This window comes from Streptomyces phaeolivaceus, assembly GCF_009184865.1.
Taxonomy (GTDB): domain Bacteria; phylum Actinomycetota; class Actinomycetes; order Streptomycetales; family Streptomycetaceae; genus Streptomyces; species Streptomyces phaeolivaceus.
The window spans coordinates 7,279,375-7,336,525 of record NZ_CP045096.1 but is presented as its reverse complement, the minus strand read 5'-3'; the positions used below and the strand labels follow the sequence as shown (position 1 = coordinate 7,336,525).

General features: G+C 69.8%; 50 protein-coding genes, 1 tRNA gene and 2 pseudogenes (1 of these 53 cut by a window edge). 16 read left to right on the top strand and 37 right to left on the bottom strand.

Going from position 1 to position 57,151, the window contains the following annotated elements; translation table 11 throughout:
* Positions 1-92 precede the first annotated feature (92 nt).
* From mce to F9278_RS33955, 7 genes and pseudogenes are all read left to right on the top strand, one after another.
* Positions 93-533 carry a methylmalonyl-CoA epimerase gene (gene mce / locus F9278_RS33985; protein WP_086760586.1) on the top strand — a complete coding sequence of 147 codons (441 nt, stop codon included), beginning with the start codon at positions 93-95 and terminating at the stop codon, positions 531-533.
* A gap of 276 nt (positions 534-809) precedes the next feature.
* A complete protein-coding gene (gene scy / locus F9278_RS33980) occupies positions 810-4,661 on the top strand; it encodes a polarized growth protein Scy (RefSeq protein WP_152171713.1) in 3,852 nt (1,283 codons plus the stop codon).
* Positions 4,662-4,917: 256 nt separating this feature from the next.
* The gene (locus F9278_RS33975; RefSeq protein WP_152171712.1) at positions 4,918-5,856 is read left to right on the top strand and encodes a coiled-coil domain-containing protein; all 939 of its coding nucleotides are present in this window, start codon (positions 4,918-4,920) and stop codon (positions 5,854-5,856) included.
* A gap of 262 nt (positions 5,857-6,118) precedes the next feature.
* A complete protein-coding gene (locus tag F9278_RS33970; protein ID WP_152171711.1) occupies positions 6,119-7,399 on the top strand; it encodes an RNA-guided endonuclease InsQ/TnpB family protein in 1,281 nt (426 codons plus the stop codon).
* 37 nt (positions 7,400-7,436) lie between these two features.
* A pseudogene (locus tag F9278_RS33965) lies at positions 7,437-7,742 on the top strand (ABC transporter permease); the annotation flags it as partial.
* 155 nt (positions 7,743-7,897) lie between these two features.
* Positions 7,898-9,070 (top strand): ABC transporter ATP-binding protein, encoded by a 1,173-nt coding sequence (locus F9278_RS33960; protein WP_152171710.1) that lies wholly within the window; start codon positions 7,898-7,900, stop codon positions 9,068-9,070.
* Positions 9,067-9,933, top strand: a complete 867-nt coding sequence (locus F9278_RS33955) for an ABC transporter permease subunit (protein ID WP_152171709.1) — start codon at positions 9,067-9,069, stop codon at positions 9,931-9,933. Before F9278_RS33960 ends, F9278_RS33955 begins: the two co-directional genes overlap by 4 nt.
* A gap of 35 nt (positions 9,934-9,968) precedes the next feature.
* Here the strand turns inward: F9278_RS33955 and F9278_RS33950 are convergent, their stop codons facing one another.
* Positions 9,969-10,310, bottom strand: a complete 342-nt coding sequence (locus F9278_RS33950) for an ATP/GTP-binding protein (protein WP_152171708.1) — start codon at positions 10,308-10,310, stop codon at positions 9,969-9,971.
* A gap of 221 nt (positions 10,311-10,531) precedes the next feature.
* Here F9278_RS33950 and F9278_RS33945 point away from each other — a divergent pair, with 221 nt between their 5' ends.
* Positions 10,532-11,560: an LLM class flavin-dependent oxidoreductase gene (locus tag F9278_RS33945; RefSeq protein WP_152171707.1), complete on the top strand. Its 1,029-nt coding sequence runs from the start codon at positions 10,532-10,534 to the stop codon at positions 11,558-11,560.
* Between the two features lie 89 nt (positions 11,561-11,649).
* Here the strand turns inward: F9278_RS33945 and F9278_RS33940 are convergent, their stop codons facing one another.
* On the bottom strand, positions 11,650-12,042 hold the full coding sequence (locus tag F9278_RS33940; RefSeq protein ID WP_005480204.1) for an SCO5389 family protein: 393 nt from the start codon (positions 12,040-12,042) through the stop codon (positions 11,650-11,652).
* 370 nt (positions 12,043-12,412) lie between these two features.
* Here F9278_RS33940 and nucS point away from each other — a divergent pair, with 370 nt between their 5' ends.
* A complete protein-coding gene (nucS, locus tag F9278_RS33935; RefSeq protein WP_152171706.1) occupies positions 12,413-13,084 on the top strand; it encodes an endonuclease NucS in 672 nt (223 codons plus the stop codon).
* A 72-nt stretch (positions 13,085-13,156) separates the two neighbouring features.
* On the opposite strand, the gene F9278_RS33930 is transcribed toward nucS, so the two are convergent.
* The 4 genes and pseudogenes from F9278_RS33930 to F9278_RS47575 form a co-directional block, all read right to left on the bottom strand.
* A complete protein-coding gene (locus tag F9278_RS33930) occupies positions 13,157-15,760 on the bottom strand; it encodes a serine/threonine-protein kinase (protein ID WP_152171705.1) in 2,604 nt (867 codons plus the stop codon).
* Positions 15,761-16,068: 308 nt separating this feature from the next.
* Positions 16,069-16,392, bottom strand: coding sequence for an STAS domain-containing protein (locus tag F9278_RS33925; RefSeq protein ID WP_005480213.1), 324 nt, complete (start codon positions 16,390-16,392; stop codon positions 16,069-16,071).
* A 199-nt stretch (positions 16,393-16,591) separates the two neighbouring features.
* On the bottom strand, positions 16,592-17,440 hold the full coding sequence (locus F9278_RS33920) for a 3-hydroxyacyl-CoA dehydrogenase family protein (RefSeq protein WP_152171704.1): 849 nt from the start codon (positions 17,438-17,440) through the stop codon (positions 16,592-16,594).
* A 151-nt stretch (positions 17,441-17,591) separates the two neighbouring features.
* Positions 17,592-17,702: pseudogene (locus F9278_RS47575) on the bottom strand (TetR/AcrR family transcriptional regulator); the annotation flags it as partial.
* 86 nt (positions 17,703-17,788) lie between these two features.
* Here F9278_RS47575 and F9278_RS33910 point away from each other — a divergent pair.
* Positions 17,789-18,361, top strand: coding sequence for a cob(I)yrinic acid a,c-diamide adenosyltransferase (locus F9278_RS33910; protein WP_152171703.1), 573 nt, complete (start codon positions 17,789-17,791; stop codon positions 18,359-18,361).
* Positions 18,362-18,384: 23 nt separating this feature from the next.
* On the opposite strand, the gene F9278_RS33905 is transcribed toward F9278_RS33910, so the two are convergent.
* On the bottom strand, positions 18,385-18,957 hold the full coding sequence (locus F9278_RS33905; protein ID WP_152171702.1) for a hypothetical protein: 573 nt from the start codon (positions 18,955-18,957) through the stop codon (positions 18,385-18,387).
* 153 nt (positions 18,958-19,110) lie between these two features.
* Between F9278_RS33905 and F9278_RS33900 the strand changes: the two genes are divergently transcribed.
* The 3 genes from F9278_RS33900 to F9278_RS33890 all read left to right on the top strand — a co-directional run bounded on the left by F9278_RS33900 (position 19,111) and on the right by F9278_RS33890 (position 22,912).
* Positions 19,111-20,313, top strand: coding sequence for a sensor histidine kinase (locus tag F9278_RS33900; protein ID WP_152171701.1), 1,203 nt, complete (start codon positions 19,111-19,113; stop codon positions 20,311-20,313).
* Positions 20,310-20,951 (top strand): response regulator, encoded by a 642-nt coding sequence (locus F9278_RS33895; RefSeq protein WP_152171700.1) that lies wholly within the window; start codon positions 20,310-20,312, stop codon positions 20,949-20,951. Before F9278_RS33900 ends, F9278_RS33895 begins: the two co-directional genes overlap by 4 nt.
* A 137-nt stretch (positions 20,952-21,088) precedes the next feature.
* Positions 21,089-22,912 carry a glycoside hydrolase family 18 chitinase gene (locus F9278_RS33890; protein WP_152171699.1) on the top strand — a complete coding sequence of 608 codons (1,824 nt, stop codon included), beginning with the start codon at positions 21,089-21,091 and terminating at the stop codon, positions 22,910-22,912.
* A 16-nt stretch (positions 22,913-22,928) separates the two neighbouring features.
* Here F9278_RS33890 and F9278_RS33885 read toward each other — a convergent pair whose 3' ends face one another.
* The 26 genes from F9278_RS33885 to F9278_RS33760 form a co-directional block, all read right to left on the bottom strand.
* Positions 22,929-23,381, bottom strand: a complete 453-nt coding sequence (locus F9278_RS33885) for a DUF2550 domain-containing protein (RefSeq protein ID WP_152171698.1) — start codon at positions 23,379-23,381, stop codon at positions 22,929-22,931.
* A gap of 149 nt (positions 23,382-23,530) precedes the next feature.
* Complete coding sequence (locus tag F9278_RS33880) at positions 23,531-23,905, bottom strand: F0F1 ATP synthase subunit epsilon (RefSeq protein WP_152171697.1); 375 nt, start codon at positions 23,903-23,905, stop codon at positions 23,531-23,533.
* A gap of 130 nt (positions 23,906-24,035) precedes the next feature.
* Positions 24,036-25,472 carry a F0F1 ATP synthase subunit beta gene (gene atpD / locus F9278_RS33875; RefSeq protein WP_152171696.1) on the bottom strand — a complete coding sequence of 479 codons (1,437 nt, stop codon included), beginning with the start codon at positions 25,470-25,472 and terminating at the stop codon, positions 24,036-24,038.
* The gene (locus F9278_RS33870) at positions 25,472-26,413 is read right to left on the bottom strand and encodes a F0F1 ATP synthase subunit gamma (protein ID WP_152171695.1); all 942 of its coding nucleotides are present in this window, start codon (positions 26,411-26,413) and stop codon (positions 25,472-25,474) included. Before F9278_RS33870 ends, atpD begins: the two co-directional genes overlap by 1 nt.
* Before the next feature lie 21 nt (positions 26,414-26,434).
* A complete protein-coding gene (atpA, locus tag F9278_RS33865; protein ID WP_152171694.1) occupies positions 26,435-28,030 on the bottom strand; it encodes a F0F1 ATP synthase subunit alpha in 1,596 nt (531 codons plus the stop codon).
* Between the two features lie 171 nt (positions 28,031-28,201).
* The gene (locus tag F9278_RS33860; protein ID WP_152171693.1) at positions 28,202-29,017 is read right to left on the bottom strand and encodes a F0F1 ATP synthase subunit delta; all 816 of its coding nucleotides are present in this window, start codon (positions 29,015-29,017) and stop codon (positions 28,202-28,204) included.
* Positions 29,014-29,562, bottom strand: a complete 549-nt coding sequence (locus tag F9278_RS33855; protein WP_152171692.1) for a F0F1 ATP synthase subunit B — start codon at positions 29,560-29,562, stop codon at positions 29,014-29,016. The genes F9278_RS33860 and F9278_RS33855 overlap by 4 nt, the downstream gene beginning before the upstream one ends.
* A 40-nt stretch (positions 29,563-29,602) precedes the next feature.
* Positions 29,603-29,836: an ATP synthase F0 subunit C gene (gene atpE, locus F9278_RS33850; protein ID WP_143636214.1), complete on the bottom strand. Its 234-nt coding sequence runs from the start codon at positions 29,834-29,836 to the stop codon at positions 29,603-29,605.
* A 76-nt stretch (positions 29,837-29,912) separates the two neighbouring features.
* Positions 29,913-30,683: a F0F1 ATP synthase subunit A gene (atpB, locus tag F9278_RS33845; protein ID WP_152174296.1), complete on the bottom strand. Its 771-nt coding sequence runs from the start codon at positions 30,681-30,683 to the stop codon at positions 29,913-29,915.
* Between the two features lie 273 nt (positions 30,684-30,956).
* Positions 30,957-31,403 (bottom strand): hypothetical protein, encoded by a 447-nt coding sequence (locus F9278_RS33840; protein ID WP_152171691.1) that lies wholly within the window; start codon positions 31,401-31,403, stop codon positions 30,957-30,959.
* A gap of 433 nt (positions 31,404-31,836) precedes the next feature.
* Entirely contained in the window at positions 31,837-33,120 is a 1,284-nt protein-coding gene (locus tag F9278_RS33835) for an MraY family glycosyltransferase (protein WP_152171690.1), read from the bottom strand.
* A gap of 141 nt (positions 33,121-33,261) precedes the next feature.
* Positions 33,262-34,500, bottom strand: coding sequence for a serine hydroxymethyltransferase (locus F9278_RS33830; protein ID WP_152171689.1), 1,239 nt, complete (start codon positions 34,498-34,500; stop codon positions 33,262-33,264).
* A 211-nt stretch (positions 34,501-34,711) separates the two neighbouring features.
* On the bottom strand, positions 34,712-35,383 hold the full coding sequence (locus tag F9278_RS33825) for an arsenate reductase/protein-tyrosine-phosphatase family protein (protein ID WP_152171688.1): 672 nt from the start codon (positions 35,381-35,383) through the stop codon (positions 34,712-34,714).
* The gene (locus F9278_RS33820) at positions 35,380-36,027 is read right to left on the bottom strand and encodes an L-threonylcarbamoyladenylate synthase (protein WP_033526519.1); all 648 of its coding nucleotides are present in this window, start codon (positions 36,025-36,027) and stop codon (positions 35,380-35,382) included. Before F9278_RS33820 ends, F9278_RS33825 begins: the two co-directional genes overlap by 4 nt.
* Positions 36,028-36,080: 53 nt before the next feature.
* On the bottom strand, positions 36,081-36,926 hold the full coding sequence (gene prmC / locus F9278_RS33815) for a peptide chain release factor N(5)-glutamine methyltransferase (RefSeq protein ID WP_152171687.1): 846 nt from the start codon (positions 36,924-36,926) through the stop codon (positions 36,081-36,083).
* A gap of 38 nt (positions 36,927-36,964) precedes the next feature.
* Positions 36,965-38,041 (bottom strand): peptide chain release factor 1, encoded by a 1,077-nt coding sequence (gene prfA / locus F9278_RS33810; RefSeq protein ID WP_152171686.1) that lies wholly within the window; start codon positions 38,039-38,041, stop codon positions 36,965-36,967.
* A 147-nt stretch (positions 38,042-38,188) separates the two neighbouring features.
* Positions 38,189-38,410, bottom strand: coding sequence for a 50S ribosomal protein L31 (rpmE, locus tag F9278_RS33805; RefSeq protein WP_028804216.1), 222 nt, complete (start codon positions 38,408-38,410; stop codon positions 38,189-38,191).
* A gap of 382 nt (positions 38,411-38,792) precedes the next feature.
* Positions 38,793-39,944: an LCP family protein gene (locus tag F9278_RS33800; protein WP_152171685.1), complete on the bottom strand. Its 1,152-nt coding sequence runs from the start codon at positions 39,942-39,944 to the stop codon at positions 38,793-38,795.
* 211 nt (positions 39,945-40,155) lie between these two features.
* The gene (locus tag F9278_RS33795; RefSeq protein ID WP_193241752.1) at positions 40,156-41,880 is read right to left on the bottom strand and encodes a trypsin-like serine protease; all 1,725 of its coding nucleotides are present in this window, start codon (positions 41,878-41,880) and stop codon (positions 40,156-40,158) included.
* A gap of 175 nt (positions 41,881-42,055) precedes the next feature.
* On the bottom strand, positions 42,056-44,095 hold the full coding sequence (gene rho, locus F9278_RS33790) for a transcription termination factor Rho (RefSeq protein WP_193241751.1): 2,040 nt from the start codon (positions 44,093-44,095) through the stop codon (positions 42,056-42,058).
* A 408-nt stretch (positions 44,096-44,503) separates the two neighbouring features.
* Complete coding sequence (thrB, locus tag F9278_RS33785; protein ID WP_152171683.1) at positions 44,504-45,457, bottom strand: homoserine kinase; 954 nt, start codon at positions 45,455-45,457, stop codon at positions 44,504-44,506.
* Between the two features lie 345 nt (positions 45,458-45,802).
* Positions 45,803-46,861, bottom strand: coding sequence for a threonine synthase (gene thrC, locus F9278_RS33780; RefSeq protein ID WP_152171682.1), 1,059 nt, complete (start codon positions 46,859-46,861; stop codon positions 45,803-45,805).
* 6 nt (positions 46,862-46,867) lie between these two features.
* Positions 46,868-48,160 (bottom strand): homoserine dehydrogenase, encoded by a 1,293-nt coding sequence (locus F9278_RS33775; RefSeq protein ID WP_193241750.1) that lies wholly within the window; start codon positions 48,158-48,160, stop codon positions 46,868-46,870.
* 232 nt (positions 48,161-48,392) lie between these two features.
* Entirely contained in the window at positions 48,393-49,784 is a 1,392-nt protein-coding gene (lysA, locus tag F9278_RS33770) for a diaminopimelate decarboxylase (protein WP_152171681.1), read from the bottom strand.
* 135 nt (positions 49,785-49,919) lie between these two features.
* A complete protein-coding gene (gene nrtL, locus F9278_RS33765; protein WP_152171680.1) occupies positions 49,920-51,065 on the bottom strand; it encodes an ArgS-related anticodon-binding protein NrtL in 1,146 nt (381 codons plus the stop codon).
* Positions 51,066-51,315: 250 nt separating this feature from the next.
* A complete protein-coding gene (locus F9278_RS33760) occupies positions 51,316-51,822 on the bottom strand; it encodes a response regulator (protein ID WP_226967073.1) in 507 nt (168 codons plus the stop codon).
* A gap of 195 nt (positions 51,823-52,017) precedes the next feature.
* Between F9278_RS33760 and F9278_RS33755 the strand changes: the two genes are divergently transcribed.
* A tRNA-Arg gene (locus F9278_RS33755) sits at positions 52,018-52,089 on the top strand.
* Between the two features lie 130 nt (positions 52,090-52,219).
* Here F9278_RS33755 and F9278_RS33750 read toward each other — a convergent pair.
* The 4 genes from F9278_RS33750 to F9278_RS33735 form a co-directional block, all read right to left on the bottom strand.
* Entirely contained in the window at positions 52,220-53,677 is a 1,458-nt protein-coding gene (locus F9278_RS33750) for a tyrosine-type recombinase/integrase (protein ID WP_404818966.1), read from the bottom strand.
* Between the two features lie 5 nt (positions 53,678-53,682).
* Positions 53,683-53,877 (bottom strand): helix-turn-helix transcriptional regulator, encoded by a 195-nt coding sequence (locus F9278_RS33745; RefSeq protein ID WP_152171678.1) that lies wholly within the window; start codon positions 53,875-53,877, stop codon positions 53,683-53,685.
* Positions 53,878-54,244: 367 nt separating this feature from the next.
* Positions 54,245-55,072 (bottom strand): hypothetical protein, encoded by an 828-nt coding sequence (locus F9278_RS33740; protein ID WP_226967072.1) that lies wholly within the window; start codon positions 55,070-55,072, stop codon positions 54,245-54,247.
* Complete coding sequence (locus F9278_RS33735; RefSeq protein ID WP_152171677.1) at positions 55,069-55,488, bottom strand: XRE family transcriptional regulator; 420 nt, start codon at positions 55,486-55,488, stop codon at positions 55,069-55,071. The genes F9278_RS33740 and F9278_RS33735 overlap by 4 nt, the downstream gene beginning before the upstream one ends.
* A gap of 218 nt (positions 55,489-55,706) precedes the next feature.
* Between F9278_RS33735 and F9278_RS33730 the strand changes: the two genes are divergently transcribed.
* The gene (locus tag F9278_RS33730) at positions 55,707-56,042 is read left to right on the top strand and encodes a GntR family transcriptional regulator (protein ID WP_226967071.1); all 336 of its coding nucleotides are present in this window, start codon (positions 55,707-55,709) and stop codon (positions 56,040-56,042) included.
* 159 nt (positions 56,043-56,201) lie between these two features.
* Positions 56,202-57,151, top strand: the 5' portion of a protein-coding gene (locus F9278_RS33725; protein ID WP_152171676.1) for an XRE family transcriptional regulator. The gene runs 298 nt beyond the window's last position; only the first 950 of its 1,248 coding nucleotides appear in the window; it begins with the start codon at positions 56,202-56,204; its stop codon lies beyond the right edge, outside the window.

Here is a 57,151-nt window from a genome sequence, read left to right as displayed (position 1 = left end):
AATGTACTGAGTGGCACTCCGTGCCGTCACCGGGCCGTCGGTGTGATCGCGCGCACGTTGCGTAACCGTCGTGGGCGCGCTGCACTGACTCCATGCTGACGCGAATCGACCACATCGGGATCGCCTGTTTCGACCTCGACGCCACCGTCGAGTTCTACCGGGCCACCTACGGCTTCGAGGTGTACCACTCCGAGGTCAACGAGGAGCAGGGCGTGCGCGAGGCCATGCTCAGGATCAACGCCACGGACGACGGCGGCGCCTCCTACCTGCAGCTTCTGGAGCCTACCCGCGAGGACTCCACGGTCGCGAAGTGGCTGGCCAAGAACGGTGAGGGGGTCCACCACATCGCCTTCGGTACGGCGGATGTCGACGGTGAGGCAGCCGCGATCAAGGACAAGGGCGTACGCGTCCTGTACGAGGAGCCGCGAGTCGGTTCCATGGGGTCACGGATCACGTTCCTGCACCCCAAGGATTGTCATGGCGTACTGACAGAACTGGTCACTTCGGCGCCAGTTGAGTCACCTGAGCACTGACCCCCGTACATATGGGCCGGTAGGGTTGGGGTCGGCCGTCCCCTTTCAAGGTGACGGCCCGGGTCCTGCCGCCTTCCGACGAGTGGGATCCAGGGGCACCGCGGCGTTCCATCAGCGGCTGTCCCAGGGCCGGGGTCCAGGTTTCGGGGGACGAGGGTGAGGGCGGCAGCCCGTGCTCCGCCGTTGATCTGACACCATTCCCCGGGGGCACCGTTCGGCGGTTGGACGGAGCTCGTTTGCCAGAGGTTGCGACCAGGGGACGGATGGGACCGCGCAGTGCGGGGCTACGAACGCCAGGAGCGAGAGCCGGCGGCTGACGTCGACCACCTCTCTCGGTTCGAGGCCGAGATGGAGCGGCTGAAGACCGAGCGGGAAAAGGCGATTCAGCACGCCGAGGACCTCGGCTACCAGGTCGAGGTGCTGCGCGCCAAGCTTCACGAGGCGCGCCGCACCCTCATGTCCCGGCCCGCCTACGACAGCGGGGGCGACCTCGGCTATCAGGCCGAGCAGATGCTCCGCCAGGCACAGATGCAGGCCGATCAGCTGCGCACGGACGCCGAGCGTGAGCTGAGCCAGGCACGGGCGCAGACCCAGCGGATCCTCCAGGAGCACGCCGAACAGGCGGCACGGCTCCAGGCGGAGCTGCACCAGGAGGCGGTCACCCGCCGCCAGCAGCTCGACCAGGAGCTGTCGGAGCGCCGGCAGACGGTCGAGTCGCACGTCAACGAGAACGTGGCGTGGGCCGAGCAGCTCCGCGCCCGCAGCGAGTCCCAGGCCCGCCGGCTCGTCGACGAGTCGCGCGCGGAGGCCGAGCAGGCGCTCGCCGCCGCCCGCGCCGAGGCCGAGCGGCTCGCCACGGAGGCCCGCCAGCGGCTCCAGAGCGACTCGGAGGCCGCCCGCGGCGAGGCCGAGCAGATCATGCGCCGGGCCCGCGCCGAGGCCGAGCGGCTGCTGAACGCGGCGTCCTCGCAGGCCCAGGAGGCCACCGACCACGCCGAGCAGCTGCGCTCCTCCACCGCCACCGAGTCGGACTCCGCCCGCCGTCAGGCCTCCGAGCTGAGCCGGGCCGCCGAGCAGCGCAACGCGGAGGCCGAGGCGGCCCTGCGCGAGGCGCGCGCCGAGGCCGAGAAGCTGGTCACGGAGGCGAAGGAGAACGCGGCCAAGTCCGTGGCCGGCGCCGAGTCGACCAACGAGCAGCGCACCCGTACGGCGAAGGAGCAGGTCGCCCGGCTGGTCGAGGAGGCCACGAAGGAGGCCGAGGCCACCAAGGCGTCCGCCGAGGAAGTCGTCGCGGACGCGCGCGCCGAGGCCGAGAAGATCGTCGCCGAGGCCTCCGAGAAGGCCCGCTCGATCACCGCGGAGGAGTCCGCCTCCCAGCTCGCGAAGACCGCCAAGACCGCCGAGGACGTGCTGAACAAGGCGTCCGAGGAGGCCCGGAACACCACCAAGGCCGCCGTAGAGGAGGCCGAGCGCATCCGCGCGGAGGCCGAGGCGGAGTCCGACCGGCTGCGCGCCGAGGCGCACGACCTCGCCGAGCAGCTCAAGGGCACGGCGAAGGACGACACCGAGGAGTACCGCGCCAAGACGGTCGAGCTGCAGGAGGAGGCGCGCCGGCTGCGCGGCGAGGCCGAGCAGCTGCGTTCCGACGCGGTCGCCGAGGGCGAGCGGATCCGTTCCGAGGCCCGGCGCGAGGCCGTCCAACAGATCGAGGAGGCGGCCAAGACCGCCGAGGAGCTGCTCGCCAAGGCCCGCACGGACGCCGACGAGCTGCGGCAGACGGCCACCGCGGACAGCGAGAAGGTCCGCACCGAGGCCATCGAACGCGCGTCCACGCTGCGCCGCCAGGCCGAGGAGACGCTGGAGCGCACCCGCAAGGAGGCCGAGCGGTATCGCGCCGAGGCCGCCGAGCAGACCGAGGAGCTGAAGGCCGAGGCCGAGCGCGCCGCCCAGGAGCTGCGCGAGGAGACCGAGCGCGGGGTCGAGGCCCGCAAGGCCGAGGCGGCCGACGAGCTGACCCGGCTGCACACCGAGGCCGAGTCCCGGCTGTCCTCCGCCGAGGAGGCGCTCACCGACGCCCGCGCCGAGGCCGAGCGGATCCGCCGCGAGGCCGGCGAGGAGAGCGACCGGCTGCGCTCCGAGACCGCCGAGCGCATCCGTACACTCCAGGCGCAGGTCGAGGCGGAGATCGAACGGCTGCGCGACGAGGCCGCGGCCGACGCGTCCGCGTCCCGCGCCGAGGGCGAGGCCATCGCCGTACGGCTGCGGTCGGACGCCGCGGCCGAGGCGGAGCGGCTGAAGTCCGAGGCGCAGGACACCGCCGACCGGGTACGGGCGGAGGCGCAGGCCGCGGCCGAGCGGCTCGGCACGGAGGCCTCGGAGACGCTGGCCGCCGCGCAGGAGGAGGCCGCCCGGCGCCGCCGCGAGGCCGAGGAGCTTCTCGGTTCCGCCCGGCAGGAGGCCGACCAGGAGCGGCGGCGGGCCCGCGAGCAGAGCGAGGAGCTGCTGGCCTCGGCGCGCAAACGCGTGGAGGAGGCCCAGACCGAGGCCGTACGGCTGGTCGAGGAGGCCGAGCGGCGGGCCGGCGAGATGGTGTCGGCGGCCGAACTCCACGCCCAGCAGGTGCGGGACTCCGTCGCCGGGCTGCACGAGCAGGCCCAGGAGGAGATCTCCGGGCTGCGCAACACGGCCGAGCATGTGGCGGACCGGATGCGCCGGGAGGCCGAGGAGGAGTCCGACCGGGTCCGCGCCGACGCCTACGCGGAGCGGGAGCGGGCCACCGAGGACGCCAACCGGGTGCGCCGCGAGGCCCGGGACGAGACGGACGCCGCCAAGTCGCTCGCCGAGCGGACGGTCGCGGAGGCCATCGCCGAGGCGGAGCGCATCCGGGGCGACGCCTCCGAGCACGCCCAGCGGGTCCGTACCGAGGCCTCGGACACCGTCGCGCGGGCCGACCAGGACGCCTCGCGCACCCGGGCGGAGGCCCGGGACGACGCCAACCGCATCCGTTCGGACGCGGCCACCCAGGCCGACATCCTGATCACCGAGGTGACGGCCGAGGCGGAGCGGCTGACGCGGGAGACCAACGAGGAGGCCGAGCGGGTCCGGGCCGAGTCCGTCGCCAAGGCGGACCGGCTGGTCGGCGAGGCCACCGGCGAGGCCGAGCGGCTGCGGGCCGAGGCCGCCGAGACGGTGGGCTCGGCGCAGCAGCACGCCGATCGGGTACGGGCCGACGCCGAGCGGGCGCGGGCCGCCGCGGAGGCGGAGGCCGACCGGCTCATGGCGCATGCCCGCGAGGAGGCCGACAACACCCTCGACGGGGCCCGCAAGGACGCCAACAAACGGCGCTCCGAGGCCGCCGAGCAGGTCGACAAACTCATCTCGGAGACGGCGGCCGAGGCCGACAAGCTGCTCACCGAGGCGCAGACGCAGGCCCTGCAGACCACCGCGGACGCCGAGGGACAGGCCGACTCCATGGTGGGCGCGGCCCGCAAGGAGGCCGACCGGCTGGTCTCCGAGGCGACGGTGGAGGGCAACTCCACGGTGGAGCGGGCCCGTACGGACGCCGACGAGCTGCTGATCGGGGCGCGCCGGGACGCGACCGCCATAAGGGAGCGGGCCGAGGAGCTGCGGGACCGGATCACCGCGGAGATCGAGGCGCTGCACACCCGGGCCCGTCGTGAGGCCGCCGAGACGATGAAATCCACCGGCGACCGCTGTGACGCGCTCATCAAGGCCGCCGAGGAGCAGTTGGAGAAGGCGACGAGCAAGGCCAAGGAGATCGTTTCCGAGGCCAACTCCGAGGCGGGCAAGGTCCGTATCGCCGCGGTGAAGAAGGCGGAGGGTCTCCTGAAGGAGGCCGAGCAGAAGAAGTCCACGCTCGTCCGTGAGGCCGAGGAGCTGAAGGCCGAGGCGATCCGCGAGGCCCGCCGTACGGTCGAGGAGGGCAAGCGCGAGCTGGAGGTGCTGGTCCGCCGCCGCGAGGACATCAATGCGGAGATTTCCCGTGTCCAGGACGTCCTGGTGGCGTTGGAGTCTTTTGAGGCCCCGTCGAGCGGCAAGGACGGTGGAGTCAAGACGGGTGCCGCGGCGGGTGCGACCCGTTCGGGTGGCAAGTCGTCAGACGGCTAGCGGTGCCGGGGTGTTGCGGGTATCTTCCTGCGGCCCCTGGCACTACGGACACCATTTTGTGCTCGTTCTGTGCTTGTCATCTGTGCCGTCTGTGCTTTCAGGGCCTTTACGCAAAGTTTCTGGCAAGTATTCCGATGGTCGGCCACTCAAAAGGGGTGTCATTCTCCAGATCAAACGTGCATCTGCTCGATGACACGCCGCTTCGCCCCCTAGGATTCCACCTATCACCTCACCGGTCTCATTCGACAGGAACCCCATGAGCGACACTTCCCCCTACGGCTTCGAGCTTGTGCGGCGTGGATACGACCGCGCTCAGGTGGACGAACGTATCTCCAAGCTCGTCTCCGACCGTGACTCCGCTCTCGCCCGCATCACCGCTCTGGAAAAGCGCATCGAGGAGCTCCACCTCGAAACGCAGAACGCCCAGGCCGCCGTGACCGACGCCGAGCCGTCGTACGCGGGTCTCGGCGCGCGCGTCGAGAAGATCCTCCGCCTCGCCGAGGAGGAGGCGAAGGACCTGCGCGAGGAGGCCCGGCGCGCCGCCGAGCAGCACCGCGACCTCGCCGAGTCGGCGGCCCAGCAGGTGCGCAACGACGCCGAGTCCTTCGCCGCGGAGCGCAAGGCCAAGGCCGAGGACGAGGGCGTCCGGATCGTCGAGAAGGCCAAGAGCGACGCGTCCCAGCTGCGTGCCGAGGCGCAGAAGGACGCGCAGTCCAAGCGCGAGGAGGCGGACGCCCTCTTCGAGGAGACCCGTGCGAAGGCCGCGCAGGCCGCCGCCGACTTCGAGACGAACCTCGCCAAGCGCCGCGAGCAGTCCGAGCGCGACCTGGCGTCGCGTCAGCAGAAGGCCGAGAAGCGTCTCGCGGAGATCGAGCACCGCGCGGAGCAGCTCCGGCTGGAGGCCGAGAAGCTGCGCACCGACGCCGAGCGCCGCGCCCGCCAGACGGTGGAGACCGCGCAGCGGCAGGCCGAGGACATCGTCGCGGACGCGAACGCCAAGGCGGACCGGATCCGTTCGGAATCCGAGCGCGAGCTGGCGGCGCTCACCAACCGCCGCGACTCGATCAACGCGCAGCTCACCAACGTGCGCGAGATGCTGGCGACCCTCACGGGTGCGGCCGTCGCCGCGGCGGGCACGCCCGTCACCGACGACGAGCCCATCTCCCGCGGCGTCCCGGCCCAGCAGTCCCGGTAACACGGTCGTCTGACGGCACCGGCCGAAATGGCCAACCTGGGCCCGCGTCTTCCCTTCGGAGGCGCGGGCCTTCGGTCTGCCGGGGGCAGGCACCTTCGCCGTCCTCGGCTCGGCGCGCAGCTTCGGGCCCGCTCCTACCTTGAGACATAAAACCGGCAAGAAAGAGAGCAAACACGCACTTTGCGGACAACATGGTGTCATGTTTCGACATTCGACTGTGGGTTTCAGTGTGGTGATGTGAACCACTGCTAGGTTCCGAGTTGTGACTCAAGGCACCCTGGTCAAGCGACAGTTCGGGCACCGCGCCCGGCTTGCGCTGTCTCCTGCCGGAGTTCGCGCAGCAGATGACCAGGCCCACTCGGCCCGCACGATGTGGAACCTGCTGCACGCGTGGTGGCAGATGATGCCGAAGGAGAAGCGGACACTCGCGAACGCGGACGCCGCGATCCGGCAAGCCCGCCAGGACATCGACTTCCTGGCCGCCCTGCCCGCCCAGGCCGCGCAAGCGGTACTCAAAACGTACGTCCAGGCGTGGAAGAACTGCTGGGAAGGCCGCGCCGACGCCCCGAACTTCAAGGGCCGCCTCCGCACGGTGATGTCCGTGGACATCCCGCAGGGCAGAGACCTGAACATGACCCGCGTGCACCGCCGCTGGGGCATGGTCAACATTCCCAAGGTGGGCCGGGTCCGGTTCCGGTGGACCAAGGACCTGCCCGTGGGCAAGCACGCCAACGCGGAGAACCGGGTCACCGGGGCACGGCTGATCAAGGACGTGCTCGGCTGGCACATCGCCTTCCGTGTCCAGACCCTTCAGGTCAAGCCCAAGCTCCACCAAGGGCCGGACGTCGGCATCGACGTAGGCGTCACCGTGCCCGTCGCCCTCTCGGACGGCAAAACATTCGAGCACGGCGAATGGCTGACCGGCGAGGAGAAGGCCAGGCTTCTACACCTGGAGCGGCGCGCCGCGCAGCGTAATCAGCAACGCAGGCCCGGCGAGCGCACCAGCCGCCGACTGCACCACACCTACGACCAGATCGCGGGACTGCGCGCGAAAGCCAAGCGTCGGGCCCTGGACTGGCAGCACAAGACGACCACCGCTGTCGCTCGCACGTACGGCACCGTCGTCGTCGAAGCGCTCACCATCACGAACATGGTCAAGTCCGCCAAGGGAACGGTTGAAGCGCCAGGGAAGAACGTCGCCCAGAAGTCCGGGCTGAACCGCTCCATCAGCCAGGAGGCATGGGGCCGCACCGTCACCATGCTGGCCTACAAGACCGCCCGACTCGGCGGCACCCTGGTCAAGGTCCCCGCCCCCAACACCTCCCGGCGCTGCTCGGCATGCGGCTTCACCACGCCCGGAAACCGGGAGTCCCAGGCCGTTTTCGTGTGCAAGAACCCGGACTGCGGCTGGTCGGGCAACGCCGACCACAACGCGGCCCGGAACATCCTGCACCTGTACCGGACGGGCCTCGCGCTCGTCCCGGCTGCCGGGAGGGCAGTCGTCAGGCGCGCCAAGCGCGTCAAGCCCGCTACCGCGAGGTAAGCAGGAATCTCCCGGCTGCAGTACAGCCGTGAGAGAACTTCAAATGACCCTCATCGCGATGTTCTCGATGGGCGTCGCGGCGATGCTGCGCAGCCCGATGCTGTCGCTCGGCATCCTGATGCCGTTCTTCTTCCTGATCTCCAACATCCTGGGCAATGTCGGCGCCACCGAGAAGGTCGGCCGCTATCTGCCCGACCAGGCGGGCAGCAGGATCATGCAGGTGGTCACCCCGGTGGACGACGACACCCCGTACGGGCCCTGGGGCGGCCTCGCCGTCATGGCGCTGTGGGTGGCGGCGGCCCTGCTCGGCGGCTATCTGATGCTGAAAAGACGGGACGCGTGAGCATGCCAAGCCGACCTCGCCGTGACCTGCGTGGTTTTACTTCCTCTTGGCCGGAACCGTCAACGCCCGACTAAGCTCCTAATCCTTACGGGGGCGTGCGCCCCGACGTCGTCGGACGTCTCAGACGTCCCGAACCGTTCGATGGGTTGCGGAGCATGATCGAGGCAGTCGGCCTGACGAAGCGCTACGGCGCCAAGACGGCCGTGTACAACCTTTCCTTCCAGGTGCGGCCGGGGGCCGTCACCGGCTTCCTCGGGCCCAACGGCTCGGGCAAGTCGACGACGATGCGCATGATCCTCGGCCTGGACAACCCGACCTCCGGGCAGGTGACGATCGGCGGCTATCCGTACCGCAAGCTGCCGAACGCCGCGCGCCAGGTGGGTGCGCTGCTCGACGCCAAGGCGGTGCACGGCGGCCGGCACGCCCGCAACCATCTGCTCTCCCTGGCCCAGCTGTCGGGCATCCCGGCCCGCCGGGTGGACGAGGTGCTCGGTGTCGTCGGGCTCCAGGACGTGGCGAGGAAGCGCTCCAAGGGCTTCTCGCTCGGCATGGGCCAGCGGCTCGGCATCGCCGCCGCCCTGCTCGGCGACCCGCAGGTGCTGCTCTTCGACGAGCCGGTCAACGGTCTCGACCCCGAGGGCATCCTCTGGGTCCGCAATCTGATGAAGGCGCTGGCCGCCGAGGGCCGTACGGTCTTCGTCTCCTCGCACCTGATGAGCGAGATGGCGCTGACCGCCGACCATCTCATCGTGATCGGGCGCGGGCAGCTGCTCTCCGACATGAGCATCAAGGACTTCATCTCGGCGAACTCGGCCGACTTCGCGCGCGTACGGACCCCGGACACCGAGCCGCAGCAGCGCGAGAAGCTGACGGCCGCGCTGACCGAGGCGGGCGGCCAGGTGCTGCCCGAGCAGGACGGGGCGCTGCGTGTCATGGGCCTGCCGCTCCCCCGGATCAGCGATCTCGCGCACGGCGCCGACGTACGGCTGTGGGAGCTGTCGCCGCACCAGGCCTCGCTGGAGGAGGCGTACATGCGGATGACGCAGAACGCCGTCGACTACCGCTCCACGGCCGACCAGAAGGCCGGTCTCCAGCCGCCCCTGCCGCCCGGCGCGCAGCCGCCCATGCCGGTGCCCGGACAGGGCCAGCCGGGCTGGTACGCCCCGCCCGCCCCGCAGCACGGCGGCCCGCCGTACGCGCCGCAGGGCCAGCCGAACCCGTACGCCCAGGCCGCGCCCGGGGCCCCCGCGCAGCCTCCCGCCGCGCCTGCCCCGGCACCGGCCGCCGCGCCCGCCGCCGACCTGACGAAGTCCGAGGACGCCCGATGAGCACGCCCCAGCCGCCCCTCACCCAGCAGCCGCCCGCCCCCGACTGGCAGGGCGCGCCGGGCACTTCGTACACCTCGCCGATCCCGGTGGTGCGCACGCATCTGGGGAACGCGATCAGTTCCGAGTGGACGAAGATCAAGTCGGTGCGCTCGACGGTGTGGACGCTGGGTGTCTTCGTCGTCCTGGTGATCGGCCTCGGTCTGCTCTTCGCCCTGATCGCCTCCTCGACCGACATGAACCTGGAGGGCGAGTCCCCGCTGGGCCTCGGTCTGTTCGGGCTGATGATCGGCAGCGTCTGCGTCATCACGCTCGGCGTGCTGACCACCGCGTCCGAGTACGGCACCGGCATGATCCGGACCACGATGACCGCGTGCCCGAGCCGTGGCCGGGTGCTGCTCGCGAAGGCGATCGTGTTCTTCGCGCTCACCTTCACGGTCACCCTGGTCACCACCGCGTTCGTCGGCTTCGCCCAGGTGGCGATCCTGGAGGGCAACGGCGCCGCGAGCCCCGACGGCGAGGAGTGGTTCAAGGCCACGGTGGGCGTGAGCCTGTTCCTCGCGCTGTTCGGGCTGCTGTCGCTGTTGATGGGCTCGCTGATCCGGCACTCGGCGGGCGCGATCACCATCATGCTCGGCGTCTTCCTCGCCCCGCTGGTCATGGCGATCTTCATGTTCTCGGAGTCGCTGAAGGACGTGCAGGAGTTCCTGCTGGAGTACTCGATCCCGAGCCAGCTCAGCGTCTTCTACGGCGCGGAGATCAGCCAGTCCGGCCCGTCCGGCTGGGACCCGCTGTGGATCATGCTCGGACTGGTGGCGGCGGCGTTCGTCGGCGCGTACGCGCTGCTGGAGCAGCGGGACGTGTGAGCGCGAGGACCGTATGAGGGCGCGAGCCTCGGGGTTCAGAACCTCGGCGCGTTACGGGACCGCTGCACCCGCGAGGTGCGGCGGTCCTTCGCGTTCCAGCAGGCCTTGTGCCAGTGCCGGCGCTCGTCGACGCCCGAGTGCTCGGGCCAGGCGACGACATGCGGCACCCCGGAGGCGATCATCTGGTCGCAGCCGGGGCAGCGATAGGTCTTGCCCGCCGCGCTCGCGCCCGCCACATGCCGCACACTCCACTCCTCGCCCTGCCAGGGCTCGCTGGTCTGCCAGCCGCCGTACCGGTCCGACCGGTCCTCCTCCGCACTGCGGCCTGACGGACCCGACGAACCATCACCCTTGGGGCGGTTGCGACGCGGGGACACGGGACACCTCACGGGGCTATACAGGGAGCAGGGTTCGCGTCCAGCCTACGCGGGCCCGGCGGGGGTACGCGTACGTCATCAATCGGCTCAGATCGCCCACCGCTCGGCGCATTCTGCAGACAATCCGCAAATCTCGCCGCCAGGCCGTGACTTCGGCACGTGTCGTGCGGTTATGCCGGTGGGGGAGCTCCTGAGTCGGAGCCGAGGAAGCAGGAAGAGCGATGCACGTAGGAACATTTGTACTGGGCGCCCAGTTCCCCGGCCAGGGCCAGGGGGAGGCGCTCCACCGGGCGGTACGGACGGCGGAAGTGGCCGACGAGGCCGGTCTGGACGCGGTCTGGCTGGCCGAGCACCATTTCGTGCCGTACGGCACCTGCCCGTCGGCGATCACCCTCGCCGCGTTACTGCTGGGACGCACCCGGCGCATCCGCGTCGGCACGGCGGTCAGCGTGCTGCCGACCGTCCATCCCGTGGCCCTGGGCGAACAGGCCGCCCTGCTGCACGTGACCTCCGGCGGACGCTTCTCGCTGGGCGTCGGGCGCGGTGGCCCCTGGGTCGATCTGGAGGTCTTCGGCGCCGGACTCGACGCGTACGAGAAGGGGTTCCCGGAATCACTCGATCTGCTGGTGCGCTGGCTGCGCGAGCCCTCGGTGTCGGCGTCGGGGGAACGATTCAGCTTCCGTGAGGTCCCCGTCGTCCCCAGGCCCGCCGAGGACCTGGACGAGACGCCCGGACCCGAGGTGGTCGTCGCCTGCACCTCACCGGCGAGCGTACGGCTGGCCGCCGAGCGCGGGCTGTCGATGCTCCTCGGGATGCACGTCGGGGACGAGGAGAAGGCCGAGATGGTGGCGCTGTGGCGCAAGTGCGCCCGCGCGGCGGGCCGTTCGCCGGAGGAGATCTCCGGCGCGGCCCATGTCTCGGCGGGCGTCTGCCAGATCGCGGACCGGCGCACCGACGCCGTGGAGGCGCTCACCAAGGCGATGCCTGGCTGGCTGAAGCAGGGCCTCGACGCCCATGTGACCGTCGACGGCCGCACCCGCGCCATGCGCGACCCGCTGGCGTACACCGAACTGCTCTGCGGTCTGCACCCGGTGGGGACGCCCCGGCTGTGCGCCGACCGGCTCGCGGCCACCAGCGAGCGGACGGGCATCTCCCGCTTCGCCCTGCTCGTCGAGGGCTCCGGCGATCTGGCGGCGACGGAGGAGAACGTACGGCGACTCGGTGCCGAGGTGCTGCCTCACCTCGGCTGAGCCACGCCGTTTCATGCCGGGGAGCTTGCCGCCCCGCTTACTGATGCACCTCCCGCGGTTGGAGCGGCAAGCCGTGCTGCGTCACGACCTCAGCAGTCCCGGAGTTCCGGGGACTGGTTGAGGAGTTGGCCGCGGATCGAGGTGAAGCGGGCCAGCCTGTCGTCCACGGACGGGTCCAACGGGAACACCGCCACCCGGTGGCAGTTCTGGAAGGCCAGCCGTACACCGAAGTGCCGCTGCAGCGCGCCACGAATCGCGTCACTGGCGAGCGCGCGCAGCAGTTGTCCGCGTGCCTGCTCGTCCGGCGGGGGCGTCTGGTTGTCGGCGAACTCGCCGCCGTCGACCTTCAGCTGTGCCACCAAAGAGCTGATCATCTCCCACGCGTAGGGCAGGGAGGTCCGGACGCAGTCGACGAAGGCGGCTTCGTCGACCTCGCCTCGCTCGGCCTGTTCGAGTAGGGCCGGTGAGACGTCGAGCGACATGGGTTCTCCTCTCGCACCCCCACAACAACAGGGGTTGACGGACAGGGTCGGAGGCCGGGTCGACGAACACGCAGAGTGCACGCTTCGCGACCTCCAGTTTCTACGGTAAGCAACCGAACGTGACCGCACCAGGAGATTGCGCGCACCGACAAGGCGCGTGACGCACACAATCAGCCAATGCCGAACAGGAGTTGACAGCGGCACATGCCGGGGGACGACGAAGGCCCATGTGGGGAGCGCGGGAACGTGACGGAGGGCGACCGCCACCGGGCGGGGCCGGGCTCCTCGCGGGGCACTTCCGGTGGCGGGGCGGGGCACTTCCGGTGGTCGAATCGCGCACACCCGTCGGTGTCGAGTAGCGTTGCCGACCATGCGTCTCGTCATTGCCCGCTGCTCCGTCGACTACGCGGGCCGGCTCACCGCCCATCTGCCCTCGGCACCCCGTCTGATCCTGGTGAAGGCGGACGGCAGCGTCTCGATCCACGCGGACGACCGGGCCTACAAGCCCCTCAACTGGATGTCGCCGCCCTGCACGCTGAAGGAGGGCACCGGTGACGAAAAAGGCGTCTGGACCGTCATCAACAAGGCGGGCGAGAAGCTCATCATCACGATGGAGGAGGTCCTCCACGACTCCTCGCACGAACTCGGCGTCGACCCCGGTCTGATCAAGGACGGTGTGGAGGCGCACCTCCAGGAGCTGCTGGCCGACCGCATCGAGACCCTCGGCGAGGGCTACACGCTCATCCGCCGCGAGTACATGACCGCGATCGGGCCCGTCGACATCCTGTGCCGGGACGCCGAGGGCGCGACCGTCGCGGTCGAGATCAAGCGGCGCGGTGAGATCGACGGCGTCGAGCAACTCACGCGCTATCTGGAGCTGTTGAACCGCGACCCGCATCTCGCGCCGGTCCGCGGCGTCTTCGCGGCCCAGGAGATCAAGCCCCAGGCCCGCGTCCTCGCCACCGACCGCGGCATCGGCTGCACCGTCCTCGACTACGACGCCATGCGCGGCATCGAGGACGACAAGCTGCGGCTGTTCTGAGCCTCTTCACGCACGAGGGCCGGGTCCGATCACGGACCCGGCCCTTTCGCACGGAACGGACTGGGAGGAACCTCAGGCCGGTGTCCCGCCGGGTGGGTCGGCGGGGGTCGCCGGGGCACCCACGGAAGTGCTGGTCTCGACGGGCTGACTGGTGGTGGGGACGCTCGCGGTGTCGGTGGTCGAGGGCGTCGGAGTCGGAGTCGGCGTGGGGGTCGGCGTCGGAGTGGGCGTGGGTGTGGGCGTCGGAGTCGGCGTGGGCGACTCGGACTCCGAAGGTGTCGGCTTGGGGGAGGTCTTCGTCGGGGACGGTGTCGGCTTGCCCGTCGGTCCCTCCGTCCCGCTCGGATCGTCCGAGGGATCCGCCGAATCCGTCGGTGTCGGATCGTCCGACGTGCCGTACGTGCCGTCGGGGCCCGGATCGGTGGGTTCGGGGACCTCGCCCGGGGTGTTGTCCTCGTCGCCGGCCTTGGGGCGGTCCGCGACGAGGCCGCCGTCGTCCACGCCCTCGCTCGCGGACGGGTTGACGCCGACCTTGTCCGACGGGGTGTCGCCGTTGCCGTCGGAGGTCGCGCCGAGCGTCACCACCGTGCCGAAGACGGCGGCGAGCAGCGCGCCCGCCCCCACGGCCACCAGATTGCGCCGGGCGCTGCCGATGACGGCCTTGAGACCGCCGGCCTTTCGCGCGGGCGCGGCCCCGGGCCGATGGCCGACCAGTGTCGTCTCACCGTTCGCCGCGGGCGTGCCCGCCTCGGCGGCGCCGAAGCCTGAGGCCGCCCCCGTTCCCCCGGCCCCGGAGCCGTTCGCGCCCAGGCCCGTCGTACCGAACCCGACCGCGCCGAAGCCCGCCGGTGTGTACGCGGACGGCACACCACCGGGCGGGGAGGCCGACTCCTCGTGCCGGGCGTCCGGGACCTCCTCCCCCGCCGCCGTACGCCCGCCGGGCGGTGTCGCCCCGGAGCGGTCGGCGACCAGGGCGAGGGCCCGGCGGCCGGCGACGGTGCCGCGCTTGTCGGCGAGGACGTTGCGCAGCCCGATGGAGGCCTCCAGCTCGGCCCGCGCCCGCTCCAGCTGCCCGGAGCAGAGCGCGAGGACGCCCAGCTCATGGTGGAAGTAGGCCTGTTCACCGGTCTCGGCGGCGAGACCGGCCGCCTCCGAGCCGGCCCGCAACGCCCGCTCCCAGGCGCTCCAGCGCAGCCCCGCCGCGAACGCGGGCGCCGCCTGCCGGGCCAGCACCACGGCGGCGCTCTCCTCGTCCTCGCCGACCGGTGCCGTCGTGGGCACCAGCGCGGTCAGGGCGGCCAGGACGGCGTCCGCCTCGGCCGAGACCCGCTCGGCGGTGACCGAGGGGTGCCCGGCCCACCAGGCGTAGTGCTGGGCGGCCGTGTGGGCGCGTGTCCGGGCGTCGTCGGCGTACCCGGCGGCCTCCAGCTGGGTCAGCACCCCGGCGGCGAGCCGGTAGCGGGCGCCGACGGGTGTCACCAGGGCGCAGCCGACCAGTTCACCGAGGGCCGCGTCGGCGTGGGTGTCGCCGACGAGCGCGGGCAGATGCGCCTGGTGCGGGACCTCCCCGCCGAGCGCGACGGCGAACCTGAGGGTCTCGCGGGCCGAGGAGCTCAGCCGGGAGGCGAGCAGGGCGGCGGGCGCGGCCCCCTCGGCGAGCGAGGGCAGGGGTATGTCGTTCTCGTCCGGGACGGCGTCGACGGGCGCGTCGAACGGCGCGTCGACGGGCGGCGCCTCCTGGAAGACACCGAACTCGTCCACGGCGTCCGCGCCGGCCCGCTGCCGGTCGCGCTGCCTGAGCAGGGCCCCGGCCTGGGCGAAGCGCAGCGGCAGGCCCTCGGACTCGAACCAGAGGTCACCGGCCCAGTTCGACTCGTCCTCGGTGAGCACCCGGCCGACGGCGCGCTCCAGGAGCTGTTCGCTGCCGGCCCGGTCGAAACCGCCGAGCACTATCTCTTCGAGGGGCGCGTCGGCGGACGGCAGCGGGACGTCGGGGGTGGCGCCGATGAGGAAGGCGCACTCGGGGGTGGCGTCCAGCAGCTCGTCGAGCGCGATGCCGCCGAACTCCAGGTCGTCCAGGACGACGACGGCGCCGATGTCCCGCACGATGTCGAGCAGCTGCTGCCGGCCGGGCCGGAACAGGGGTGTGCTGTACACGGCTGCGAACAGTTCGTACAGCAGGTCGTCGACCGTGCGCCGGAAACCGCTCAGCCGGACGACACCGTCGGGCGCGAGGTCCGCGCAGTCCTCGGCGACCGCGTCGAGGAGGCTGGTACGACCGGAACCGGCGGCTCCGCCGAGGCGGACGGACCGGCCGCGCGCGAGGAGGCGTACGAGCCGCTCTCTCTCGTCGCCGCGCCGGAGCAGGGGCGGTCGGGGCAGCGAGGGGCCCGGGGGCACCGGCGGCCGGGCGGCGCGGTCGATCGCGGCACGCTCGGAGGGCAGATGCTTCACGGGCTGACCAGGCAGTTCGCCCGGTGGGCAGTTCTCGATCTCGCTGCCGTCGACGGGGTTGACCGTGAGCAGGAAGTCGCCCGAGACGAGCTGGACGGTGCGGGCGAGTGCCGGGGCGTGCCGGTCGAAGTCCTGCGTCAGGGCGTCGCGTGACGCGCGCTTGCTCGGCGCCTGACCGTCGTCATGGCCGTACTCTTCGGGTCCCCGGGTGTTCGGGTCCATCGGTTCTAGCCCCCCAAAAGCGTCTCGTGTGCTGGAGCCCCTCCCGGCCGTGTCGCACACCGCGCTGTCGCTTCTGGTCCGGAACCCGCGTGAGGGTAGCTGGCAGCGGGCAGCCGAACCCTAAACCTTCGCACAGTATCTCCGACAGTCCGGGGTCCCGCGCCGTCCGAGACGTCACAGTCTCGTGAGGATTGGCCGTGTGGTGCGTTTCGCCCCCATGGTCCCCATGGCTCCCTGACGACCGGAGGCGGCATGGCGACCGAGTGTCCCGCACACACCGAGCCATACGTACGGGCCCGTACACGCGTTCACACTCTGGGCAACGACTCCAGACCGATTCCGCCCTCGATCGCCAGGATCCGGTGCAGCCGGGTGGCCACGAGCAGCCGCTGCATCTGCGGTGGCACCTCGCGCAGCACCAGCCGCCGTCCGCACCGTCCCGCCCGCCGGTGGGCTCCCATGATCACCCCGAGTCCGGTGGCGTCCCAGGAGTCCAGCTCTGACAGGTCGAGCACCAGGTCGCCGGCTCCGTCGTCGACGGCCGAGTGCAGGACCGTACGGGCGTCCGCCGCGCTGCGTACGTCGAGGCGGCCCCCGACGACCAGCTCGGCGTGGTCGCCCCTGATGTACATAAGCGCTCCCCGTGAGTGCGTCTCGTACTCCGTGATGTGGGTGATGCAACCTCTGACTGTGTTTCACACCGTCAGGTTGCCGTCTGTGAGCGAACCGATACCGAATTCACCTCAAGGGGTGAGGCCGGAGAGGCTCATGCGTTCACATGCGTGGGAAGGGCCGCCCGTGAAGCGTGCGCCGGCGTTCGCCGGGTCCGCGTCAGTAGGTGTAGAAGCCCTGCCCGCTCTTGCGTCCGATGTCACCGGCGTCCACCATCCGGCGCATCAGCTCCGGAGGGGCGAACTTCTCGTCCTGGGACTCGGTGTAGATGTTGCTCGTGGCGTGCAGCAGGATGTCGACGCCCGTCAGATCGGCCGTGGCCAGCGGTCCCATCGCGTGGCCGAAGCCCAGCTTGCAGGCGAGGTCGATGTCCTCGGCGGTGGCGACGCCCGACTCGTACAGCTTCGCCGCCTCGACGACGAGGGCGGAGATGAGACGGGTCGTCACGAAGCCGGCGACATCGCGGTTGACGACGATGCAGGTCTTGCCGACCGACTCGGCGAACTCCCGCGCGGTGGCGAGGGTCTGATCGCTCGTCTTGTAGCCGCGGACCAGTTCGCACAGCCGCATCATCGGCACGGGTGAGAAGAAGTGGACGCCGACGACGCGTTCGGGCCGCTCGGTGGCCGACGCGATCTTGGTGATCGGGATGGCGGAGGTGTTCGAGGCGAGCACGGTGTCCTCTCGGACGACCTTGTCGAGGGCCCGGAAGATCTCGTGCTTCACCTCGAGCTTCTCGAACACCGCCTCGACGACGATGTCCGCGTCGGCCGCCGCGTCGAGGTCGGTGGTGGCGGTGATCCGCCCCAGCGCCGCCTCGGCGTCCTCGGCCGCCAACTTCCCCTTGCCCACGAACTTGTCGTACGACGCGGTGATGCCGCCGATGCCACGGTTCAACGCCTCGTCGGTGACATCGCGCAGGACGACGTCCCAGCCCGCCTGCGCGGACACCTGAGCGATACCGGACCCCATGAGCCCGGCTCCGATGACGGCGAGCTTCCGTGCCACTGTGCGACTCCCCTGGTACGCGCTGTCGATGTCTAGCCTCTCCGGCGGACACTAGCGCTCGTGAGGGGCCGTGTGACCGCTTAGTAACGCGAGTCACGTCTCAACTGACGGACATCACACCGGCGCCACGCACCCGGCACTCACCCGCCACTCACTCGCAGGGGCGTACGGCGTAGTTGAGGACCCTCTCGCTCAACAGGCCCTCCATGTCGTCCAGGAGAAGAAGCACCTCTCGTGACACTTCGTCCGGATTGCGCCCAGCGGAAGAGTCCGGCGATGCTCCTGTCGGGCCTGATGCTGCCGATGTCCCTGGCGCCGGGCCGGCCGGGGCGTAACTACGCTGGTCGCATGGTCAATCTGACGCGCATCTACACCAGGACCGGCGACAAGGGCACCACCAACCTCGGGGACATGAGCCGGGTGTCCAAGACCGATCCGCGGATCTCGGCGTACGCGGACGCCAACGAGGCCAACGCGGCGCTCGGGACCGCGATCGCGCTGGGCGGGCTGGAGGAGGAGGTCGTCAAGGTGCTCGTCCGGGTGCAGAACGACCTGTTCGACGTCGGGGCCGATCTGTCCACGCCCGTCGTCGAGAAGCCCGAGTTCCCGCCCCTGCGCGTCGAGCAGTTCTACATCGACAAGCTGGAGGCGGACTGCGACCGCTTCAACGAGCGGCTGGAGAAGCTCCGCTCCTTCATCCTGCCCGGCGGCACCCCCGGCGCGACCCTGCTGCACCAGGCCTGCACGGTCGTACGGCGGGCCGAGCGCTCGACCTGGGCGGCGCTTGAGGTCCACGGCGACACCATGAACCCGCTCACCGCGACCTACCTCAACCGCCTCTCCGACCTCCTGTTCATCCTCGCGAGGACGGCGAACAAGGAGGTCGGGGATGTGTTGTGGGTGCCGGGCGGGGAGCGCTGACGCCCTTCCCGACCGGCACCCGGTCAGCGGGACACCTTCTCGGGTGCCGGGGCCTTCTCCGGCTCCGGCGCCTTCTTCGGCCAGATCGTGTACGTGAGGGCGATCAGGCCGTGGATGCCCACGATCCGGAGCGCGATCCACTGGAACGAGCGCAGCGAATCGACGTTCCCGTCGGCACCGACGTACCAGACGGCCAGCTGGAGCAGCGCCAGCGCCACCCCGGCCGCCACCACGGTCCGGGTCCAGAGCCTGCCCTCGTACCGGGCGCGGGCCAGGCCGTACTTCGGCGGTCCCTGCGGCTTGGGTCCGCCGGCCAGGCGATGGGCCGCGTGGCCGTCCAGCCAACGGATCAGGTAGTGGCCGTACCCCACGGTGAAGCCGATGTAGAGCGCCGCCACCCCGTGCTCCCAGCTGGGCTCGGCGCCGTTCTTCAGGTCGATCGCGGTCACGACGAACAGCACCAGTTCGAGCACCGGCTCGCAGAGCAGCAGGACGACACTGGCCCGGCGCTTGTTCAGTAGGTAGCGGACGGCCAGGGCCAGCGCCAGCAGCACCCAGAAGCCGACCTCACAGGCGATGATCAACGCGACGATCACGATGCGCTCCTCTCGGTCACCCTTCCAGGCTCCCGGCGAAGTCCACGGCATTCGTCGTCGGCGGTGACGAACTCCCCGTACATCGAAAGATGCAGTCCAGGACCGTTCCCGGGCACCAGGCGGCGGGGTCCCGTGCCGTGTTGGATGGAGGGCATGGCCGTACGACTCCCCCGCCCCCACCGCTTCGACCTGTACGCCGCCCTCGCCGGACTGCTCGGGGGTCTGCTGCTGTGGGGCCTCGGCCTCGCGACCCGCCCCGCCGACGACGCGCTCGTGCTGCTGGACGGCGAGTGGTGGATCCTGCTCCCGCTCGTCGTGACCGCCGGCTGCGAGACCCTGCGCCGCACGATGCCGCGCACGGCCCTGCTGGTCGGCTGGGCCGCGCTGACCATGGACACCATCACCCAGGGCAGCCTGCTCACGGTGCTGATGTTCACCGACCTGGTGTACGCGGCCGTGCTGTACGGCTCGCCCGCCACGGCGCGCCGGGTGCCCTGGATCGCCGGGCTGATGACGGTGGCCGGCACGATCGTGCCGCTCGCGGTGTGGCAGCGGCCGGAGGCCCTGCTCGTCGGTGTGGTCGTCGGACTGGTCGGCTTCACGCCCGCCGCCACCGGCTGGATCGTCCGCAACCACCGTGACGCCGCCGAGGCCGCCCGGCTGCGCGCCGAACAGACCGCCCTGCTCGCGGAGATGGACCGCGCCCAGGCCATCGTCTCCGAACGGGCGCGCATGGCAAGGGAGTTGCACGACATGGTCGCCAACCATCTCTCGGCGATCGCGATCCACTCCACGGCCGCGCTCTCCCTCGACGACCCGGACACCTCCAAGGAGGCCCTCGGGGTCATCCGGGAGAACAGCGTCGAGGGGCTCGCCGAGATGCGCCGGCTGATCGGCATCCTGCGCGATTCGAGCGACGACACCGAGCCGTCCGCCGCGCCCACCCTCGACGGGCTCGGCGCGCTCGTGGACGGGGCCCGCACCAACGGCCTCGACGTCACCCTCGACGCCGACCACGGCGACACCCTCCCGGCCCCCGTCGAACTGGCGGCCTACCGCATCGTCCAGGAGTCGCTGACGAACGCCCTCAAGCACGCCTGCCCCGGCCGGGTCACCGTCGCGCTCCGGCAGACGGACGGCCGGCTGGGCATCGCCGTGACCAGCCCGTACGGCGATCGCGACCGCCCGAGCGCACCCGGTTCCGGCGCCGGGCTGGTCGGGATGCGGGAGCGGGTCGCCCTGCTCGGCGGCACCTTCGAGGCGGGCCCCGAGAGCACGGGCCCCGAGGGCTCGGCGCACGGCAAGATCTGGAGGGTCCGCGCCACCCTCCCCGTCACCGAAGGAGAACCCGCATGATCCGTGTGCTCGTCGCCGAGGACCAGTCCGCCGTACGGGCCGGACTGGTCCTCATCCTGCGCAGCGCGCCGGACATCGAGGTGGTCGGCGAGGCGGCGGACGGGGAGCGGGCGGTGGCGCTCGCCCGTGAGCTGCGGCCGGACCTGGTGCTGATGGATGTGCAGATGCCGCGGCTGGACGGGGTGTCGGCGACCCGTCAGGTCGTCGCCGAGGGGCTGGCCGATGTCCTCGTGCTGACCACCTTCGACCTCGACGAATATGTGTTCGGGGCGCTGCGGGCCGGTGCCGCCGGGTTCCTGCTGAAGAACACGGAGGCGAGGGATCTGATCGAGGCGGTCCGGGCGGTGGGGCGCGGCGAGGGCCTGATCGCCCCGGCGGTCACCCGGCGGCTGATCGCCGAGTTCGCCGCCAAGCCCGTACGCGAGCCCACGACCGATCCGGCGGTCCTCGACTCGCTGACCCGGCGGGAGCGGGAGGTTCTCTCGTGTCTGGGCGAGGGGCTGTCGAACGCGGAGATCGCCGGGCGGCTGGACATGGCCGAGGCGACGGTGAAGACGCACGTCAGCCGTCTGCTGGGGAAGCTCGATCTACGGAGCCGGGTGCAAGCGGCCGTGCTCGCGCAGGAGTTGGGTGTCTGACCGCGGCCCGCCGCACCGGGGTGACACGCGTGGGCGCGCTGGTCCAGACCCATTGACCTATGGTCCAGACCTTTCTATTCTCAGCCGCACTGCGCCACGTCATGCCCATGCTCAAGACACCCCACAAGGAGGCGCACATGCGCTTCAGGCAACGAGCCATAGCGGGTCTCGCCGGCCTTCTCCTCCCCCTCGCCGGCCTCGTCGGTCTCGCCACCCCCGCCCAGGCGGCCACGGCGGCGACCGCCGCCTACGCCAAGCCCCAGGACTGGGGCTCCGGCTTCGAAGGCAAGTGGACCGTCAAGAACACCGGGACGACCACGATCAGCTCCTGGACCGTCGAGTGGGACTTCCCCTCCGGCACCTCCGTGACCTCCGCCTGGGACGCGGACGTCACCTCCTCGGGCACCCACTGGACCGCGAAGAACAAGTCCTGGAACGGCACCCTCGCACCGGGCGCCTCCGTCTCCTTCGGTTTCAACGGGAGCGGCTCAGGCTCCCCTTCGAACTGCGAGCTGAACGGCGGCAGTTGTGACGGCGGTCCGTCCGTCCCCGGTGACGCGGCACCCTCCGCCCCCGGCACCCCGACCACCTCGGACATCACCAACACCTCGGTGAAGCTCGGCTGGTCGGCCGCCACCGACGACAAGGGCGTCAAGAACTACGACGTCCTGCGCGGCGGCACCAAGGTCGCCACCGTCACCGGCACCACCTACACCGACACCGGTCTGACCGCCGGCACCGACTACTCGTACACCGTCCAGGCCCGCGACACCGCCGACCAGACCGGACCGGTGAGCGGCGCGACCGCCGTACGCACCACCGGCGGCGGGACCGACCCGAACCCCGGCGCGAAGATCAACCTCGGCTACTTCACCGAGTGGGGCGTCTACGGCCGCAACTACCACGTGAAGAACCTGGTGACCTCGGGCTCCGCGGCCAAGATCACGCACATCAACTACGCCTTCGGCAACGTCAAGAACGGCCAGTGCGTGCTGGACGACGCCTACGCCGCCACCGACAAGGCGTACACCGCCGACCAGTCCGTCAGCGGCACCGCCGACACCTGGGACCAGCCGCTGCGCGGCAACTTCAACCAGCTCCGCCAGCTCAAGGCCAAGTACCCGCACATCAAGGTGCTGTACTCCTTCGGCGGCTGGACCTACTCCGGCGGCTTCGGCCAGGCCGCGCAGAACCCGGCCGCCTTCGCCAAGTCCTGCAAGGCCGTCGTGGAGGACCCGCGCTGGGCCGACGTCTTCGACGGCATCGACATCGACTGGGAGTACCCGAACGCCTGCGGTCTGACCTGCGACACCAGCGGACCGGCGGCCTTCAAGAACCTGATGTCGGCCCTGCGCACCGAGTTCGGCTCGAACTACCTGGTCACCGCCGCCATCACCGCCGACGGCTCCTCCGGCGGCAAGATCGACGCGGCCGACTACGGCGGCGCCGCGGCCTCGCTGAACTGGTACAACGTGATGACCTACGACTACTTCGGCGCCTGGGCGACCACCGGCCCGACCGCCCCGCACTCCCCGCTGACCTCGTACTCCGGCATCCCGACCGCCGGCTTCAACTCGGCCGACGCGATCGCCAAGCTGAAGGCGAAGGGCGTCCCGTCCTCGAAACTGCTGCTCGGCATCGGCTTCTACGGCCGCGGCTGGACCGGCGTCACCCAGTCCGCCCCCGGCGGCACGGCGACCGGCGCGGCCACCGGCACCTATGAGGCGGGCATCGAGGACTACAAGGTGCTCAAGAACTCCTGCCCGGCCACCGGCACCGTCGCGGGCACGGCGTACGCGCACTGCGGCACCAACTGGTGGAGCTACGACACCCCCGCCACCATCGGCACCAAGATGACCTGGGCCAGGAACCAGGGCCTCGGCGGCGCCTTCTTCTGGGAGTTCAGCGGCGACACGAGCGGTGGAGAGCTGGTGAACGCGATCAGCAACGGGCTGAAGTAGCCACTAGAAGGAACGACTAGGCGACATTGACGCGCTGACCGGGCGGGGCTGCCTCCAGCCACGCGAGGAAACCGGTCAGCGCGTCCTCGCTCATCGCCAGTTCCAGCCGGGTCCCGCGGTGCAGACACGCGAGGATCACGGCGTCGGAGAGAAGCGCCAGCTCCTCCTCGCCCTCGGGGGTGCGGCGCCCGGCCACCTCGATCGCCGAACGCTCCAGGACCCGGCGGGGGCGGATCGAGTACGAGAAGACGCGGTACCACTCGATACGGTCGCCGTTGTAGCGGGCGACTCCGTATCCCCAGCCCTTGCCGTTCTCGTCGCTGCCGGGTTTCTCCGGGGCCTCCCAGCGCAGCGAACAGTCGAAGGTGCCACCGGAGCGCTGGATCAGACGCCGGCGCAGTCCGAAGACGAAAAGCCCCACCACCACGAGCGCGATCACCGACCCGCACACAGCCAGAGCGAGGACCATCGACACCGACCTCCTCGTCTCCTAGGTAATGCGACTGCCAGGTAATGGAACGTAAAAAACACCCATATTTGCCTCAGCCGCGGCTGGGTCGGGATGAAGACATCCCGACCCAGCCGCGGCTGAGGTACAGCATCACACGGCGTCCGCGCTCAGCGCGCACCCGCCGTACGCAGTCGTACATCCGCGCGGCGCTCGGCGGCGGCGTCGCCCTCCGCCTTCGCGCGCTCCAGCTCTCGCTCCGCGCCCTGGACGTCGATCTCGTCGGCCAGCTCGGCGACCTCGGCAAGCAGGGACAGCTTGTTGTCCGCGAACGAGATGAAACCGCCGTGCACAGCGACGACGACGGTGCCGCCCTCGCTGGTACGGATGGTCACCGGGCCCGACTCCAGCACACCGAGCAGCGGCTGGTGACCGGGCATGACGCCGATGTCGCCGGACGTGGTACGGGCGACGACCAGGGTGGCCTGGCCGGACCAGACCTCTCGGTCGGCCGCGACCAGCGCGACGTGCAGCTCAGCAGCCAAGGTGGCTCCTCGGGTCACCACCCGGCGCCTCGGCCGGGTGTTGGGTCAATTCTAGAGGGAGTACAGAGGGGGGCGGGACGCACCCCATGAGGTGTGGCCTCGCCCCCCACTGTTCACGATTCGCCGGGCGTCAGCTGACGCCGAGCTCCTTCGCGTTCTTCTTCAGGTCCTCGATACCACCGCACAGGAAGAAGGCCTGCTCGGGGAAGTGGTCGTACTCGCCGTCGATGATCGCGTTGAACGCGGTGATCGACTCCTCCAGCGGCACGTCCGACCCGTCGACGCCGGTGAACTGCTTGGCGACGTGGGTGTTCTGGGACAGGAAGCGCTCCACGCGACGGGCACGGTGGACGGTGAGCTTGTCCTCCTCGCCCAGCTCGTCGATACCGAGGATCGCGATGATGTCCTGGAGGTCCTTGTACTTCTGCAGCACCGTCTTGACGCGCATGGCGGTGTTGTAGTGGTCCGCCGCGATGTAGCGGGGGTCCAGGATCCGGGACGTGGAGTCCAGCGGGTCCACGGCCGGGTAGATGCCCTTCTCGGAGATCGGACGGGAGAGAACCGTCGTCGCGTCGAGGTGGGCGAAGGTGGTGGCCGGGGCCGGGTCGGTCAGGTCGTCCGCGGGGACGTAGATCGCCTGCATCGAGGTGATCGAGTGACCACGGGTCGAGGTGATGCGCTCCTGGAGGAGACCCATCTCGTCGGCCAGGTTCGGCTGGTAACCCACCGCGGAGGGCATACGGCCGAGCAGGGTCGAGACCTCGGAACCGGCCTGCGTGAAGCGGAAGATGTTGTCGATGAAGAACAGCACGTCCTGCTTCTGCACATCGCGGAAGTACTCCGCCATGGTCAGACCGGCCAGCGCCACGCGCAGACGGGTGCCCGGGGGCTCGTCCATCTGACCGAAGACCAGGGCGGTCTTGTCGATGACGCCCGAGTCGGCCATCTCCTCGATGAGGTCGTTGCCCTCACGGGTGCGCTCACCGACACCGGCGAACACGGAGACACCGTCGTGGTTGTTGGCGACGCGGTAGATCATCTCCTGGATGAGCACCGTCTTGCCGACGCCGGCACCGCCGAACAGGCCGATCTTTCCACCCTTGACGTACGGGGTGAGAAGGTCGATGACCTTGACGCCGGTCTCGAACATCTCGGTCTTCGACTCGAGCTCGTCGAAGTTCGGGGCCTTGCGGTGGATGCCCCAGCGCTCGCCCGTGTACTTCTCGTCGGTGTTCAGCACCTCACCGAGGGTGTTGAACACCTTGCCCTTGGTGAAGTCGCCGACCGGCACCGTGATGGAGGCACCCGTGTCGGTGACCGGGGCCTGGCGGACCAGACCGTCGGTGGGCTGCATGGAGATCGTGCGGACCAGGCCGTCACCCAGGTGCTGGGCGACCTCCAGGGTCAGCGTCTTCTTCGCGCCGTCCTGGGCCGGGTCGGCCACCTCGACGTGAAGGGCGTTGTAGATGTCGGGCATGGCGTCGACGGGGAATTCCACGTCGACGACCGGGCCGATGACCCGGGCGACGCGGCCCGTGGCAGCGGCCGTCTCTACTGTCGTCGTCATTACCTGTCACTCCCCGCGTTCGCGTCGGCCAGGGCTGCGGAGCCACCGACGATCTCGCTGATTTCCTGGGTGATTTCGGCCTGGCGGGCCGCGTTGGCAAGGCGGGAGAGCGTGTTGATCAAGTCTCCCGCGTTGTCGGTCGCCGACTTCATCGCGCGGCGGGTGGCGGCGTGCTTGGAAGCAGCCGACTGCAGCAGCGCGTTGTAGATCCGGCTCTCGACGTAGCGCGGCAGCAGGGCGTCGAGGACGTCCTCCGCCGACGGCTCGAAGTCGTACAGCGGAAGGATCTCGCCCTTCGTCGTCCCCGCGGCGGCAGCCGCTGATGTCTCCGCCTCGGCCACCTCGTCGAGGCTGAGCGGCAGCAGACGGTCGTCGAGCGCCGTCTGCGTCATCATCGAGACGAACTCGGTGAAGACGATGTGGAGTTCGTCCACACCACCGTCGGCCGTGTCCTTCTCGATGGCCTCGATCAGCGGACCCGCGACCTTCTTCGCGTCCGCGTAGGAGGGCTCGTCGGTGAAGCCCGACCACGATTCCACGACCTTGCGCTCGCGGAAGTTGTAGTGGGCCAGACCGCGGCGGCCGACGATGTACGTGTCGACCTCCTTGCCCTCGGCCTCAAGGCGCGCCGTCAGCTTCTCGGCGACCTTGATGGCGTTGGAGTTGAAGGCGCCGGCCAGTCCGCGGTCGCTCGTGAGGAGCAGCACCGCGGAACGGGTCGCCTCTTTCGCCTCCGTGGTCAGCGGGTGCTTGGTGTTCGAACCGGTACCGACCGCCGTGACCGCGCGGGTGAGCTCGGTCGCGTACGGCGCGGAGGCCGCCACCTTGCGCTGCGCCTTGACGACACGCGAGGCGGCGATCATCTCCATCGCCTTGGTGATCTTCTTGGTCGCGGTGACGGATCGGATGCGACGCTTGTAGACCCGGAGCTGGGCTCCCATGAGTCAGGTCCCTTCCTTACGTCACTTGGAGACGTTGACGGCCGGAGCGTCCTCGCCGAGCAGCTTGCCGTCCGCGGTCTCGAACTGCTTCTTGAACTCGGCGATCGCGTCGGCGACGGCGGTCAGGGTGTCGTCCGACATCTTGCCGCCCTCCTTGATGGAGGTCATGAGGCCCTGCTCCTTGCGGTGCAGGTACTCCAGGAGCTCCTTCTCGAAGCGGCGGACGTCGGCGACCGGGACGTCGTCCATCTTGCCGGTGGTACCGGCCCACACGGAGACGACCTGGTCCTCGGTCGGCATCGGCTGGTACTGCGGCTGCTTGAGCAGCTCGACCAGACGCTGACCGCGCTCCAGCTGCGACTTCGACGCGGCGTCCAGGTCGGAACCGAAGGCGGCGAACGCCTCCAGCTCGCGGTACTGGGCGAGGTCGAGGCGCAGACGCCCGGAGACCTGCTTCATCGCCTTGTGCTGCGCGGAACCACCGACTCGGGAGACGGAGATACCGACGTTCAGCGCGGGGCGCTGACCGGCGTTGAAGAGGTCCGACTCCAGGAAGCACTGGCCGTCGGTGATGGAGATGACGTTGGTCGGGATGAACGCCGAGACGTCGTTGGCCTTGGTCTCGACGATCGGCAGACCGGTCATCGAGCCGGCACCCAGGTCGTCGGAGAGCTTCGCGCAGCGCTCCAGGAGACGGGAGTGCAGGTAGAAGACGTCGCCCGGGTAGGCCTCGCGGCCCGGCGGACGGCGCAGCAGCAGCGACACGGCGCGGTAGGCGTCGGCCTGCTTCGAGAGGTCGTCGAAGATGATGAGGACGTGCTTGCCCTCGTACATCCACTGCTGACCGATGGCCGAACCGGTGTACGGCGCCAGGTACTTGAAGCCGGCCGGGTCGGACGCCGGGGCGGCGACGATGGTCGTGTACTCCAGCGCGCCGGCCTCTTCGAGGGCGCCACGCACGGAGGCGATGGTCGAGCCCTTCTGGCCGATGGCGACGTAGACGCAGCGGACCTGCTTGTTCACGTCACCGGAGCGCCAGTTGTCGCGCTGGTTGATGATCGTGTCGACGGCCAGGGCGGTCTTGCCGGTCTGGCGGTCGCCGATGATCAGCTGCCGCTGGCCGCGGCCGACCGGGGTCATGGCGTCGACGGCCTTGTAGCCGGTCTCCATCGGCTCGTGCACCGACTTACGGGCCATGACGCCGGGAGCCTGCAGCTCCAGGGCGCGGCGGCCGGACGTCTCGATCTCGCCGAGACCGTCGATCGGGTTGCCGAGCGGGTCGACGACGCGGCCGAGGTAGCCCTCGCCCACCGCGACCGACAGGACCTCACCGGTACGGCTGACCGGCTGGCCCTCCTCGATGCCGCTGAACTCGCCGAGGACGATCGCGCCGATCTCGCGCTCTTCCAGGTTGAGCGCGAGGCCGAGGGTGCCGTCCTCGAACTTCAGCAGTTCGTTGGCCATGGCCGAGGGAAGACCCTCGACCTTCGCGATGCCGTCGCCGGCAAGGGTGACCGTACCGACCTCCTCGCGCGAGGCCGCGTCCGGCTTGTACGACTGGACGAAGTTCTCCAGCGCGTCCCGGATCTCCTCCGGCCGGATCGTGAGCTCCGCCATCTGGGTTCCCTGCTCTCCTTGTTGGGCCCGAAGTTTCACTTTGGGGGGATGCCTAAACTCCCGGACTCCCCCCTGAAAGAGGTGAATCCTCTGCACGGCCCAACCGGGCCGCAGACATACGTACGTACTACTTACTGCTACTTGCTGTTGCCTACTGCTATGAAGTTTGTGCTAGCTCGCCAGTCGGCGGCCGGCGTCCTCGAGTCGGTCCGCGATCGAGCCGTTGATCAGCTCGTCGCCGACCTGGACCCGGATCCCGCCGAGGACCTCGGGGTCCACGTCGAGGTTGAGATGCATGGCGCGGCCGTAGAGCTTCGCCAGGGCGGCGCCGAGGCGTCGCTTCTGCGCGTCGCTCAGCGGGACCGCCGAGGTGACGACGGCGACCACGCGGTCCCGGCGCTCGGCGGCGAGCTTGGACAGGGAGTCGAGTCCCGCTTCCAGGCTACGTCCACGCGGCGCGGTCACGAGGCGCGTCACCAGACGCTCGGTGGTGGCCTTGGCGCGTCCGCCGAGCAGGCTGCTCAGCAGCTCGCCCTTGGCGGAGGCTCCCGCGGCGCGGTCGGTCAGCGCGGCCCGCAGCTCGGTGTTCGAGGAGACGATCCGGCCGAACCGGAAGAGTTCGTCCTCGACGTCGTCGAGCGTGCCCGACTGCTGCGCGGCGGTGAGGTCGGCGACATCGGCCAGCTGTTCCAGCGCGTCCACCAGGTCGCGGGACTGCGACCAGCGGGAGCGCACCAGACCGGACACCAGGTCGACGGTGGTCGTGCCGACCTGGCCGCCGAGGATGCGGCCGGCCAGTTCGGCCTTGGCCTCGCCGGACTGCGCCGGGTCGGTGAGGACCCGACGCAGCGACACCTCACGGTCGAGCAGCGCGGTGACGGCGGCCAGCTCGTCGGCGAGGCGCGCCGCGTCCACGGACGTGGAGTCCGTCAGCGCGTCGAGACGCTCACGTGCGGCTGCCAGGGCCTCGCGGCTCGCTCCGTTCATCGCGCGGCCTCGGCCTTCTCCTCGAGGTCGTCGAGGAAGCGGTCGATGACACGGCTCTGCCGGGCGTGGTCCTCCAGGGACTCACCGACGAGCTTGCCGGCCAGGTCGGTGGCGAGCTTGCCCACGTCCTGACGCAGCGCCGAAGCGGCGGCCTTGCGGTCGGCCACGAGCTGCGAGTGGCCGGCGGCGATGATCTCCTCGCGCTGCCGCTGGCCTTCCGCACGCATCTCGGCGATGAGCGTGGCGCCCTGCTCCTGCGCCTCCTGGCGCAGCCGCGCGGCCTCGTGCCGAGCTTCGGCGAGCTGAGCCTTGTACTGCTCGAGCACGCTCTGGGCCTCGACCTTCATACGGTCGGCCTCTTCGATACCGCCCTCGATCGCGTCGCGGCGCTCTTCCAGAACCTTGTTGATGTTCGGGAGCGCCTTCTTCCAGAAGAAGAAGAACACGATGGCGAAGGCGATGGCGCCCACGAGCAGCTCGGGGCCGGGCGGGACGAGCGGGTTCTGCTCCTCCTCGGCCGCCAGCTGTACCAGGTTGGCGATCACATCAGTGCCTTTCGTTGAAAGGTTTGCTCGTCAGGGCTCGTCAGTTGTAGACGAACGGCATGACGATGCCGATGAGGGCGAGCGCCTCACAGAAGGCGAAGCCGAGGATCTGGTTGGCACGGATCAGACCGGCGGCCTCGGGCTGACGGGCGAGCGCCTGGGTGCCGTTGCCGAAGATGATGCCGACGCCGACGCCGGGGCCGATGGCGGCGAGGCCGTAGCCGATGGAACCGATGTTGCCTTCGACAGCGGCGAGGGTCTCAAGGGCAGCCATGCTGATTCTTCCTTCTCTTTCATGGACCGGCGGGGGTTGGCCACCGGACGTTCTGGGGGCTGGTGGGGCGCGGTGCTCAGTGGTGCTCGGCGAGCGCGCCCTGGATGTACGAGCAGGCGAGGAGCACGAAGACGTACGCCTGGACGGCCTGCACGAAGAGCTCGAAGAGGATCATGACGATGGTCATGACGAAGGAGACACCGGCCGCGGGGATCATCCAGCTGTTCAGCAGGTACCAGGAGGCGACGGTGAACATGACCAGCATCAGGTGGCCGGCGAACATGTTGGCGAACAGTCGCACCGCGTGGGTGAAGGGGCGGACCAGCAGGTTCGAGAAGAACTCGATGATCACCACGAGGGGCAGCACCGGGCCCAGCGACTTGTCGTAGCCGGTGACGTTCTTGAAGAAGCCGACGAAGCCGTGCTTCTTGAAGGTCAGCGAGACCCAGACCACGTAGACGATCAGGGCCAGGACCATCGGGTAGGCGATGATCGACGAGACCGGGAACTGGGCCAGCGGGATCACGGACCAGATGTTCATGATCCAGATGAAGAAGAACAGCGAGACCATCAGCGGGACGTACTTCTCGCCCTCCTTCCGGCCCAGCGTCTCGTAGACGATGCCGCGGCGTACGAAGTCGTAGCCCGCCTCGCCGATCATCTGCAGCTTGCCCGGCACCACCTTGGCCTTGCCGAAGGCGAGGGTGAAGAAGGTGATCACCAGGAGAGTGGTGATCAGGGCGAGCAGCATCACCTTGTTGAACTCGAACCCGCCGACCGTCGCGATCGGCTTGAAGAGGAACGAGTGCAGGCCCGGAGCCGGGAAGCCACAGCCGTTGTCGGACATGATCCGACAGCTCCAGTCAAAGGCGAGCTGGGTCTGGTCAGCACTCACCACGGGCTCCTTCGGCGTGACGCATGGGTACGGCAACCTCGTTGTGTCGGCGCGGCGCGCAGCCGCGGGTCGGCACTGGACTGGTGTTACGGATGTGGGGGCGGCTGGGGGGCATCAAGCCTCGCGATTGAGCAGGCGTCAGCTCAGATGCCCGCGCCCGCGATGCCGCAGTTGGCACCGGACGATAGCAGGAGTTCGCACACGCCCTTATCCCGGCCCTACTCCTCACGACGAGTGCCCCGATTTTTCGGGCTTGCCGCCCGTCGACGAAGTCGATGAATCGGGTTCGACGTAGAGGATCTTGGCCTTCATGTGGGCACGCGTCTGTGCCGCGATCCACACGAGGGTGGTGGCGACGAGCGTGAACGCGAAGGCCTTGGGATGGAACAGCGTGGTGTTCTTGAACGCGGACAGAAAGATGAACAACAGCAGAATCTGTGCCGCGTAAAGCATCAGTCCCATCATCTGGAACAGATGAGGAAGCGATTTGGCAGTGCGCTGCAGAACGTAGAGCCCGATTCCCATGAAGAGAATCGTGATCACCGCCGCGACGACGGCACCGAGAGCCCCCTTGCCTCCGACGACCACACCGCTGATGACAGCGGCGATCGCGCCGGCGGCTGCCGTGGGTACGGCTGCCTGCAGGAGGGTCCGGACGTCATTGGACGGCATGGCGGCAACTCCGCTTGCTAAGGGGGCAGGGTGTCGTCATGGACGAGCGTAGACCCCGGGGGCGAGCGGAAATCTCCCGCCAACGGACCGTCGCATTGCGGCCCTTCGGCTCTGTCCCGGGTTCTCGTGAACCGTATCACAAACTATTTGATGAGGTCTTTACCTGAATGCTGTGCCAGGTGTCACACATGAGAGTGAACCTGCCCGTCTGTGCAAAATCAGCGCCGACTTGTCTGGTATAAGGCCGTTTGCACCGTCAGGGTCTTGCATGGCATCGGCAAAGTGTTAGTCAGATTCTTACCTTGCCGTCAGCGCGACGCCCCGCCCCTCCGCCCGCACGACGGACGGCCGGAGGCCGTGCGCGGCGTACCGCGCACGGCCTCCGGCCGGTTCGTGGAGCAGTGCGACGAGGGCCCTCGCGGACGGCCCCGGTTCAGCGGCCGGCACCCGCCGGACTGCGTTCCGCTTCGTGCGTACGGCCGCCGATCGCCGTCGCGCCGTTGAGGGACGGCGTCCAGTCGGGGACGGGCTCCGCGGCGACGGCCGGGACCGCGCGGCGACGGTAGCGGGGCGGGACGAAGCGTTCCGCCCAGCGCGGGGCGCGCGGGGTGAAGCGGGGCAGCAGCAGCAGGAAGAGGCCGACCCCGCTGAGCATCGCGATGGCGAGGACGATCCACATGGACGCCGCGTTCACCGTGTACGCCAGGGCGCCGAAGGCGATGACCGCCGACCAGAAGTACATGATCAGCACGGCCCGGCTGTGCGAGTGCCCGACCTCCAGGAGCCGGTGGTGCAGATGCCCCCGGTCCGCGGCGAACGGCGACTGGCCGCGCCAGGTGCGGCGCACGATCGCCAGGATCAGGTCGGCCGCCGGGATCGCGATGATGGTCAGCGGCATCAGCAGCGGGATGTAGACGGGGACCATCGAGTAGACCGTGCTGCGCTCCGAGCCGTACAGGTTCATCACGTCCGGGTCGACCTGCCCGGTGACGGAGATCGCGCCGGCCGCCAGCACCAGGCCGATCATCATCGACCCGGAGTCGCCCATGAAGATCCGCGCGGGATGCATGTTGTGCGGCAGGAAGCCCAGACACATGCCCATCAGGACCGCCGCGAAGAGGGTGGCGGGGGCCGCGGCCTCGATGCCGTAGCTGTACCAGAGGCGGTAGGCGTACATGAAGAACGCGGCGGAGGCGATACAGACCATGCCGGCCGCGAGACCGTCGAGGCCGTCGACGAAGTTGACCGCGTTGATGGTGATGACGACCAGGGCGACCGTGAGCAGGGTGCCCTGCCACTGTGTGAGCGCGACGATGCCGACACCCGGGACGGGCAACCACAGGATCGTCAGACCCTGCATGACCATCACGCCCGCGGCGATCATCTGCCCGCCGAGCTTGATCAGGGCGTCGATCTCGAACTTGTCGTCCAGGACGCCGATGAGCCAGATCAGCGCGGCCCCGGAGAGCAGCGCGCGCGGTTCGTTGGACTCGGCGAAGACCTCGCTGAGGTTGGTCAGGTGGTCCGCGACCAGCAGACCGGCACAGAGTCCGAAGAACATCGCGATGCCGCCGAGGCGGGGCGTGGGCTCACGGTGGACGTCGCGCGCACGGACCGCCGGCATGGCTCCGGCCACGATCGCGAACTTCCGTACCGGCCCTGTCAGCAGATACGTCACCGCGGCCGTGATGCAGAGCGTCAGGAGGTATTCACGCACGGGCTTCCCCACAGGTCTCGCTGGCCATCACAGCCTCACACCCTAGCGATGCGCGAAGCGGTGCACGCATACGGTGGAGGACTTCCGGGTAGCGACGATGGTTGCACGTGATGCTGTGCCTGGTGGTGCGTCTACCCCACCTCAGCGCGGATACGGCGGAAATCTTCCGGCCAGGTCCCGTACTTCTTCACGCGTCCGCTTGCCGTCCCCGCCGTCCCCGAGGGCCCCCGCGAACAGGACGGCGAGCCGTGCCATCTCGGCCTCGCCCATGCCCTGCGTGGTCAGCGCGGCCGTGCCCAGCCGCAGGCCACGGGCGTCCCCGTGAGGCAACGCACAGCAGTCGAGGACCATCCCGGCCGCCGCGAGCCGCCCCCGCGCGGTCCGTCCGTCGACACCGAGTGGCGCGGGATCGACGGTCAGCAGATGGGTGTCGGTGCCGCCCGTGACGACGGTCACGCCCTCCTCGGCCAGACCGCGCGCCAGTACGCGGGCGTTCGCGACCACCTGATGGGCGTACGCCGTGAACGCCGGTGTTGCCGCCTCGCCGAACGCGACGGCCTTCGCGGCGATGGTGTGCATCTGCGCGCCGCCCTGCGTGAAGGGGAACACCGCCCGGTCCACCCGCTCCGCCAGCTCGCTCCCGCACAGCAGCATTCCGCCGCGCGGCCCCCGCAGCACCTTGTGCGTGGTGGCGCACACGATGTCGGCGTACGGCACCGGATTCGGCGCCGCTCCCCCGGCGACCAGCCCGATCGGATGGGCCGCGTCGGCGATCAGATAGGCGCCCACCTCGTCGGCGACCTCACGGAAGAAGGCGTAGTCGATGTGCCGGGGGTACGAGATCGACCCGCACACGATGGCCTTGGGACGGTGCGTACGGGCGAGGGTGCGCACCTGTTCGTGATCGATGAGCCCGGAGTCGGCCTCCACCCCGTACCCGACGAAGTCGAACCAGCGGCCGGAGAAGTTCGCGGGCGACCCGTGCGTGAGGTGTCCGCCGAAGTGCAGGCCCATCGCCAGGACGGTGTCGCCGGGGCGCAGGAGGGCCGCGTAGGCGGCCAGTACGGCCGAAGACCCGGAGTGGGACTGCACGTTGGCGTGTTCGGCCCCGAACAGCGCCTTCGCCCGCTCCACGGCCAGCCGCTCGGCGAGGTCCACCATCTCGCAGCCGCCGTGGTACCGGGCCCCCGGATAGCCCTCCGCGTACTTGTTGGCGAGCGGCGATCCCAGGGCGGCCAGCACGGCGGGCGAGGTGAAGTTCTCGGCGGCGACGAGCTGCAGCGTCGTCGCCTGCCGATCGACCTCCCCCAGCAGGATGTCGGCCAGCTCAGGGTCCTGCCGCCGCAGGACATCGGCCTCAAGGACAGGGGTGACCGACATGATGGACTCCGGGGCGTCGACGATGACGTAGCACCAATGTAGGCCCGCGGACCCCGACCCGCCCGGCGTTACGCCCGAGCCGGCACCCCCGTCAGCGCCGTCACCACCGGAGCCGGTCCCCGACGCATCTCTCGCGGCGCTCGGCCCTGGCGGGCCTCCCGGCTTCGAGATGCTGCGCCGGACTCCGTCCGCCGACTCCTCCCACCCGGGATCAAGCCCGAGCCGGCACCCCCGTCAGCGCCGTCACCACCGGGTCCAGCGCCTGGTGTATCTCGTCGCCCACCGACTGGAAGAACGGCAGCGGGGCCCCGTACGGGTCGTAGACCTCGTCCGCCTCGGCCGTGGGGGCGAGGAGCCACCCGCGTAGAGCGGCGGCGGCGCGGACCAGCGCACGCGCGCGTACGACCATGCCCTCCTCCAGGGGAGGGAGCGTGGTCGGGTCGATGGCACGGACGAGGCGGGTGAACTCCTTCAAAGTGAAGGTGCGCAGCCCGGCGGAGTGGCCCATGGAGATGACCTGGGCCCGGTGGTCCCGGGTGGCCGTCAGCACCAGATCGGCCCGGATGACGTGCTCGTCCAGCAGCTCCCGCCCCGTGAAGCCGGAGGCGTCCGCGCCGAAGTCCGCGAGGACGGCCTCCGCGTTCGCCTCCATGGGCGCCCCCTCGTGCCCCCATGTCCCCGCGCTCTCGACGACCAGACCGCCCCACAGCGGGTCCCCGAGCCGGTCCGCCAGGGCATGCCGGGTCAGCCGCTCGGTGATCGGCGAGCGGCACACGTTGCCGGTGCTGACGTGGAGGATGCGGAAGGTGTCACGCGGCAGACCCGTGAAGGTCCGTGTCTCTTCCCCGTCCCATATGCCACGCCCCGCGTCAGGGGCCGTCAATTCGCCACCTCAAGGTCGGGTACGACCTTGCGGAGCTCCTCCGCGGACAGGGCGCCCGCGCGCAGCAGCACCGGTACCTTGCCCGTGACGTCGACGATCGAGGACGGCTCGTTGCCGGGGGTCGGACCGCCGTCGAGGTACACGGAGACGGAGTCCCCGAGCATCGCCTCGGCGGCGTCGCAGTTCTCCGGCGCCGGGTGCCCGGTCAGGTTGGCCGAGGAGACCGCCATCGGGCCGACCTCGGTCAGCAGCTCGATGGCGACCGGGTGCAGCGGCATGCGCACGGCGACCGTGCCCCGGGTGTCGCCGAGGTCCCACTGCAGCGACGGCTGGTGCTTGGCGACGAGCGTGAGCGCGCCCGGCCAGAAGGCGTCGACCAGCTCCCAGGCCATCTCGGAGAAGTCCGTGACCAGGCCGTGCAGGGTGTTCGGGGAGCCGATGAGGACGGGCGTGGGCATGTTGCGGCCCCGGCCCTTGGCCTCCAGCAGGTCGGCCACGGCCTCCGACGTGAACGCGTCCGCGCCGATGCCGTACACGGTGTCCGTCGGCAGCACCACGAGCTCGCCCCGGCGGATGGCGGACGCGGCCTCGCGCAGACCGGTGGCGCGGTCGGTCGCGTCGTTGGTGTCGTATCGCCGTGCCATCTAGCGGGCCTCCTGCTCAAGTACGTACGAAGTGATCGAACCGTTGTCGGTCATCACGGCATCGCCTTGCGGGCGGTCGCGAACCGCGGCCGGTTGTTGAGGTCCGGGTGGTCGGCCGCGTCGGCCCAGCCCCGCTCCTCGGTGAAGATCCAGGGCACCTGCCCGCCCTGGGTGTCGGCGTGCTCGATGACGACGACACCCCCGGGGCGCAGGAGCCGGTGTGCGGTGCGCTCCAGGCCGCGGATGAGTTCGAGGCCGTCCTCCCCCGAGAACAGGGCGAGTTCGGGATCGTAGTCGCGGGCCTCGGGCGCCACGTACTCCCATTCGGTGAGCGGGATGTACGGCGGGTTGGAGACGACCAGGTCGACCTGGCCGTCGAGGTCGCGGAAGGCGTCCAGGGCGTTGCCCTGGCGCAGGTCGACGCGGGAGCCCGCCATGTTCTTGCGGGTCCACGTCAGGGCGTCCTCGGACAGCTCCACGGCGTGCACGCGCGAGCGCGGCACCTCCTGGGCGAGGGCGAGGGCGATGGCGCCGGAGCCGGTGCACAGATCGACGATCAGCGGCTCGACGACATCCATCGCGCGGACGGCGTCTATGGCCCAGCCGACGACGGACTCGGTCTCGGGCCGGGGCACGAACACCCCTGGCCCGACCTGAAGTTCGAGGTAGCGGAAGTAGGCGCGTCCGGTGATGTGCTGGAGCGGCTCACGGGCCTCGCGGCGGGCGGTGACCTCCCAGTACCGGGCGTCGAAGTCGGTGTCCTTGACGGTGTGCAGCTCGCCCCGCTTGACACCGTGCACGAACGCGGCGAGCTCCTCCGCGTCGTTGCGCGGCGAGGGCACGCCGGCGTCGGCCAGGCGCTGGGTGGCCTGGGCCACTTCCGCGAGCAGCAGGTTCACGCAAGTCCTCCGTCGTACTGGTCGTGCTCGAAACGGCCTTACGCGGCTGCCAGCTTCGCGGCCGAGTCCGCGTCGACGCAGGCCTGGATCACCGCGTCGAGTTCACCGTCCAGGACCTGGTCCAGGTTGTAGGCCTTGAAGCCGACGCGGTGGTCCGAGATGCGGTTCTCCGGGAAGTTGTACGTGCGGATCTTCTCGGAGCGGTCGACGGTACGGACCTGGCTGCGGCGGGCGTCGGCGGCTTCCTTCTCCGCCTCCTCCTGTGCCGCGGCGAGCAGCCTGGAGCGCAGGATACGCATCGCCTGCTCCTTGTTCTGCAGCTGGCTCTTCTCGTTCTGGCAGGAGGCGACGACTCCGGTGGGAATGTGCGTGATGCGCACGGCGGAGTCGGTGGTGTTGACGGACTGCCCGCCGGGCCCGGAGGAGCGGTAGACGTCGATCCGCAGATCGTTCGCGTTGATCTCGACGTCGACCTCCTCGGCCTCGGGTGTGACCAGCACACCGGCCGCGGAGGTGTGGATACGGCCCTGGGACTCGGTCGCCGGCACCCGCTGGACGCGGTGCACCCCGCCCTCGTACTTCAGGCGGGCCCAGACGCCCTGGCCGGGCTCGGTGGCGCCGTTGCCGCCCTTGGTCTTCACGGCGACCTGGACGTCCTTGTAGCCGCCCAGCTCGGACTCGGTGGAGTCGATGATCTCGGTCTTCCAGCCGACGCGCTCGGCGTACCGCAGGTACATGCGGAGCAGATCCCCGGCGAACAGGGCGGACTCGTCGCCACCCGCGCCGGCCTTGATCTCCAGGATCACGTCCTTGTCGTCGGACGGGTCCCGGGGCACCAGCAGCAGCCGCAGCTTCTCGGTCAGCTCCTCGCGGTGCTTCTCCAGCTCCTTGACCTCGGCGGCGAAGTCCGGGTCGTCCGCGGCGAATTCGCGAGCGGTGTCGATGTCGTCGCCGGTCTGCTTCCAGGAGCGGTAGGTGCCGACGATCGGGGTCAGCTCCGCGTAGCGCTTGTTCAGCTTGCGCGCGTTGGCCTGGTCCGCGTGGACCGACGGGTCGGCGAGCTTCTTCTCCAGATCGGCGTGTTCCCCGACCAGTTCCTCGACCGCCTCGAACATCTCTTCCGGCTCCCTGTACGACGTACTACGTGGTGAGTGGGCCGCACTCGTGGCCCGCGCTCATGGGCTGCGCAGCTGTGTGCCGCACCGCAAAGCGCCGGTCCCGACGCCCCCGGAGGGGCGCCGCGGACCGGCGCTGGGGGCTCGCTACTTCTTGGCAGCGGCAGCCTTGCCGAAGCGGGCCTCGAAGCGGGCCACGCGGCCACCGGTGTCGAGGATCTTCTGCTTGCCCGTGTAGAACGGGTGGCACTCGGAGCAGACCTCGGCACGGATGGTGCCGCTCTCGATCGTGCTACGGGTGGTGAACGACGCGCCACAGGTGCAGCTGACCTGCGTCTCGACGTACTCGGGGTGGATGTCGCGCTTCAAGGTGTCTCCTAGTTTCGGGAGGGCGCCGGGTCGCTGCCGCGGGATGCGGGAGCGTGAACCGGAGCCGACGTACCAGTCTGCCAGGACTGGTGCCATCTCCCCAAACCAGGGGGTGCGCTCAGGTATTCCCCAGCCCCCAGCCACAGGCAGCCGCGCCCGTCCCCTCCCCCACCCTCACCCCCACCCAGCTGCGGGCAATCGTGCCGCTGGGGGCGGCACGGGTGGGCGCAGGCGGCACCCCGTAAGCGCCGGGCCGCGCGCCTCGCCTCCGGTCGGGCATGCGCCAGGGGGTGCCTCGTAGCCGCCGTACGCGACCGCACGACCGTCGTGGCTGGTCGCGCGGTTCCCCGCGCCCCTAAAAAGCAACAACCCGCAGGCACCCTCAGGAAGAAGCCACGACCCCGCCCGCCGACCCCGTGGCCGTGCCCTTCGTCGCCGAGCTCGGGATCGGCTTGTCGGTCTTCAGTGCGGACCAGACCTGCTGGGCCTTGGTCTCGGACACCAGTACGCGGTTGGGGTCGGCGGGGTCGTACCGGACGGGCATCGTGACCATGGTCATGTTCTTGGAGCTGATGCCCTTGAGCCCGGACGCGAAGGACGCGAGGTCCTTGACGGTGTCGAGGTCGGAGTCGGTGGTGACCGCGTCGGTCGCGGTGTCGGCGAGGTCGTACAGCTTCTTGGGGCTGCTGAAGATCCCCACGGACTTGACCTGCTCGATCAGCGCCTTGATGAACGCCTGCTGGAGCTGGATGCGCCCGAGGTCGGAGCCGTCCCCCACCCCGTGCCGGGTCCGCACGAGCCCCAGCGCCTGCTTCCCCGTGAGCGTGTGCTCCCCGGCCTTCAGATCGAGATGGCTGTCCGGGTCCTCGATGTCCTCGGTGGTCGTGATGTCGACCCCGCCGAGGACGTTGATCAGCTTCTCGAAGCCCGAGAAGTCGACCTCGATGTAGTGGTCCATCCGGATCCCGGACATGGCCTCGACGGTCTTCACCGCACACGCCGCGCCACCCGTCGAGTACGCGGAGTTGAACATCGCGTACGAGGCCGCCGGGTACTTCTTGCCGTTCGCGTCGGTGCACTCCGGCCGCTCGACGAGCGTGTCCCGGGGTATGGAGACCACACTGGCCCGCTTGTGGCCCTCGTACACGTGCACGACCATCGCCGTGTCGGAGCGCGCGCTGCCGTCGTCCACGCCCCCGCCGAGCTTCTTGTTGCTGCCCGAGCGGGTGTCGGAGCCGAGGACGAGGATGTCCTGCGAGCCGTTGTCGACGTCGAGCGGCCGGTCGGTGCCGAGGGCCTGGTTGATGTCGACGCTCTTGATGTTGCCGTTGAGCTTGAAGTACAGGTAGCCGACCCCCGTGCCGCCCAGCACGAGAACACCGGCGGCGGTCCAGGCGGTGACGACGGCCGCTCTGCTGTGCCCGCCACGTGTCGTGCGGTTCCTGCGGCGGCGGCCCTTGGCCGCGCGGTGACGCGGGCCGGTGGTACCGGTCGGCCCCGCGGTGCCGGGTGTCGGCGTGCTCTCGGCGGACATCTGCTCCTCGGTTCTCTTTCCGGTCGGTTACCCCCTGCGCTCAGGCCCAGGCCTGTCGGGTCGGATGTGGCCGTACCGCTCATGGTCACTCCGTTCGGTCAGACGGAGTAATCCCGGAAAGGGTTGCACAACGGACGGTGCCCATCGCGTAAAGAGCGATGGGCACCGTGTGTGACGGAGGAGCCGGGCGGGGCCTGGCTCACCTGGTGTTTCAGCCGAGCAGGTCGTACTGGGCGTAGCTGGTGCCGACCGAGACCCGTGTGCTGAAGATCTCGCTCGTGGCCTTGCCGGTGCCCTTGTAGAGGTACAGCGTGCCGGCCTTCGTACGGGCCAGCAGGTCGGCCTTGCCGTCGCCGCTCACGTCACCGGGAGTGACGAGCGCGTTGAAGTCGGTCCAGCCGGAGCGCACCTTGACGCGGGCCGCGAAGGCGCCCGTGCCGGACTTGCCGGTGCCCTTGTAGAGGTAGACGTTCGAGCCGGTCCTGGTGCGCGCGATCAGATCGGCCTTGCCGTCACCGGTGAAGTCGCCGTGACCGACGACCGCGTTGTACTGGCCCCAGCCCGTGCCGACCTTGACCCGGGTGCCGAAGGAGCCGGTGCCCTTGCCGGGGTAGATCCACAGGGCGCCCGCCGAGTCGACCGAGAGCAGGTCGGGCAGGGCGTCCCCGGTGACGTCACCGGGGGTGACGATCCGGGTGCGGGTCTTCCAGTTGTCGAAGATCTGCGTGGTCGACCAGGTCTTGGACGAGGGCACGTACCGCCGCCAGAAGACGTCACCGTCGGAGGAGCGGCGCAGGACGTAGTCCTGGTGGCCGTCCCGGTTCAGGTCGGTCTGCTGGACCAGGTTGTAGCCCTTCCAGCTGCCCTCGGCGGTCAGGGCCTTGCGGTCGCCGAGCTTGGAGCCCGTGGAGGCGCGGACGTAGCCCGTGCCGGTCTCCTTGTTGCGCAGGAAGGCGTCGGCCTTGCCGTCGCGGGTGATGGCCGCGTCGTCGATCCTCGGGTAGGTCGCGCCGACGTACTTGCTGACCTTCGCGAAGACCGGGTAGGCGCCCTTGTACACGCAGTCCGTGACGCCCCACGAGACGACGCCGACGACCTTGTTGTCGACGACGAGCGGGCCGCCGGAGTCACCGTTGCAGGTGGCGGTGGTGGTGGCGTCCGTACCGCCGGCGGGCTTGCCCGCGCAGACCATGTGGCCCTTGACGAAGTACGGGTCCCACGTGCTCGCGCAGGTGGTGTCGCTGACGATCGGCAGCGTGGCCGTCTTCAGCGTCTCCGAGATGTCCTGGCTGGTGGAGCTGGTACGGCCCCAGCCGTAGACCGTGGCCTTGGTGCCGGACTTGTACGACGTGGTGTCGTCCGACGTCGTCATCCTGATCGGCTTGGCCGTGACCGGCGCCGACAGCGTCAGGACGGCGACGTCGTTGTCGATCGCCTCCTCGTCCCACGACGGGTGGTTCCACTGCCGCGTCAGCGTGCTGCGGGTGCCGCCGTGGTAGTCGACGTGGTCGAGGCTGCCGTCCTCGTTGTAGACGGCCGTGGGCAGCCGGTCGGTGCCGGTGATGATCTCGCCGTACGCGGCCCAGTCGTAGTAGTCCTTGTCGACGCAGTGCGCGGCCGTCAGGATCTTCGTCGGTGAGACGACCGTGCCGCCGCAGAAGAATCCGAAGTCCTGCGTCGGGTCGTAGTACCAGAGCTGGGCCATCCACGGCGCCGAGGCGATCGTGGTCTCGGAGCCGCCGATGATCTGCGCGGACCGCCCCGGGCCGTCGTCCGAACTCGCGCTCGACGAGGGCTCCCGCGTCGCCACACGAGCGGTGTCGTCCGCCGCCATCGCCTTGGCGATGCGTACATCCAGCGCGTCGGGCGTCGAGGTGTCGGCACCCGCCCCGCTCGCTGACGACAACAACAGCGTCCCGGCTATCGCCGCGGCCATGGCTCCGGACAAGGGTCTAGCCACTCAATTCCCCCCTGAGAATGCAATGGTTGATCAGAGCATGAAGAACGTGATCGTACACGTGTCCCATACATCCCATACAAGAAAACCGGGGCCACCCTCACAAGGAGGATGGCCCCGGTCCTGTCGCTGGAGCTGTCGCCGTTCGCCGTCGCTAGTCGCCGTTGCCCGGCATCGGCGTCGTCTTCTGGATCTGCAGCAGGAACTCGCCGTTCGACTTCGTCTGCTTCATCTTGTCGAGCAGCAGCTCGATCGCCTGCTGGGAGTCGAGCGCGTGCAGCACCCGACGCAGCTTCCAGGTGATGGCGAGCTCGTCGCTGCCGAGCAGGATCTCTTCCTTACGCGTACCGGACGCGTCGACGTCCACCGCGGGGAAGATCCGCTTGTCCGCGAGCTTCCGGTCGAGCTTCAGCTCGGCGTTGCCGGTGCCCTTGAACTCCTCGAAGATGACCTCGTCCATGCGGGACCCGGTGTCCACCAGCGCGGTGGCGAGGATGGTCAGCGAGCCGCCGTCCTCGATGTTGCGGGCCGCACCGAAGAAGCGCTTCGGCGGGTACAGCGCGGTCGAGTCGACACCACCGGACAGGATGCGGCCGGAGGCCGGCGCCGCCAGGTTGTAGGCGCGGCCCAGACGCGTGATCGAGTCGAGCAGCACGACGACGTCGTGGCCCAGCTCGACGAGGCGCTTGGCACGCTCGATGGCCAGCTCGGCGACCGTGGTGTGGTCCTCGGCCGGGCGGTCGAAGGTCGAGGAGATGACCTCGCCCTTCACCGACCGCTGCATGTCGGTGACCTCCTCCGGACGCTCGTCGACAAGGACGACCATCAGGTGGCACTCGGGGTTGTTGTGCGTGATCGCGTTGGCGATCGCCTGCATGATCATGGTCTTGCCGGTCTTCGGCGGGGCCACGATCAGACCGCGCTGGCCCTTACCGATCGGCGCGACGAGGTCGATGATGCGAGTGGTGAGGACACCCGGGTCGGTCTCCAGACGGAGCCGGTCCTGCGGGTAGAGCGGCGTCAGCTTGTTGAACTCCGGGCGTCCGCGCCCGGATTCGGGCGCCATGCCGTTGGTGGAGTCCAGACGGACCAGCGCGTTGAACTTCTCGCGACGCTCGCCGTCCTTGGGCTGACGGACCGCGCCGGTGACGTGGTCGCCCTTGCGCAGACCGTTCTTGCGGACCTGGGCGAGCGACACGTACACGTCGTTCGGACCCGGCAGATAGCCCGAGGTACGGATGAAGGCGTAGTTGTCGAGGATGTCCAGGATGCCCGCGACGGGGATCAGGACGTCGTCGTCGGCGAGCTGCGGCTCGGGGGCGCCGATCTCGTCACGGCCGCGACGGCCACGACGGTCGCGGTAACGGCCGCGACGGCCACGGCGTCCGCCGTCGAAGTCGTCGTCGTCCTGCGGGCCGTTGTCGCGCTGACGGTCCTGACGGTCCTGACGGCCGCCCTGCTGCTGGCTCTGCTGCTGGCCGCGGTCGCGCTGCTGCTGGCCGCCGCCCTGCTGCTCGTCGCCCTTGCCCCGACGGCCACGCTCACCGCGCTCGGTGCGCTCGGTGCGGTCGCCCCGCTCACCGCGGTCACGGCCACGCTCGCGGCGGCCCTGACGGCCCTCGCCGCCCTGGTCACCGGCGTCGGCCTGGGCCTGGTTCTGGGCGGGCGTCTCGGCCTTGGGCTCGCTCTTGGCCTCGGCGGTGACCGTCTCGGGGCTGCCCGCGTCGGCGGTGGCCCGGCGCCGGCGGCGCTCGGTGGGCGCCTCGTCGCCACCGGCCGGCTGGCCGGGGATCTCGATCTGCTGCTGGGCCACGGCCTTGTCGACCTTCTCGGCGGGCGCCTCGGCCTTCTTGGCCGGTGCCTTCTCGGCCGGGGCGGCGTCGTCGCCCGTGCGCGCCTTCGAGGTGGCACGGCGCTTCGGCTTGGTCTCGGTGGCGGCCTCGGCCTTGGCCGGGGCACCCCCTCCCGCCTGCGCGTCCTTGATGACCTCGATCAGCTGGCTCTTGCGCATCCGCGCGGTGCCCCTGATGCCGAGGCCGGATGCGACCTGCTGCAGCTCGGCCAGCACCATGCCTTCAAGGCCGGTGCCGCGGCGCCGCCGGGAGCCGGCACCGCTGGCAGGCGCGGCGTCCGTGGCGGGCGCGGCAGCGGTGTCCTCGACACGTGCGCCCATCAGATCGGTGGTGTCGCTCACGAAGGGTCCTTCCCTGGAGCGGACGTCGGCCTTCTGGCTCGGCGACCGTTTGTGCTGTCCGGCTTCGGCCCTGTTCGGGTGGACCGTGCCGGGGCGGTGGTCCGCCAAAGGCGGCGGAGGAAAAATTTCTGGTGATTCGGCGCTTTCCGGGCCGTGGCACTGAGTGTCTGTGTCACGCGGCTCGGCAACGCCGGTTCCGGAGCCTGCTCGGCAGACCGCTCAGTGCCTGCGTACGGCGTACAGCTTGACGTACGAAGCACAGTGCGGCTTGGGAGACTCCCGGAAGAATGGTTGTCCCGGACGGGGACGATAAGCACCTCGCCATGGCTGAGGCAGGTGCAGACTTGAGGTTAACACTACCGGATCCAACAAACATTCCCCCTCTCGAAATCCGGCAACCGAACGCCCCTATTCGACGCCGTTGTCGGCGCCGGTTTCGGCGACGCTGGTGGTGAGCGGCAGGACGCACGCCCCTCGGGCGTCGAGATCCAGCCTGTTGGCGGCCCATCCCGCACCCGCGAGATCGGCCACCTTGTCTGCGCTGGCCTCGTCGGCCAGGGCCAGAACCGTGGGTCCGGCGCCGGAGATGACCGCCGGGACGCCGTCGGCGCGCAGCCGCTCGACCAGGGCCGCGCTCTCCGGCATGGCGGGTGCGCGGTACTCCTGGTGGAGCCGGTCCTCGGTGGCGGGCAGCAGCAGTTCGGGGCGCCTGGTCAGGGCTTCCACGAGAAGGGCCGCCCGGCCCGCGTTGGTCGCGGCGTCGACGTGCGGGACGTTGCGCGGGAGCAGTCCGCGCGCCGTCTCCGTGAGCACCGGCTTCCCGGGGACGAAAACCACCGGAACGATGGAATCCGCGGGATCCATCCTGATCGCCCGCGCCGCGCCGCCCTCCATCCAGGAGAGCGTGAAGCCGCCGAGGAGACAGGCCGCGACATTGTCGGGGTGGCCCTCGATCTCCGTGGCCAGTTCGAGCAGCGCGGCGTCGTCGAGCCGGTTGTCGCCGCCTATGGTCACGGCGCGGGCCGCGACGATGCCGGCGCAGATGGCGGCGGAGGAGGAGCCGAGGCCGCGGCCGTGCGGGATGCGGTTGGCGCACACGATCTCAAGACCCCGGGGCTGGCCGCCCAGCAGGTCGAAGGCGGTGCGCAGCGACCGGACGAGCAGATGCCGCTCGTCGCGCGGGAGGGTCTCGCTGCCCTCCCCCGCGATGTCGACGTGCAGGCCGGAGTCGGCCACCCGGACGACCACGTCGTCGTAGAGCCCCAGCGACAGGCCCAGGGCGTCGAAGCCCGGACCGAGGTTGGCGCTGGTGGCGGGGACGCGCACCCGTACGGCGGCGGCGCGGAACGCTGGACCGGCCATCGCTCGATGACTCTCCTTGAGCTGCGAGATTGACGATTGTCGAATGATGTTCGATGGATATCGACGGACATTCGATAGGTACGTGAGACCCTGCGGCCGCTCAAGACGGCGCGGCGCCGCACCCTTGCGGGGCATATGCGGCGGGCGGGTTCACTACAGCCTATCGAAGGAAGGTTCTGTGGCGACATAGGGCGCACAGGAGGCGCACGATGCGTGTCGTAAGCCCCCTGTGCACCCCCTGTCGGGTCCTGTCAGGGTTATCCCCCGGGAACCGGCGTCTACGCGCGGCTCCCAGGTCTTTTCGAACGGCTGGGCGAGAGGATACGCCAGTGACCGAGGGTGCGGTTACGCGAGACCGAGACGCTCGGCCGCCGTCGCCGCGTCGACCGGGACCGTGACGGGCTGCGGGGCACCCGCGACGGCCCAGTCGGGGTCCTTGAGGCCGTTGCCGGTGACCGTGCAGACGATGGTCTGGCCCGGGTCGACCTTGCCGGCCTCGGCGGCCTTCAGCAGACCGGCCACGGAGGCGGCGGAGGCGGGCTCCACGAAGACACCCTCCTGAGCGGCCAACAGCCGGTAGGCGCGCAGGATCTCACGGTCCGTCACCTCGTCGATGAAGCCGCCCGACTCGTCCCGCGCGGCCAGGGCGTACTGCCAGGAGGCGGGGTTGCCGATTCGGATCGCGGTGGCGATCGTCGACGGGTCCTTGACGACCTCGCCGCGCACGATGGGCGCGGAACCGGAGGCCTGGAAGCCCCACATACGGGGGCTCTTGGCCGCGATCCCGTCGCCGGCGTACTCGGTGTAGCCCTTCCAGTACGCCGTGATGTTGCCCGCGTTGCCCACCGGCAGGACGTGGATGTCGGGCGCGTCGCCGAGCATGTCCACGATCTCGAACGCGGCGGTCTTCTGGCCCTCGATGCGCACCGGGTTCACCGAATTGACCAGCGCCACCGGGTAGTTGTCGCTCAGTTCACGCGCGAGGGTGAGGCAGTCGTCGAAGTTGCCGTCGACCTGGAGGATCTTCGCGCCGTGCACCAGGGCCTGGCCCATCTTGCCCAGCGCGATCTTGCCGCGCGGGACGAGCACGGCCGAAACCATGCCCGCGCGGACCGCGTAGGCCGCCGCGGAGGCAGAGGTGTTGCCCGTGGAGGCACAGATGACGGCCTTCGCGCCCTCTTCCTTCGCGCGCGTGATGGCCATGGTCATACCGCGGTCCTTGAAGGACCCGGTCGGGTTGGCGCCCTCCACCTTGAGGTGGACCTCGCAGCCCGTGCGCTCGGAGAGCACCTGCGCGGGGACGAGGGGCGTGCCGCCCTCCCGGAGCGTCACGACCGGCGTGCTGTCGGAGACGGGCAGCCGGTCCCGGTACTCCTCGATGATTCCGCGCCACTGGTGGGTCATTGCTGGTTACTCTCCTTCAACCCGCATGATGCTGGCGACACCCCGCACGGTGTCGAGGTTGCGCAGCGCCTCGACGGTCCCGGTGAGGGAGGCGTCGGAGGCGCGGTGGGTGACGACGACGAGAGAGGCCTCGCCGTCCTTGCCCTGCTGCCGAACCGTATCGATCGACACACCGTGCTCCGCGAACACGGTCGCCACCTGGGCGAGAACTCCCGGTTTGTCGGCGACGTCGAGGCTGATGTGGTAGCGGGTGACGACCTCGCCCATGGGCGAGACCGGCAGGGCGGCGTACGCGGACTCGCCGGGCCCGGTGGCACCGGCGAGGCGGTTGCGGCACACGGCCACGAGGTCGCCGAGCACGGCGGAGGCGGTGGGGGCACCGCCCGCGCCGGGACCGTAGAACATCAGCTGACCGGCGGCGTCCGACTCGACGAACACGGCGTTGTAGGCACCGCGCACGGAGGCGAGCGGGTGGGTCAGCGGGATCATCGCGGGGTGCACGCGCGCGGTGACGGAGCCGCCGTCCGCCGCCCGCTCGCAGATGGCGAGCAGCTTGATGGTGCAGCCCATGTTCTTGGCGGAGGCGAAGTCGGCCGCCGTCACCTCGGTCATGCCCTCGCGGTACACGTCGTCGAGGCGCACCCGGGAGTGGAAGGCGATACCGGCGAGGATCGCGGCCTTGGCGGCGGCGTCGAAGCCCTCGACGTCGGCGGTCGGGTCCGCCTCCGCGTATCCCAGGGCGGTGGCCTCGTCGAGGGCCTCCTGGTAACCGGCGCCCGTGGTGTCCATCTTGTCGAGGATGAAGTTGGTCGTGCCGTTGACGATGCCCATCACCCGGTTGATCTTGTCGCCGGCGAGGGACTCGCGCAGCGGCCGGATCAGCGGGATGGCACCGGCAACGGCGGCCTCGTAGTAGAGGTCCTTGCAGGCCTGGTTCGCGGCGGCGTGCAGCGCGGCGCCGTCCTGGGCGAGGAGGGCCTTGTTGGCGGAGACCACGGAGGCGCCGTGCTCGAACGCGGTGGTGATGAGGGCGCGGGCGGGCTCGATCCCGCCGATGACCTCGACCACGACGTCGATGTCCCCCCGTTTGACCAGGGCGGTCGCGTCAGTGGTGACGAGCGCCGGGTCGATGCCCGCGCGTACCCGCGAGGGGCGCCGGACCGCCACGCCCGCCAGCTCGACCGGGGCGCCGATGCGTGCGGCGAGGTCGTCGGCGTGCGTCGTCATGATGCGCGCCACCTCTGAGCCGACGACCCCACAGCCCAGCAGCGCCACCTTCAGCGGACGCGTACGCATCATCCGACCTCGTTTCTCCACATACCGACATACCGAATACTCGCTACCGAATACGGTGGGACCAGTCTCACTCACCGGACGGGAGTTTCTGTCCATCGTCCGGATCGTGAGACATCTATTTCATTTTCTCAGGGCCGGAAGACGGAGATCTTTCGGCCCGCGCTTGATTTCCGCGGGTATCACGCGACGCGGATGACCCGACACGGATCACCTGACGCGGATCACCTGACGCGGATCACCCGACATCGAGCCGGAGAAGATCCTCCTCCGTCTCCCGGCGGACGATGACACGCGCCTGTCCATCATTGACGGCGACGACCGGCGGGCGCAGCACGTGGTTGTAATTGCTGGCCATGGAGCGGCAGTACGCGCCGGTGGCCGGTACGGCGATCAGGTCACCCGGTGCCAGGTCCGCCGGCAGGAACGCGTCCTTGACGACGATGTCCCCGCTCTCGCAGTGCTTGCCCACGACCCGCGCGAGCATCGGCTCGGCGTCGGAGGTCCGGGACACCAGCGCCACGCTGTACTCGGCGTCGTACAGCGCGGTCCGGATGTTGTCGGACATGCCCCCGTCGACGGAGACGTACGTCCGCAGCCCGTCCAGCGGCTTGATGGTGCCGACCTCGTAGAGCGTGAAGGCGGTGGGCCCGACGATGGCGCGGCCCGGCTCGACGGAGATCCGGGGGGCGCGCAGCCTGGCGGCGTCGCACTCACGGTTGACGATCTCGGTCAGCGCCTTGGCGATCTCGTGCGGGTCACGGGGGTCGTCGTCGCTGGTGTACGCGATGCCGAGGCCGCCGCCGAGGTCGATCTCGGGCAGTTCGATCCCGTGCTCGTCGCGGATGTCCTTGAGCAGCCCGACGACGCGGTGGGCGGCGACCTCGAACCCCGAGGTGTCGAAGATCTGCGACCCGATGTGGCTGTGGATCCCGATCAGGTCGAGCCCGTCGAGCTTGAGCGCCCGGCGCACGGCCTCGGCGGCCTGCCCGCCGGCCAGCGGGATGCCGAACTTCTGGTCCTCGTGGGCGGTGGCGATGAACTCGTGCGTGTGGGCCTCGACGCCGACGGTGACGCGGATCTGCACCTTCTGCCGCCGGCCGAGCGACTGGGCGAGGTGCGCGACCCGCACGATCTCCTGGAAGGAGTCGAGCACGATCCGGCCCACACCCGCCTCGACGGCCCGGCGGATCTCCTCCTCGGACTTGTTGTTGCCGTGGAAGGCGATGCGGTCGGCGGGCATCCCGGCGGAGAGGGCGGTGGCCAGTTCGCCGCCGGAGCAGACGTCGAGGTTGAGGCCCTCCTCGTGCAGCCAGCGCACGATGGCCCGGGACAGGAACGCCTTCCCCGCGTAGAACACGTCGGCCTCCTGCCCGAACGCCGTGCGCCAGGCGCGCGCGCGGGCGCGGAAGTCGGCCTCGTCGACGAAGTACGCCGGCGTGCCGAACTCCTCCGCGAGCGCCTTCACATCGATCCCGCCGACAGTGACGACTCCGTCGTCCGTACGGGTGACGGTCTGCGCCCACACCTTCGGGTCGAGCGTGTTCAGGTCGGCGGGCGGGGCGGCGTAGTGCCCCTCGGGAAACACGTCGGCGTGACGGGGCCCGGCGGGGTGTGCGGAACGGCTCATGTCTGTACGGCTTTCTGTGTGCGCTCTGGGCGGTGACGCGCGGGGGCTTGGGGCTGGCTCGGGCGCTGGGCACGGGCTTGAGGCTTGAGCTTCAGGCTTGGGCTTCAGGCTTGGGCTTGGGCTTCGCGGGCTGGCTCAGAGGTATACGGGTGCGTCGATGCCGAGCAGGGACAGGCCGCCGGCCAGCACCGTCCCGGCGGCTTCGGCAAGCGCCAGCCGGGCCCGGTGGGCGGCCGAGGGTTTCTCGTCGCCGCGCGGCAGCACCGTGTGCTGGAAGGCGAGCAGGCCGTCGGCGACGACGACCAAGTGCCGGGCGAGCCGGTCGGGAGCGCGGTGGGTGGCCGCGCGGGCGAGAACGGAGGGGTATTCCGTGAGGGCGGTGACGAGGGGGGTGGTCACGTCGGGGGTGGGGATGGGCGTGAGGGGTGTGGACGGGGAGGGGGAGGTGCACAGGTCACTCAGGTCGCCCAGGTCACCCGGGGTGCCGGTGAAGCCGAGAGCCGCGGCGTTGCGGGTGAGCGCACGGGCTCGGGCATGGGCGTAACGGACCCGGAAGAGGGGGTTGGCGGCGCGCTGCACGAGCAGATCCGCGGTGATCCGGGGCCGGTCGTGGGCGGCCGGATGCAACAGGGCCCAGCGGAGGGCGTCGGGACCGAGGGGGGTGGGGTCTTCCGGGGCGGGGACGGGCCGGAACGGTACGGCCTCGCCGGGTTCGAGGGAGTTGCCGAGTCGACCGGGGGTGTCGAACTGACCGGAGGTATCGGGTTCCCGGGCGCTGATGTGATCGACCTCGACACGGCCGCCCTGGCTGGCGACGATCCGTACGAGCGCGTCGGCGAGTACCTCGGCACGGATGTCGTACGGGATCCACAACCGCACGACCTGCCCGGCGAGGGTGTCGCTGTGACCGTACGGAAGGGGGGAGGGGTCTCGGCCGTCCCCGGTGCCCCCGGTGCCCTCGGCTCCTCGGATACGGCTCACGAGGTCGGTGACGGCGGCCCGGTCGAGGTGGATGTTGAGGAACCCCGGGCCGGTGATCTCGACGGCGGCGACGCCTTCGGTACGGCTGAGGTGCGGGCGCAGTATCTCGGCGACCTGCAGCGGGGGCCGTCCGGCGGACCGGGCCAACTGCAACGCGATGTTCGTCGCGTAGTCCCCGCTCCCCCCGGGCCCCGGCGGAGTCACCACGGCCCGTACGGGCACCGCCACCCTCAGCTCCCCCTCATCCACAGCACGACGCACCGCGCGCAGCACGGTACGGGAGAGCTCGACGGGGGTCACGGGGACAAGCGTATGGGAGGAGGGGGGTGGATATGCGAGCCGGTTTGCCTGGGGGTCCGGGATGTGGACGGGGTGGGGGCAAGGGAGAGGGTGGCGGAGGACGGGGCCTGAGCCCCCGAAGCCCTTGAACCTCCCCAAGCCCTTGCAGCCCTTGCAGCCCTTGCAACCGCCGGCCGCCCCGAGGGAGGCCTCCACGCCCCCGACGGCTCCGATGCCTCCGCAACCTCGGCGATCTCCTCGACCTTGGCGGTCAGCTTCCGGTTCGGCCGGCGCTCTCGGCGCGGTCGGTGTGCTCGCTGCCGCTGCCGGTCCCACCGGCGGTGGTGCCCGTATGGGGAGGACCGTCGGCTCCGACCCCTCCGACCCCGTTCCCCCAGGGCACGAACTCGCCGCCCCCACCGTGCCCGCGCTCCACCAACTGCCTTACGAGGGCGACGAGTTCGGTCGGCTCGAAGGGCTTGGCGAGGAACGCGTCGACGCCGACGTCGAGGCCGGCATCGACCTCGTACTGCGAACAGGCGCTGACGATGGCGAGGGGAAGACGTCGGGTCCGGGGGTCGCCGCGGAGTTGGGCGGCGGTACGGAGACCGTCGAGACGAGGCATCACGACATCGAGGGTGATGAGGTCGGGCCGCACCCGGTGGACGACGTCCAGGCACTCGGCACCATCGGCCGCGGTCACCACCTCGAAGCCCTCCAGCTCGAGGTTGACCCTGATCAGCTGCCGGATGACCTTGTTGTCGTCTACAACAAGCACCCGGCCGGACGCGCCTGGCACAACTCGAGAGTAGGTCCGCGCCCACCACCGCGTCCGGGTTTTCCCCACTTCCACCCCCTGCGGGCGGTGTCCCCCAGCTCAACCCCGCCCTCCCACCCCCCAAAACCCGTTCATGATCTCCCCCGGAGAGCTGGTAGGGTTCTACCCGTCGCCGCCGAACAAGGCGCCCGACACGCCCCCGTAGCTCAGGGGATAGAGCAACGGCCTCCGGAGCCGTGTGCGCAGGTTCGAATCCTGCCGGGGGCACTCGCCAGTCAGACAGCAGAAATCATGCTCTGACCAGTGCGGATGCCGACATGAGAGAGCGGGAGTCAGTCTCACTGACTCCCGCTCTTTCTCACTGTCTCTCAGTGTTCGCGACACACCCCCGACACACTCACACGGCCGTGTCGCCGTCCTCTTCCAGCGCCTTTGTGATCTTCGCGTTGGCCGCTTCCTCGTGACCGTCGATGCAGCCGTGGTAGCGGCGGTGGATCACCTCTGGTGAGTTGCCGACCCGCCGGGCAACCTCAGCGATCGGCACCCCCGCGTTGAGCCACCGAGTGATGCACGCGTGCCGCAGGTCGTACGGCCGTCCGGCCAGCGGTGAGGCGACGCGCCCAGGTGGCAGTGCGTACTCCCGCGCTTCCTCCCACACCCGCCAATAGGTGGATGAACCGACCACTCCCCCACGCTCGTTGCCGAACACCCGCCCCTCCTTCGCGGTGCCGAACGTGTCCAGGTGCGCCCGCAGGATCGTCACCAGGACGGGCGGGATGGGCACCGGTCGGTCGCTCTTGGCCTCCCGTGCCTTCAGGCCCCGGCGGTCGTGGCGCTCCCCCGAGTCGGTCCACTGCTTTCCGGAGACGGGGCGCGTCTCCCGGAGTGTCAGCGTGCCCCAACCCGTCTCGGGCAAGTCGCAGTCCGACCGTCGCAGTCCCACCGCCTCAGCGGGCCGGAGCCCCGCGTAGTACAGGACCGCGTAGAAGGCCACCAGGCGCCTCCCACGGCAACGATCCCACGAACCGACGTAGGAAACTCCCGCGAGCAACTGACGGGCCTGTAGGGCGTTCACGAGAACGCGCCGGTCCACCACGTCGTGGGAGCCGACGTACTTCCGGCGGGCGCGCTGAAGCGGGTTGTCCGGGAGCTCTCCCGCGACCACGGCGTGTTCGAGGACGGTGTTCAGGGCCCGGCGGCGCCGCCTGTACGTGTCGCCTGCTGCCAGGGTGCCATCGAGCTTGTACGCGAGTCGGTACAGCACGTCCTCGAACACTGCGGCGTCCGCCACGTCGGAGACCGGACGGTCCGCAGTCGTGAGCCAGTCATGTGCGGCTTTGAGGTCAGCCGGCACGTCCGCCCCCGCGTTCGCGGGCACGATTCCCCACCGAAACGCCAACCGCAGTTGCTCATCCGTGGGAACGCCGTCCTCACGTTTGACCATCGCGAGGCTCACAGCCGCAAGGCCGTCCGCCATGCCCTCGCGGCTCTTGGCCGCGCTCGTACGCCACCTCCCGGCGACGTACTTCCGGCAGAACTCGAACCACCGCAACGGCGCCTTCACCTCTGCCGTCTCGGCCACTTCCGCCGCTGCGCGAACCTCTGATTCAGGCAGACCCGAGTCGATCTCGAACGCCTCACCGCGCCTGTTCATGGCTTGCCACAGCTCAGACCGGCGACTCTCCGCGAGCGCAGACGTGGTGAACGTGTCGCCATGCACCCGTCCGGCAACCACCCACCGCAGGCGATACGGACGAGACTTGCGCCCAGTCTTCGACACCTTCCACAGCTTGATGTCGAAGGAGTAGCCCGGCCGGGCCGACCCGCGAGGGCGCCCGGCCGAGGTGTCGTTCACAGTGTTCACGCAGCGTCCTCCCGCTCCGAGAGCCACCGCTCGTACTCCGACCGACGGATACGTACGTCGCCGTTCGGGAGTTTGATCGAACGGGGCCCCTTCCCGAGTTGGCGCCACCGGTAGAAGGTCGAAGGGGCGACCTTCAGATCTGTGATGACCTGCTGAACAGTCATCTTCTCGTCCACCACACGGACGCTCATGCCGCCGTCCTTTCAGGGTCGATCCGGCGGGATCGGGTCGATCGATCGGTTTCGTGAACGCCGTGAACAGCCGCGTGAACACCCGGCCGTTCGGGCTGGTAGGGGGTCGACTGGTAGGCGTGCGCGAGTCGGACCAGCAGGCGCCACACGGCGGGCGTGAACGGCGCCGTGAACACCCCGTGAGCGGCCGTGAACACGGGGACGTCCGCGTGAACAGTCGGGCGGTCGACGGGCGGCGAGCCTCGATCGACGGGCGTCGAACCGGGGTTGACGCCCGTCGATTCCGCACGCCCGTCCGACCGTGCGGGTGCGGATTCCGCACGTGCGGACGGGCCGTGCGGGTGTGCGGATCGGGTGTGCGGATCGGTCACCACTCCGCCCGCAGTGTCCGCGCCCACGTGCCGTCGGGGCCCGCCGGCGGGGTGGCCCCGACCGCGTAGGCGCCGCCGTCGAGACGGACGATGAGCGGGGAGGGTTGACGGGCGTCGAAGCGCATCAGGTCGAAGCAGAACCGGCGGCGGTGGTAGTCGGGCAGAGCCTGCCGGTAGAGCCAGTCACGGCCCGGCGTCGACGGGGCGTCGACCTGCGTGGCGACGGGCGTCACAGGGGGCGTGACAGCCGTGACGGCGAACTCCCGGACCATGGCCGCACCCAGCCGCATCAGCGTCTCGACGGGCACCAGGGCGGCGCCCTGCCGGATCGCTCGGGACACGAGCAGGGGCGTCCTGCGGAAGGTTGCCGGGTCGATGTGGTGGTGGCGGTAGGCGTCCGACAGGTACAGCGCAACGGCCGCCTCCCCGGCGGTCATCGGCCGGGCGCGGGCGCCCTCGTACCAGAAGGACAGGGCGAGCCGGTAGGCGAACCGGCGGCAGTATGCCACCTCGAAGAACTCCGCGCCGTCCAGTTCCTCGAAGGTCCCGAGCACGTTCGCGATCCCGGCGGGGCCCAGCGTGCGCACGGCACCGTGAAGCACGCCATACAGGGTGTCGGTGTCGGGTACAGGGACGGCGAGTTCGTCCGCGCCCGTCTCGAACAGAGCGGCGGCCATCTCGCCCACGGACAGTTCCAGCCCAGCGACGGGGACGGCGGGGAAGTCCTCGCCGTCCTGGCGCCGGTCCCTCTCCCGCAGAGAGGAGACCGGAGCCGGGGCGGGGGCCACTCGCGCGAAGAGCGCGTCAAAGGCGGGGTGGCTCACGCGGGGAGCCCTTCGCTCATGCTGAGGTAGCTGGTCAGCATCTCCAGCCGCGCCTCCAGCTCGCTGACGCGGTCCCGCAGCGACTGCGAAGGCAACGGCGCCTTGGCCGGGCGGGGGCGGTTGAAGCCCAGCTCATCGGGGGTGGCGCGGTAGACCGCGCACAGCAGCACCCGGTACGTCTCACCGGGCCGGGTCACGTCGTGCTCCCAGCGCGAGAGCTGCACCTTCAACGACGACTCCGACGCGATCTGCCAACCCCAGTTCTCCGCGAGCAGCGTCAGCGCCCGCACGACCTTTTCCTGAGACCAGCCACGCGCCACCCGCACACGCCCCATCGGCGTGTTCGCCGACTGCAACGCGTACGGCTGCTGCGGGCCCTGCCCCGGCTGAACCGGAGCTTCAACCGTCGCGGTCATTTCAGGCATCATGGAGACACCCCTTCGAGGGTCAGGGAGCGGCGGCTACTTGGCGGTGGAAGCCGCTCCTTGCTTTTCCTGGTGTGACCAGGGCTTTTAGCGGAGTTGCACCCCGTTCGGTGCGCCTCGCCTACTAACTAGCTTGCACTAGTCTGCTGTGGTGCACAACCCCTGTTGGGTGGTGTGCACTAGTTCGCTGTGGTGGGTACGCTCGGAGCATGACTGTCACAGGAGGGCCCAAGCCCAAGGCGGTGCAGGTCGCGGACGCACTCCGCGAGGACGTCAAGCGGATGAAACCCGGTGACAAGCTCCCCTCACAGCGGGAGCTGATCGACCGCTTCGGGTACGCGAGCCAGACCATTCAGAACGGGTTGGCCATACTCCGGTCCGAGGGGCTCATCGCGTCTGCCGGGAACCTCGGAAATTTCGTTGGCGACGGGACCGTTTCGCAGAACGATGTGCGCGGCGAGATCAATGAAATCCGCTCCCTGATTCAGGCGTTGGCTGAACGGGTGGAGGCACTCGAAAAGCGCCTCACCCCGAGTGGTGCGTGATCTGCAACCAGCATGCGAGGAACGGAACGTGTGCCGTAAGTGACATCGAGGGGGCGAGCGCATGAGGTGGGGACATGTCCTGTGTCACCTCGGAGTCCCCTTCCCTGTCCCCAGGGGCAAGGCGCGAGACTCAGCAGGTAAGCACTCGGAGGAGGACATATGAGCGACGGCAGGCCCGCATGGGCGCGACGTATCGCAGCCGAGCGGGCCGCGCGCGAGTGGTCCCAGCGAGACGCGGTGCGTGCTCTTCGGGGGCACTCCAAGGATGAGCTACCCGCAGATGACAGCCTGATTCGGCAGTGGAAGCGGTGGGAGGCCGGGCAGATCCCCAACGAGTTCTATCGACCTCTCATCGCGGCAGTCTTTGGCACGGTGACGCACGCGCTCTTCCCCGCGCCGGCGCGCCGGGACGGGGATAAGGAAATCCTGGCGGCGAGTGGTATGGAGACGCTGGAAATCGTGAGTCGCCTCAACCGGTCCGACGTGGATACGGCGACGCTCGATGCCTTGCGGTTCACCACGGATCGGCTCTGCTCGGAGTACCCGTTCATGCCGAGCGAGCAACTCCTCATTGAAGGACGCCAGTGGCTCCGCCGCGTTGTGGAACTCCACTCGAAAAGCCTCACGCTCACGCAGCACCGCGAAGTACTCGCCTTGTCCGGTTGGCTCGCCCTTCTTGTGGGGTGCGTGGAGTACGACATCGGTGACCGGCACGCGGCCGAGTCAACCCGCCGTGCCGCACTGTCGCTCGCGACTGAGGCGGACCACGCGGAAGTCGCCGGATGGGCACACGAGATGCGGGCCTGGTTCGCGCTCACCACGGGGGACTATCGCGGGGTTATCGCGGCGGCGCAGGCTGGAACCGCGGTGGCCACACATCATGGCGTCGCCGTACAGCTTGCCGCGCAGGAAGCGAAGGCGTGGGCCCGACTCGGGGACCGGCGGCAGGTTGAGGTGGCGCTCGATCGGGGGCGCAACCTACTCGAAGGGATGCCGCACCCCGAGAACCTCGACAACCACTTTGTGGTCGACCCCTCGAAGTTCGATTTCTACGCGATGGACTGCTATCGCCTGGCGGGAGAGGACAAGTTGGCACGGACGCTCGCTGA

What these genes read in the sequence shown, in the direction of transcription:
- F9278_RS33940 (WP_005480204.1), bottom strand. Translation starts at nt 12,042, where the DNA reads ATGTCGCTCGACGTCTCACCGGCCCTACTCGAACAGGCCGAGCGAGGC.
- F9278_RS33860 (WP_152171693.1), bottom strand. Translation starts at nt 29,017, where the DNA reads ATGAACGGAGCGAGCCGCGAGGCCCTGGCAGCCGCACGTGAGCGTCTC.
- F9278_RS33820 (WP_033526519.1), bottom strand. Translation starts at nt 36,027, where the DNA reads ATGGCACGGCGATACGACACCAACGACGCGACCGACCGCGCCACCGGT.
- F9278_RS33945 (WP_152171707.1), top strand. Translation starts at nt 10,532, where the DNA reads ATGCACGTAGGAACATTTGTACTGGGCGCCCAGTTCCCCGGCCAGGGC.
- atpD (WP_152171696.1), bottom strand. Translation starts at nt 25,472, where the DNA reads ATGACGACGACAGTAGAGACGGCCGCTGCCACGGGCCGCGTCGCCCGG.
- F9278_RS33925 (WP_005480213.1), bottom strand. Translation starts at nt 16,392, where the DNA reads ATGTACATCAGGGGCGACCACGCCGAGCTGGTCGTCGGGGGCCGCCTC.
- F9278_RS33960 (WP_152171710.1), top strand. Translation starts at nt 7,898, where the DNA reads ATGATCGAGGCAGTCGGCCTGACGAAGCGCTACGGCGCCAAGACGGCC.
- F9278_RS33870 (WP_152171695.1), bottom strand. Translation starts at nt 26,413, where the DNA reads ATGGGAGCCCAGCTCCGGGTCTACAAGCGTCGCATCCGATCCGTCACC.
- F9278_RS33840 (WP_152171691.1), bottom strand. Translation starts at nt 31,403, where the DNA reads ATGCCGTCCAATGACGTCCGGACCCTCCTGCAGGCAGCCGTACCCACG.
- F9278_RS33885 (WP_152171698.1), bottom strand. Translation starts at nt 23,381, where the DNA reads ATGGTCCTCGCTCTGGCTGTGTGCGGGTCGGTGATCGCGCTCGTGGTG.
- F9278_RS33800 (WP_152171685.1), bottom strand. Translation starts at nt 39,944, where the DNA reads ATGTCCGCCGAGAGCACGCCGACACCCGGCACCGCGGGGCCGACCGGT.
- thrB (WP_152171683.1), bottom strand. Translation starts at nt 45,457, where the DNA reads ATGGCCGGTCCAGCGTTCCGCGCCGCCGCCGTACGGGTGCGCGTCCCC.
- F9278_RS33735 (WP_152171677.1), bottom strand. Translation starts at nt 55,488, where the DNA reads ATGACCGCGACGGTTGAAGCTCCGGTTCAGCCGGGGCAGGGCCCGCAG.
- F9278_RS33730 (WP_226967071.1), top strand. Translation starts at nt 55,707, where the DNA reads ATGACTGTCACAGGAGGGCCCAAGCCCAAGGCGGTGCAGGTCGCGGAC.
- F9278_RS33900 (WP_152171701.1), top strand. Translation starts at nt 19,111, where the DNA reads ATGGCCGTACGACTCCCCCGCCCCCACCGCTTCGACCTGTACGCCGCC.
- mce (WP_086760586.1), top strand. Translation starts at nt 93, where the DNA reads ATGCTGACGCGAATCGACCACATCGGGATCGCCTGTTTCGACCTCGAC.
- F9278_RS33745 (WP_152171678.1), bottom strand. Translation starts at nt 53,877, where the DNA reads ATGAGCGTCCGTGTGGTGGACGAGAAGATGACTGTTCAGCAGGTCATC.
- atpE (WP_143636214.1), bottom strand. Translation starts at nt 29,836, where the DNA reads ATGGCTGCCCTTGAGACCCTCGCCGCTGTCGAAGGCAACATCGGTTCC.
- nucS (WP_152171706.1), top strand. Translation starts at nt 12,413, where the DNA reads ATGCGTCTCGTCATTGCCCGCTGCTCCGTCGACTACGCGGGCCGGCTC.
- F9278_RS33795 (WP_193241752.1), bottom strand. Translation starts at nt 41,880, where the DNA reads ATGGCCGCGGCGATAGCCGGGACGCTGTTGTTGTCGTCAGCGAGCGGG.
- F9278_RS33830 (WP_152171689.1), bottom strand. Translation starts at nt 34,500, where the DNA reads ATGTCGGTCACCCCTGTCCTTGAGGCCGATGTCCTGCGGCGGCAGGAC.
- F9278_RS33775 (WP_193241750.1), bottom strand. Translation starts at nt 48,160, where the DNA reads ATGATGCGTACGCGTCCGCTGAAGGTGGCGCTGCTGGGCTGTGGGGTC.
- thrC (WP_152171682.1), bottom strand. Translation starts at nt 46,861, where the DNA reads ATGACCCACCAGTGGCGCGGAATCATCGAGGAGTACCGGGACCGGCTG.
- prfA (WP_152171686.1), bottom strand. Translation starts at nt 38,041, where the DNA reads ATGTTCGAGGCGGTCGAGGAACTGGTCGGGGAACACGCCGATCTGGAG.
- lysA (WP_152171681.1), bottom strand. Translation starts at nt 49,784, where the DNA reads ATGAGCCGTTCCGCACACCCCGCCGGGCCCCGTCACGCCGACGTGTTT.
- F9278_RS33895 (WP_152171700.1), top strand. Translation starts at nt 20,310, where the DNA reads ATGATCCGTGTGCTCGTCGCCGAGGACCAGTCCGCCGTACGGGCCGGA.
- F9278_RS33975 (WP_152171712.1), top strand. Translation starts at nt 4,918, where the DNA reads ATGAGCGACACTTCCCCCTACGGCTTCGAGCTTGTGCGGCGTGGATAC.
- F9278_RS33890 (WP_152171699.1), top strand. Translation starts at nt 21,089, where the DNA reads ATGCGCTTCAGGCAACGAGCCATAGCGGGTCTCGCCGGCCTTCTCCTC.
- atpA (WP_152171694.1), bottom strand. Translation starts at nt 28,030, where the DNA reads ATGGCGGAGCTCACGATCCGGCCGGAGGAGATCCGGGACGCGCTGGAG.
- atpB (WP_152174296.1), bottom strand. Translation starts at nt 30,683, where the DNA reads ATGTCCGACAACGGCTGTGGCTTCCCGGCTCCGGGCCTGCACTCGTTC.
- F9278_RS33930 (WP_152171705.1), bottom strand. Translation starts at nt 15,760, where the DNA reads ATGGACCCGAACACCCGGGGACCCGAAGAGTACGGCCATGACGACGGT.
- F9278_RS33910 (WP_152171703.1), top strand. Translation starts at nt 17,789, where the DNA reads ATGGTCAATCTGACGCGCATCTACACCAGGACCGGCGACAAGGGCACC.
- F9278_RS33955 (WP_152171709.1), top strand. Translation starts at nt 9,067, where the DNA reads ATGAGCACGCCCCAGCCGCCCCTCACCCAGCAGCCGCCCGCCCCCGAC.